49 protein-coding genes (2 of these 49 running past the window's edge) are annotated in these 57,671 nt (G+C 38.2%); 27 read left to right on the top strand and 22 right to left on the bottom strand.

Annotation, left to right across the window (positions count from 1 at the left end; translation table 11 throughout):
* From arfB to C0W29_RS07780, 3 genes are all read left to right on the top strand, one after another.
* Positions 1-255: the 3' portion of an alternative ribosome rescue aminoacyl-tRNA hydrolase ArfB gene (arfB, locus tag C0W29_RS07770; protein ID WP_045042486.1), read on the top strand. Its footprint begins 159 nt before the window's first position; only the last 255 of its 414 coding nucleotides appear in the window; its start codon lies beyond the left edge, outside the window; its stop codon occupies positions 253-255.
* Positions 256-437: 182 nt separating this feature from the next.
* Positions 438-881, top strand: coding sequence for a hypothetical protein (locus C0W29_RS07775; RefSeq protein WP_036790996.1), 444 nt, complete (start codon positions 438-440; stop codon positions 879-881).
* 94 nt (positions 882-975) lie between these two features.
* Complete coding sequence (locus tag C0W29_RS07780) at positions 976-1,863, top strand: aspartoacylase (protein ID WP_045042487.1); 888 nt, start codon at positions 976-978, stop codon at positions 1,861-1,863.
* 68 nt (positions 1,864-1,931) lie between these two features.
* Here the strand turns inward: C0W29_RS07780 and C0W29_RS07785 are convergent, their stop codons facing one another.
* From C0W29_RS07785 to C0W29_RS07795, 3 genes are read right to left on the bottom strand one after another with little or no spacing between them, the layout of a single operon-like run.
* Positions 1,932-2,705 carry an ABC transporter ATP-binding protein gene (locus C0W29_RS07785; RefSeq protein ID WP_045042488.1) on the bottom strand — a complete coding sequence of 258 codons (774 nt, stop codon included), beginning with the start codon at positions 2,703-2,705 and terminating at the stop codon, positions 1,932-1,934.
* The gene (locus C0W29_RS07790) at positions 2,705-3,751 is read right to left on the bottom strand and encodes a FecCD family ABC transporter permease (protein WP_045042489.1); all 1,047 of its coding nucleotides are present in this window, start codon (positions 3,749-3,751) and stop codon (positions 2,705-2,707) included. Before C0W29_RS07790 ends, C0W29_RS07785 begins: the two co-directional genes overlap by 1 nt.
* Positions 3,751-4,902, bottom strand: a complete 1,152-nt coding sequence (locus C0W29_RS07795; RefSeq protein WP_045042490.1) for an ABC transporter substrate-binding protein — start codon at positions 4,900-4,902, stop codon at positions 3,751-3,753. The genes C0W29_RS07790 and C0W29_RS07795 overlap by 1 nt, the downstream gene beginning before the upstream one ends.
* A gap of 298 nt (positions 4,903-5,200) precedes the next feature.
* Between C0W29_RS07795 and C0W29_RS07800 the strand changes: the two genes are divergently transcribed.
* From C0W29_RS07800 to C0W29_RS07820, 5 genes are all read left to right on the top strand, one after another.
* The gene (locus C0W29_RS07800; protein ID WP_045042491.1) at positions 5,201-5,902 is read left to right on the top strand and encodes a DNA alkylation repair protein; all 702 of its coding nucleotides are present in this window, start codon (positions 5,201-5,203) and stop codon (positions 5,900-5,902) included.
* Between the two features lie 129 nt (positions 5,903-6,031).
* The gene (locus C0W29_RS07805; RefSeq protein ID WP_045042518.1) at positions 6,032-6,691 is read left to right on the top strand and encodes a DNA-methyltransferase; all 660 of its coding nucleotides are present in this window, start codon (positions 6,032-6,034) and stop codon (positions 6,689-6,691) included.
* A gap of 38 nt (positions 6,692-6,729) precedes the next feature.
* On the top strand, positions 6,730-7,656 hold the full coding sequence (locus C0W29_RS07810; protein WP_045042492.1) for a LysR substrate-binding domain-containing protein: 927 nt from the start codon (positions 6,730-6,732) through the stop codon (positions 7,654-7,656).
* Between the two features lie 126 nt (positions 7,657-7,782).
* Positions 7,783-8,028 carry a hypothetical protein gene (locus C0W29_RS07815; RefSeq protein ID WP_045042493.1) on the top strand — a complete coding sequence of 82 codons (246 nt, stop codon included), beginning with the start codon at positions 7,783-7,785 and terminating at the stop codon, positions 8,026-8,028.
* Between the two features lie 274 nt (positions 8,029-8,302).
* A complete protein-coding gene (locus C0W29_RS07820; RefSeq protein ID WP_052671655.1) occupies positions 8,303-9,001 on the top strand; it encodes an SH3 domain-containing protein in 699 nt (232 codons plus the stop codon).
* 105 nt (positions 9,002-9,106) lie between these two features.
* On the opposite strand, the gene C0W29_RS07825 is transcribed toward C0W29_RS07820, so the two are convergent.
* Positions 9,107-10,963, bottom strand: a complete 1,857-nt coding sequence (locus C0W29_RS07825; protein ID WP_045042494.1) for an MFS transporter — start codon at positions 10,961-10,963, stop codon at positions 9,107-9,109.
* Positions 10,964-11,310: 347 nt separating this feature from the next.
* Between C0W29_RS07825 and C0W29_RS07830 the strand changes: the two genes are divergently transcribed.
* Both C0W29_RS07830 and hflX read left to right on the top strand, forming a co-directional pair.
* The gene (locus C0W29_RS07830; RefSeq protein WP_045042495.1) at positions 11,311-12,063 is read left to right on the top strand and encodes a TatD family hydrolase; all 753 of its coding nucleotides are present in this window, start codon (positions 11,311-11,313) and stop codon (positions 12,061-12,063) included.
* A 129-nt stretch (positions 12,064-12,192) separates the two neighbouring features.
* Positions 12,193-13,536, top strand: coding sequence for a GTPase HflX (hflX, locus tag C0W29_RS07835; protein WP_045045148.1), 1,344 nt, complete (start codon positions 12,193-12,195; stop codon positions 13,534-13,536).
* A gap of 126 nt (positions 13,537-13,662) precedes the next feature.
* On the opposite strand, the gene C0W29_RS07840 is transcribed toward hflX, so the two are convergent.
* From C0W29_RS07840 to C0W29_RS07860, 5 genes are all read right to left on the bottom strand, one after another.
* Positions 13,663-14,652 carry an LBF_2804 family protein gene (locus C0W29_RS07840; RefSeq protein ID WP_045067126.1) on the bottom strand — a complete coding sequence of 330 codons (990 nt, stop codon included), beginning with the start codon at positions 14,650-14,652 and terminating at the stop codon, positions 13,663-13,665.
* A 185-nt stretch (positions 14,653-14,837) separates the two neighbouring features.
* Entirely contained in the window at positions 14,838-15,290 is a 453-nt protein-coding gene (locus C0W29_RS07845; protein WP_045042497.1) for a hypothetical protein, read from the bottom strand.
* Between the two features lie 108 nt (positions 15,291-15,398).
* Positions 15,399-16,310, bottom strand: coding sequence for a DnaJ C-terminal domain-containing protein (locus C0W29_RS07850; RefSeq protein ID WP_045042498.1), 912 nt, complete (start codon positions 16,308-16,310; stop codon positions 15,399-15,401).
* A gap of 252 nt (positions 16,311-16,562) precedes the next feature.
* Positions 16,563-18,470, bottom strand: coding sequence for a molecular chaperone DnaK (gene dnaK, locus C0W29_RS07855; RefSeq protein WP_045042499.1), 1,908 nt, complete (start codon positions 18,468-18,470; stop codon positions 16,563-16,565).
* A 256-nt stretch (positions 18,471-18,726) separates the two neighbouring features.
* Positions 18,727-19,170, bottom strand: coding sequence for an Hsp20 family protein (locus C0W29_RS07860; RefSeq protein WP_036790956.1), 444 nt, complete (start codon positions 19,168-19,170; stop codon positions 18,727-18,729).
* A 641-nt stretch (positions 19,171-19,811) separates the two neighbouring features.
* On the opposite strand from C0W29_RS07860, the gene C0W29_RS07865 reads away from it, so the two are divergent.
* The 5 genes from C0W29_RS07865 to C0W29_RS07885 all read left to right on the top strand — a co-directional run bounded on the left by C0W29_RS07865 (position 19,812) and on the right by C0W29_RS07885 (position 28,687).
* Complete coding sequence (locus C0W29_RS07865) at positions 19,812-21,440, top strand: sodium/sugar symporter (protein WP_045042500.1); 1,629 nt, start codon at positions 19,812-19,814, stop codon at positions 21,438-21,440.
* A gap of 129 nt (positions 21,441-21,569) precedes the next feature.
* Positions 21,570-23,456 carry a DUF294 nucleotidyltransferase-like domain-containing protein gene (locus tag C0W29_RS07870; RefSeq protein WP_045045147.1) on the top strand — a complete coding sequence of 629 codons (1,887 nt, stop codon included), beginning with the start codon at positions 21,570-21,572 and terminating at the stop codon, positions 23,454-23,456.
* Positions 23,456-24,205, top strand: coding sequence for a 3'-5' exonuclease (locus tag C0W29_RS07875; RefSeq protein ID WP_080888868.1), 750 nt, complete (start codon positions 23,456-23,458; stop codon positions 24,203-24,205). The genes C0W29_RS07870 and C0W29_RS07875 overlap by 1 nt, the downstream gene beginning before the upstream one ends.
* A 147-nt stretch (positions 24,206-24,352) precedes the next feature.
* A complete protein-coding gene (locus C0W29_RS07880; RefSeq protein ID WP_045045146.1) occupies positions 24,353-25,561 on the top strand; it encodes an efflux RND transporter periplasmic adaptor subunit in 1,209 nt (402 codons plus the stop codon).
* A 3-nt stretch (positions 25,562-25,564) separates the two neighbouring features.
* Entirely contained in the window at positions 25,565-28,687 is a 3,123-nt protein-coding gene (locus tag C0W29_RS07885) for an efflux RND transporter permease subunit (protein ID WP_045042502.1), read from the top strand.
* A 5-nt stretch (positions 28,688-28,692) separates the two neighbouring features.
* Here C0W29_RS07885 and C0W29_RS07890 read toward each other — a convergent pair whose 3' ends face one another.
* The 4 genes from C0W29_RS07890 to C0W29_RS07905 all read right to left on the bottom strand — a co-directional run bounded on the left by C0W29_RS07890 (position 28,693) and on the right by C0W29_RS07905 (position 32,470).
* Complete coding sequence (locus C0W29_RS07890) at positions 28,693-29,754, bottom strand: YadA-like family protein (RefSeq protein ID WP_045042503.1); 1,062 nt, start codon at positions 29,752-29,754, stop codon at positions 28,693-28,695.
* A 375-nt stretch (positions 29,755-30,129) separates the two neighbouring features.
* Complete coding sequence (locus tag C0W29_RS07895) at positions 30,130-31,479, bottom strand: YadA-like family protein (RefSeq protein ID WP_045042504.1); 1,350 nt, start codon at positions 31,477-31,479, stop codon at positions 30,130-30,132.
* A gap of 254 nt (positions 31,480-31,733) precedes the next feature.
* Complete coding sequence (locus tag C0W29_RS07900) at positions 31,734-32,084, bottom strand: hypothetical protein (protein ID WP_045067129.1); 351 nt, start codon at positions 32,082-32,084, stop codon at positions 31,734-31,736.
* Positions 32,085-32,224: 140 nt separating this feature from the next.
* Positions 32,225-32,470 carry a hypothetical protein gene (locus tag C0W29_RS07905; RefSeq protein ID WP_045042505.1) on the bottom strand — a complete coding sequence of 82 codons (246 nt, stop codon included), beginning with the start codon at positions 32,468-32,470 and terminating at the stop codon, positions 32,225-32,227.
* A 313-nt stretch (positions 32,471-32,783) separates the two neighbouring features.
* Between C0W29_RS07905 and C0W29_RS07910 the strand changes: the two genes are divergently transcribed.
* The 4 genes from C0W29_RS07910 (at position 32,784) to C0W29_RS07925 (ending at position 36,078) form a co-directional block, all read left to right on the top strand.
* Complete coding sequence (locus C0W29_RS07910) at positions 32,784-33,539, top strand: ZIP family metal transporter (protein WP_036790933.1); 756 nt, start codon at positions 32,784-32,786, stop codon at positions 33,537-33,539.
* Between the two features lie 251 nt (positions 33,540-33,790).
* Complete coding sequence (pnuC, locus tag C0W29_RS07915; protein WP_036790931.1) at positions 33,791-34,519, top strand: nicotinamide riboside transporter PnuC; 729 nt, start codon at positions 33,791-33,793, stop codon at positions 34,517-34,519.
* Complete coding sequence (locus tag C0W29_RS07920) at positions 34,516-35,250, top strand: nucleoside phosphorylase (protein ID WP_045042506.1); 735 nt, start codon at positions 34,516-34,518, stop codon at positions 35,248-35,250. The genes pnuC and C0W29_RS07920 overlap by 4 nt, the downstream gene beginning before the upstream one ends.
* A 132-nt stretch (positions 35,251-35,382) precedes the next feature.
* The gene (locus tag C0W29_RS07925; protein WP_045042507.1) at positions 35,383-36,078 is read left to right on the top strand and encodes a Crp/Fnr family transcriptional regulator; all 696 of its coding nucleotides are present in this window, start codon (positions 35,383-35,385) and stop codon (positions 36,076-36,078) included.
* Positions 36,079-36,189: 111 nt separating this feature from the next.
* Here the strand turns inward: C0W29_RS07925 and C0W29_RS07930 are convergent, their stop codons facing one another.
* Entirely contained in the window at positions 36,190-36,786 is a 597-nt protein-coding gene (locus tag C0W29_RS07930; protein ID WP_146145914.1) for a hypothetical protein, read from the bottom strand.
* A gap of 670 nt (positions 36,787-37,456) precedes the next feature.
* On the opposite strand from C0W29_RS07930, the gene C0W29_RS07935 reads away from it, so the two are divergent.
* Complete coding sequence (locus C0W29_RS07935) at positions 37,457-40,543, top strand: Ig-like domain-containing protein (protein WP_107174040.1); 3,087 nt, start codon at positions 37,457-37,459, stop codon at positions 40,541-40,543.
* 138 nt (positions 40,544-40,681) lie between these two features.
* Here the strand turns inward: C0W29_RS07935 and C0W29_RS07940 are convergent, their stop codons facing one another.
* On the bottom strand, positions 40,682-42,787 hold the full coding sequence (locus tag C0W29_RS07940; protein WP_235869007.1) for a S9 family peptidase: 2,106 nt from the start codon (positions 42,785-42,787) through the stop codon (positions 40,682-40,684).
* Between the two features lie 387 nt (positions 42,788-43,174).
* On the opposite strand from C0W29_RS07940, the gene C0W29_RS07945 reads away from it, so the two are divergent.
* Both C0W29_RS07945 and C0W29_RS07950 read left to right on the top strand, forming a co-directional pair.
* The gene (locus tag C0W29_RS07945; RefSeq protein ID WP_146145253.1) at positions 43,175-43,693 is read left to right on the top strand and encodes a hypothetical protein; all 519 of its coding nucleotides are present in this window, start codon (positions 43,175-43,177) and stop codon (positions 43,691-43,693) included.
* 157 nt (positions 43,694-43,850) lie between these two features.
* The gene (locus C0W29_RS07950; RefSeq protein WP_052671666.1) at positions 43,851-45,476 is read left to right on the top strand and encodes a sulfatase; all 1,626 of its coding nucleotides are present in this window, start codon (positions 43,851-43,853) and stop codon (positions 45,474-45,476) included.
* Between the two features lie 78 nt (positions 45,477-45,554).
* Here the strand turns inward: C0W29_RS07950 and C0W29_RS07955 are convergent, their stop codons facing one another.
* Entirely contained in the window at positions 45,555-47,798 is a 2,244-nt protein-coding gene (locus C0W29_RS07955; RefSeq protein WP_036792597.1) for a peptidase U32 family protein, read from the bottom strand.
* A gap of 342 nt (positions 47,799-48,140) precedes the next feature.
* Between C0W29_RS07955 and C0W29_RS07960 the strand changes: the two genes are divergently transcribed.
* Together C0W29_RS07960 and C0W29_RS07965 are read left to right on the top strand one after the other, a co-directional pair.
* Positions 48,141-48,599, top strand: coding sequence for a YhfG family protein (locus C0W29_RS07960; protein ID WP_230850447.1), 459 nt, complete (start codon positions 48,141-48,143; stop codon positions 48,597-48,599).
* Positions 48,589-49,191: a putative adenosine monophosphate-protein transferase Fic gene (locus C0W29_RS07965; protein WP_045045228.1), complete on the top strand. Its 603-nt coding sequence runs from the start codon at positions 48,589-48,591 to the stop codon at positions 49,189-49,191. Before C0W29_RS07960 ends, C0W29_RS07965 begins: the two co-directional genes overlap by 11 nt.
* A 147-nt stretch (positions 49,192-49,338) precedes the next feature.
* Here the strand turns inward: C0W29_RS07965 and C0W29_RS07970 are convergent, their stop codons facing one another.
* From C0W29_RS07970 to yfcC, 5 genes are all read right to left on the bottom strand, one after another.
* Positions 49,339-49,956, bottom strand: a complete 618-nt coding sequence (locus C0W29_RS07970) for a TPM domain-containing protein (RefSeq protein WP_045045229.1) — start codon at positions 49,954-49,956, stop codon at positions 49,339-49,341.
* Positions 49,956-50,717 carry a TPM domain-containing protein gene (locus tag C0W29_RS07975; protein WP_045043062.1) on the bottom strand — a complete coding sequence of 254 codons (762 nt, stop codon included), beginning with the start codon at positions 50,715-50,717 and terminating at the stop codon, positions 49,956-49,958. Before C0W29_RS07975 ends, C0W29_RS07970 begins: the two co-directional genes overlap by 1 nt.
* Positions 50,718-51,317, bottom strand: coding sequence for a LemA family protein (locus tag C0W29_RS07980; RefSeq protein ID WP_036792583.1), 600 nt, complete (start codon positions 51,315-51,317; stop codon positions 50,718-50,720).
* A gap of 251 nt (positions 51,318-51,568) precedes the next feature.
* Positions 51,569-52,564 (bottom strand): succinylglutamate desuccinylase/aspartoacylase family protein, encoded by a 996-nt coding sequence (locus tag C0W29_RS07985; RefSeq protein WP_045045282.1) that lies wholly within the window; start codon positions 52,562-52,564, stop codon positions 51,569-51,571.
* Between the two features lie 16 nt (positions 52,565-52,580).
* Entirely contained in the window at positions 52,581-54,029 is a 1,449-nt protein-coding gene (yfcC, locus tag C0W29_RS07990) for a putative basic amino acid antiporter YfcC (protein ID WP_235604171.1), read from the bottom strand.
* Between the two features lie 433 nt (positions 54,030-54,462).
* On the opposite strand from yfcC, the gene C0W29_RS07995 reads away from it, so the two are divergent.
* The 3 genes from C0W29_RS07995 to pcp are packed head-to-tail and all read left to right on the top strand — an operon-like array spanning position 54,463 to position 56,720.
* A complete protein-coding gene (locus C0W29_RS07995; RefSeq protein ID WP_045045230.1) occupies positions 54,463-55,170 on the top strand; it encodes a DUF969 domain-containing protein in 708 nt (235 codons plus the stop codon).
* Positions 55,163-56,068 (top strand): DUF979 domain-containing protein, encoded by a 906-nt coding sequence (locus C0W29_RS08000; RefSeq protein WP_045043060.1) that lies wholly within the window; start codon positions 55,163-55,165, stop codon positions 56,066-56,068. The genes C0W29_RS07995 and C0W29_RS08000 overlap by 8 nt, the downstream gene beginning before the upstream one ends.
* Before the next feature lie 13 nt (positions 56,069-56,081).
* Positions 56,082-56,720 carry a pyroglutamyl-peptidase I gene (gene pcp, locus C0W29_RS08005; RefSeq protein WP_045043059.1) on the top strand — a complete coding sequence of 213 codons (639 nt, stop codon included), beginning with the start codon at positions 56,082-56,084 and terminating at the stop codon, positions 56,718-56,720.
* A gap of 26 nt (positions 56,721-56,746) precedes the next feature.
* Here the strand turns inward: pcp and C0W29_RS08010 are convergent, their stop codons facing one another.
* Positions 56,747-57,671, bottom strand: the 3' portion of a protein-coding gene (locus C0W29_RS08010; RefSeq protein ID WP_052957637.1) for an HD domain-containing phosphohydrolase. Its footprint extends 191 nt past the window's final position; the window shows 925 of its 1,116 coding nt (coding positions 192-1,116); the start codon falls outside the window, past its right edge — the gene reads right to left on this strand; its stop codon occupies positions 56,747-56,749.

Below are 57,671 nucleotides of genomic sequence, written 5' to 3' on the forward strand. Positions count from 1 at the left end.
GAACGCTTACTTAAATTATCTGATAGTCGCATAACGAAAGATGGCGTGATTGTTCTTAAAAGCCAACAGCACCGCACACAAGAAATGAACCGTGAAGAGGCTTTATCACGATTAAAACAATTGATTCAAAGCGTAATGACAACTCAAAAAGCACGTCGAGCAACTAAGCCAACGAAGGGTTCTCAGGTACGAAGAATGGATAAGAAAAATCAACGAGGTCAAACTAAACAGTTACGAGGCAAAGTACAAATGTAACGGTAAATAACGAGCAGGTTATTGCTATTTATGTTCTGACATATTTTATGTGACGTTGACTGCATAATTACGTTAGTTGTTAGTCGCCGTTGCTACTATCTATTAATATCTTACAGTATTAAACGGTTAGTAAGATAACAGCTTGCAAGCCGAAACATTAGCTAATCAGTTGGTGAACAAGGATGTTTGAAAAAAAGACGCTACAATTACTGCAATTGTTTTATCGTGAAACAGAACGTGTACGCTTATTTGATGTTAATCAATTACCACCATTAGACCTTGAGCTTCAGCAAGTTATGAATCAATGGCTTGAGACTAAACGTAATTTTCAACTTGATGAAATATGTGAGCAGTATTGGATCAAGACTTGCAGTGCAGGTTATATTACCGAGTTACGTTTACATGCTAATGGTACTTTAGATGAATATACTCTGTTTAACCGTCTTCATACACAAGGGCATTGGCAGTTAGTTGATGGGGTTATCGAGATTGAAATAATCAAAGGTGATAATCGGTATCGCTGTGCTGTATATGCTAACCGCTACGTGAGTATTCATTCCGCTATCGAATATAAAAATGATGAGCTGCATTCCTATTTGAAATTGGCACAAACGCGACCAATTTAGCCATATCTAATAGCTTTTTTGTCTGATAAATACACTTCCAATAGCGATTAAATTCAGTACACTGAAATTAATAACTGAATATTAGGACACACGGATGAGTAAAATAAAAAAAGTAGCAGTTGTGGGTGGTACACATGGTAATGAGTTTAGTGGTATTTACCTATTACGTAAATGGCAGCAATCAACAACGCTAGCCCGTGATAGTTTTAGTGTTGAGACAGTATTTGCTAACCCTAAAGCCCATGATGATAATAAACGGTATGTTGATCATGATCTTAATCGTCAATTTAGTTTGGCAGATTTAGAAAATAATGAGTTGGCGAGTTACGAACAGAGCCGAGCTAAAGCGATAAATCAACAGATTGGTCCAAAAGGTGATGCTAAGGTCGATTTTATTATCGATTTACACAACACTACCAGTAACATGGGGCCTTCATTAATTTTGTTACAATCCGATAGTTTTAATCGTCAATTAGGGGCGTATGTAAAAATGCATATGCCTGATGCGGTCATTGTTCTTGAAGATCATACTTCAGTTGAGCAACATCACTTCCTGAGTTCAATTTCAGCTCAAGGGGTTATTGTTGAAATTGGTCCTCAGCCTCAATCTGTGATCCGTCAGGACGTTCTTGAATGGATGGATGAAATGACGAGGCATATTCTTGATTTCGTGCATTTATATAACACCGATGAACTCTCACCATTAATTCCAAGCTATGAAGCATTTCGCTATCATGAAACGTTATCATTACCGTTAGATGACCAAGGACAGCGTATAGGTATGGTGCACCGCGCGGTACAAGATAATGATTTCGAGCCGCTACATGGAGGTGATCCGATCTTCACGTTATTCGATGGTAGCGAAATTTTTTGGGATGGTGATTATGAAGCTTTTCCGCATTTCATCAATGAAGCGGCTTATTACGATAATAATTTGGCGATGTCATTAGCGAAGAAAGTGCTTATCGCGACTCACGATTAAGTTGACGCATAGTTTGTATGTAATAAAAGCCTATATAAGCATGATGCTAATATAGGCTTTTTTGATGGCTAAGGTTTATTGGAATTAGCATTGCGAGCTGATTTCACAACGACAATTGGACGTTCATCGATAATCGCCACATGTGAATCAACATCAAACACAGATAAAATTAGTGGTGGGGTGATGGTAGTTATTGGGTTGCCATAAGCAAAAAGTTGACCTTGATGCAGTGCTGCAACCTTAGTGGAATATTGAATCGCTAAATTAAGATCATGGATAACCATTAATACACAAGCTTGGTTTTCTTGGGCGTATAGTCTAACAAAATCAAGTAGCTTCATCTGGTTATGCATATCAAGGGCTGATGTCGGTTCATCAAGAATGAGCACTTTCGGTTGATTAACTACGGCTTGCGCAAGTCCAACCATTTGGCTCTCCCCACCTGATAATTCAGTACACACTTTATTGGCCAAATGTAAAATCCCCATTTGCTCTAATAATTGTAAGCTTTTTTCAGCACTGTTCGCTTTAGCAAATAAAGAATGTGAGCGCATATTTAAGGTAGTGATTAATAATTCAACGACTGTAATCGTGGCCGAAATACGATGATCCTGAGGTAAATAACCAATGCTATCTAAAGTGAGCGGCTTATCATGTAGTAATATTTGTTGTGAATGTTGACGTAAGTCTTGAGTGATATGGCGCAATAAAGTTGATTTTCCTGCCCCATTTTTACCAATAATAGCGACCATTTCACCAGCATTAATAACGGGTAGTGACAATCTATCTAGAATTGTTTTGTCGCCAAATGTCACTGAAATATTATTAATTGCAAGTGCCATTAGAAACGCCCTCCTTTTTTAATGATCAAATAGATAAAGAAAGGAATGCCGATTATCGACATCACTACCGTTAGCGGTAATATAATTCCAGGCATTATGCTTTTACTAGCGATAGAGGCGAGTTCAAGTAATACTGCACCGACAAGACACGATGCTGGCAAAAAGTAACGTTGATCTTCACCTAAGACCATACGTGCAATATGTGGTGCAACTAAGCCAACAAAGCCGACTGCACCAACAAATGATACTGCGAGTGAAGTAATAACAGACACTAATAACAGAGTTTTAACGCGTAACCGTTTAACATTAACCCCCATCGCTTGCGCACGTTCATGACCAATTTTTAGTGTCGATAATTGCCAAGCATCTTTCATCATGATCAATAATACAATCGGTAATACGATCGCAAGTACAGTAATCTTTTCCCAACTACCGCGATCAAGTGATCCCATTTGCCAGAACACTAACGTTTGTAACTGCGTTTCACTGGCGACGTATTGCATCATGGTTAGCAAGCTGTCGTAAGCAAACATTACCGCAATACCGAACAGCATTACCCCTTCAATTGATATTCGCTTTACTGATGAAATAGCGGCAATTAAAAAAGTGGTTAATAAGCACATAACAAAGGCCATTAACGCTATTTGATATTGAGCAGGAATAAAAGGAATGGCGATGACATTAGTAATCACTAATGAAGCCCCAAATCCTGCAGCAGCTGAGACCCCAAAAGTATAAGGATCGGCTAAGGGGTTGTTTAATGTGGTTTGCATTTGTGCGCCAGCTAGGGCTAAGGCACCACCAATTAATGGTGCCATAAGAGCCATTGGCATACGAATATCCCAGACAATAATCTTACTCGCAATATCACTGCTTTGAGGATGAATTAGCGCGTGGATAACTTGAGAAAATGTCAGACCTTGTGAGCCAATAAAAATATCGGCAACCACACAAATAATACTGAGTACGAAAAAACAAATTAATGCTACTTTTTTGTTACGGTTACGGATTTTATGTGTTTTTAACTCAAGTAAGATTGATGTCATTATTGCATGGCCTTAAAGTTATTCTGGCCAAAATCGCCACTGACAATGCGGTGACCAAATTGCTTATTCATTTCTTCAAAGGTTTTTTCTGGGTTTAAATCTTTAAATACATTGGGATGAATCCATTTTGCAAAGTATTCCATTGCGACTAAATTATAAGGCGAATTATAAAATGGCATATAAATCGAATAGACATTTTTGGTTTGGTAGGCGCTGACAGCTTGTAACCAGTCACGATCCATTAATGCTGATGTAGCGGCTTTTATTGCAGCAGGATTAGGGTTATAACCTAATGGAATTCCGTGAGTTGGTTGTCCTTTATCATTAACCCAACCGGTTGTTTGCATAATATAAACATCAGGATGAGCAGTGATCACTGTTTCAGGCGACATTTGACCTGTTACCGCGCCATCAAGTGGCTTATCGGCAATATTAATCGCCTTTAAAAAAGGAATATAAGCGCCCATATTACCGTTAGCAAAGGTACGACAACAAGAATCACTGTAGCCGGCAGCTCGTTCTATAAAGACTTTTTTGGGCTTCAAGTTTGGGTACTGGGCGAGTTTTTTCTGAAGTTCGGCAACGTGATCAAGGTAATAATGGGCAAATGCTTGTCCTTGAGCTTCACGTCCGACAGCTTTAGCCACCGATTCAACCGAGCGAACAGTATTCTTAATTGGATTTTCACGGAAATCTACAGCAATGACTTTAATACCGGCTGCGGCTAATTTTTTTAATAAGCCGTTATCTTGTGCCAATTTAATATTGGACAGGTCGACGATGAATAAATCAGGTTTAGGTTTTAAATTGATAAATCTTTCAGCATCAAATTCCCCTGATTTAATTAGCCCAATTTTGGCAACATTTTTGAGTGATGGGTAATGCTTTATGTAATTGGCATACATGCTAGGTGCAGAAACTTGCATATCATTACGTGCTGCAACTAAATGTTTGGCGGCATCTTGTTGATAAATAATTTCAAGCAACGGAAAAATACGACTCGTTGAGAGAGCAATATTTTGTGGCGGTTGATTAAAAGTAATCGTACGTCCAGCGACATCGGTCACAGTAATAGGATAAGTAGCTGCAAAAGAGGGGAGTGACCAAAGAGTAGCTGCACAAAGTGTAAGGATTTTTAGCTTAGTTTTCACAATGATACCTACATGAGATAATTTTAGCGAATACTAATGAGAATAATTATTATTTTGAACTGCGATAAGTGGAAACTTAAAGTGCAAATATAAATAAATGTTATTATTATTTGTGTTTATAGGGATGAATTTCTCGAAACTGCAATAAATGATTTGAGATTTTGGCTGCAATATGAAAAAGTCAAGGTAGTAGTTTTTGTAAGCTAAAAAAACACAATAACGTTGATTATAATAAAGTTATTAACCATTACCTGCATTAATGCTCAGCAGTAATGAGAGCTAATAAAGAGGAAAGACTATGTCATTAGTTATACCAATGGTTATCCTTATGCAGCAGCATTTAGCAGCAGAAGGCAGCACACTTGTTGCAAAAAAAATGCAGTATGATCTTAATACTCAACAACCTTTTTATGGTGTTAGTTCAGAAAAGCGCCATAAAATATTTCAATTAGCTATTGCACATACCCATATTGATACAATTGAAAATTATCACCGATTATTGTTGTGGTTATGGTCTGGTGTTTATAGAGAAGAACGCTATTTAGCATTAGATGCTGGTGAATACTATTCTGAATACCAAACGTTGGCATCTTTTGGTATCTATCTTGAAATGTTAGAAACAGCCGATAACGTTGATACATTAGATCGTCTTGCTACAAACTTGATAGGTAAAGTTATCCTTCAAGAGAGAGACTTAGAAAGCTACCTTATTCAATGGCGCGAGTCTGACAGTGTATGGTTGAAACGAGCATCGGTTTTAGTACACTTACAGCATAAGCAACAAACGAACGAAGCGCTTTTAAGTGAAACTATTTTATACCTTGCCGCTGATAAATCGATGCTAGTACAGCAAGCTATGGGGCAAGTGTTAAATGCCTATAGCCAAATTAATTTTGCATTCGTCGATAACTTTATCAAAAACAATATGACCTTATTAACGCCGCTGTGTCGACGTGAAGCAAGAAAACTCACAATGATGGTAAATAGCACAGTTGATTAAAATTACTGATGTTTGATGGTTTGTTACTATCTATATTGTGCATTTTTTGCTACAACACTTAACGAAATTAACGCCTATTCGACCATGTGTAGGCGTTATTGCTTTTTAATGTTTAGTGTGGGTTTTTCAATGCAATTATATCAACAAGATGCCGTAGAATGGCTGTCTTCATTAACGGATAATAGTATCGATCTTTTGATTACTGATCCTCCGTATGAGTCGTTAGAAAAGCATCGAAAAATAGGCACTACAACGCGCTTAAAGAACAGTAAATCCTCAAGTAATCAATGGTTTGATATTTTTCCGAATCAACGATTTCAGACCTTATTTGAGCAAGCTTATCGTGTTTTAAAACCCAATAGTCATTTTTATTTGTTCTGTGATCAAGAAACCATGTTCTATATTAAGCCAATAGCAGAGCAGGCAGGGTTTAAGTTTTGGAAGCCGATTGTATGGGATAAAGTCGCAATTGGTATGGGGTATCATTATCGCGCTCGTTATGAATTTATTCTTTTCTTTGAAAAAGGGAAGCGTAAATTAGCTAACCTATCTATTCCCGATGTACTTGAATTTAAGCGTGTTTATCGTGGCTATCCAACAGAAAAACCCGTTCCGTTGCTTGAAACGTTAATTGAACAAAGCTCTGTTGCTGGTGATGTTGTCGCTGATCCTTTTTTTGGTTCGGGTTCAACGTTAGTTGCAGCACAACGATTACAACGTCAAGTATGGGGGAATGATATTTCAGATGCAGCTCATCAACATCTGCGTGGCAGAATAGAGTCGTTGTGATGGTAGCTGGTGGGCTTAGATATTTCGGAAAGTAGCAAATGAAAAATTTTGATATAAATTTATTACGTATATTGAATGTATTGCTAGAAGAGCAGAGTGTTACTGCTGCTGCTGCACGACTTCATCTAAGTCAATCTGCGGTGAGTAAACAGTTGGCCAAATTGCGTCAAACGTTTGCTGATCCTTTGTTTGAACGGACACCTTATGGTTTGCGACCAACGCCGAAAGCACTGTTATTATCAGATTCTGTGTATGATATTTTACAACAGGTTAATCAGTTAACACGTGCGGAAGTGTTTGATCCTGCATTGAGTCAACGTCAATTTCATATCGATCTCGTAGAAACAGCTTATTCATTAACTTATCCTCGTTTTATGCCTCAATTGCTACAACAAGCTCCCGATATTAGCTTAACCAGCAAAACGTGGAATGATGATAGTTTGCAGCGTTTATTACGTTGTGAAATTGATTTTGGAATTGGTATTTTTGAATGGGATGAACGTTCATCAAGCCATTATCGTCATGTACCATCCTCATTGAATTATATTGAGCTAGCGCGAGATTACCCAGTGTGTTTAATGCGTAAAGATCATCCAGCATTGAGTGAGCCTTGGAGTCTGGATGTGTTTTTGAAATATCGTCATTTACAAGTCAGTATTGGTGGCCTTAAACGGTGGCTGCTTGATGAAATATTAGCACTAGAGCATAAACAACTTGATAACGCCGTAAACATGACCGATTTCTACGCTGGGGTAAAGCTGTGTGAACAGAGTGATTTATTTATGTGTTATCCCTCAGTTGCAGCATTAGCAATGATTGAAGATACTGATCTTGTTAGTCGTCCTATTCCTATTGAATTAGAGCCTGGCGGATATTTCTTATTATGGAATAAACACTTTGATTTAGATCCTAGTCATCAATGGTTACGACAATTAATTACTAATGGTATGAATGTAATAAAATAAAGCGACACAAATGAAAAATTATTGCTCAAGTTCTATAACAATAAGAGACTAGTATATTAAGCATAATGGCGTATCTTCTTTAATTAGAATATTTCTATTATAATTAAATTATTAAGGCTGGTTGTTATGTCTCCTGCAGATAAAAAACTTCTTGATCAAATACTTTCTCTTGAAGGTAAGGATCTTACTCATTTAACGGCGGCTGAAAAAGCTATCTTTGATGCATTTAAAGCACGTGAGCATGAATTTGGGGTCGGTGTTGAGATAGCAACTGAAGCGCCTATTAGTGATTTAGGTCAAGGGACTTCTGAGTATGATATTAATGAAAAAGAAAAGTATTATCCTCGTGAAATTATTATTAAGCAAGATTGAAAATAATTCCTAGTATTATAAATAATGATAGAACGGTTATTTGTTTTTTATGAATAATTAACGTTTTTTATAAGAATAAATAAATTAAACATAATGCAATGAATGATTTTCAATTAGTTAAATTTCATTTTAGTCTTCTTATATATGATATAAAAAGGCTATTATTCATTTTGGATTCATTTTAATTTCTTAATATAGCTGTTAGCTAGTGATTTATTTATAGCCACAATTTTAATTTAATTTTAAGTTATTTAAATACGCATCAGAGGTCGATATGAAACGTTTAGCAATGGCAATTACAGGTATTGTCGCTGTCACTTGTCTAAGTACAGCAGCATGGGCGGATAGCAGTATTCAAACGATTAAGGTTTATGAAAACCCAAGCGTTAGTTCTCCTGTTGTGGAAACAATAAAATCGGCTGTGCCATTAATTACCATTTATCAAAATAATGGTTGGGAAAAAGTAGGTGATACTACTAATGGTAATACTGGTTGGATTCAAAGTGTTGATCGAGAAATGATAGCCAAAGCGAATACTAAGGTGTTACCAGATCAAACGACTAATACAGTAAAAACTAAAGATGGTGAGAAAAGTGTGACTAAAGGTGTTGTTCAAACACCACAAGGTCCATTTCATTATGAGATAGTACAATTCCAAGGCAACGGCCATAATCAAAAAGTAGATAAGAAATTTTTTGATGCGATGCAAAAGCAACAAATTGATATGAATCAAGCATTTGCGAACGCTTGGAATACTATGGGTAATCCAAATGATTTTAACACTATGCAATCTAACATGACGAAGCTAATGCATCAGCAACAGCAACAAATGTTAGCAATGCAGCAGCAATTTAAACAGGCTGGATTAACTTCACCTACGCAAGTTAAATTAAGTACTCATGTTGCTACACCAGCAAAAGATAGTGCATCAACAGTTGCTACGTCCACAGATGCAGCTGCTGTTACTAAATAAATCGATTGTATTATCTATTGAACATAGTGAATAACGTCATGATGTAAGCCCTCAATTACTATATCTTTTTAGTTAGAAAGAAACCGTAGATTGAGGGCTTATATTTTATCTAATAAGTTGTTGAACGATACTCTGTAATTTGGACGCGGAAACATCTTCAGGGAGAATCGGTGGTGCAGCGAGCACTTCTAATTCTGATCTAAAACGTTTTATTGCAGTAATAATACTGAATTTTCGCTGTCGACTAAATATTGATCCCCATACACCTTTTAACCCCATTGGAACAACGACAACAGGCGTACGTTTTATAATAACTTCAATGCCGCGTTTAAAGTCATTTAGCTCACCTGTACGTGTTATCTTACCTTCAGGGAAGATACAGACAATATTTCCTGCGATAAGCTCTGCTTCAACTTGATTAAATGCTGCTCTATATATTTGGGGTGATACTTTTTGTGCACATATAGGGATTGTTTTAGCCCATTTAAACAAATATTTGGCCAAGGGTAGGTTGGCTATATTTTTGTCCATAACAAATCGGACTGAACGACGACTTGCTGCACCGATTAATAATGCATCAACAAAACTCACATGATTGCAAATTAAGATTGCAGGTCCTGTTTTGGGAATATTTTCAAGCCCAGTAGATTTTATTCGGTATAGCACGCGAGTAATTAACCAAACGACAAACCTTAATACAAATTCTTGTACTTGGCTAAATACATAAATGGCAACTAATGCATTAATTATAGCGACAGTTAATAACAATTCAGAGATGGTGGCATTAAATACTGTGAGCATAATAATTGAGAATAAAGCACTCAGCACCATGAATAATGCATTGAGTATATTATTCCCAGCAATAATTTGAGCGCGGTTTTTTTGTTCACTACGCTGTTGAATAAGTGCGTTTAGCGGCACAACAAAGAGGCTTCCTGATATACTCAGTAGCATTAAATCGACCAGTATGCGTTTATTTGTCAGTATAAATTCAATAATTGTAATATGTTGATGGGTAATGATGTGTTGGCTTGCAATGTACAAATCGATACCAAAGAAACTGATGCCAAAAGCACCAATAGGGATGATCCCAAGTTCAACTTGATCACCTGAAAGCTTCTCGCACAGCCATGCACCAAGGGCAATACCAATAGAAAAAAGCGTCAATAATAAGGTTACATATTGTGGGTTATCATTGATGAGGACTTTAGCTAAGTTGGGTAATTGCGTCAGATAAGTTGCGGCAACAAACCAAAACCAACTAATAGCTAAAATTGACAAATAGACCGTACGATTTTTTTTAGTGATACGTACTGTATGTACTATTTGTGTGAATGGGTTCCAATTAATGCTTAATTTAGGGTTATTGGGTGCTGCTTTTGGAATATATAAGCTACTAATAAAACCTATAATGGCGATAAAAACCACAATAACAGCAGTAATAGTAAATCGATAGTCACTAGTAAAAATGTATCCTGCCGCTAATGTACCACCTAAAATAGCAAGAAAAGTTCCCATTTCAACCAAGGCATTACCCGCGAGTAGGGTTTTAGGGGATAAGTGTTGCGGCATCAATGCAAATTTTACTGGGCCAAAGAAAGCGGATTGCGCGCCCATTACGAATAAAATAACCATTAAAGCGGGTAGCGATTGTAGGTAAATAGCGATTGCACCAGCAGTCATAACGAGTATTTCAATAATTTTAAGACGTTGGATTAATTTTGACTTTTCATATTTGTCAGCAAGTTGACCGCCAATAGGTGATAATAGAAAAAATGGCAAAATAAATACAGCGGCTGCAATATTAACGAAAATAGCGCTTTGTGTTTGATTGTATAAGCTTGAAAATACAATCGAGAGGAGCAGAAAATTTTTGTATAAATTATCGTTAAAAGCGCCTAATGCTTGGGTAATAAAAAAAGGCAGAAAACGGTGCTGTTTTAATAAAGATAACTGAGCCATAGTTACTTTCATCTCCTTACGTTAAATTATCAAATTAATAGTTATTTGTTCAGCGTTAGAATTACAATAGCAAAGAATAAAACATTGTGCAATTGATTTTGAATGGTGTTTTATTGCAGCTGAACTATATTAGGATAGATTGCTTCAGTGAGCGTATTGCTGAAAGCGTTTTTATATATAGCTGTCGTGTACTTTTGAGAGTAGATATGATTTTGGTTTAAATAGCGGTAATGTAGTTTCGGCAACTAGAGAATGAAGCTGCTATTTTTAGCTCTAAGGACGTATAAACTAGAGTGCAGAGGTCGTCGTTTGGCTCTCTTAATATTAATAATAGGAATTTGCGAATAATGGTTACGGATATTCATTGTCATTCAGATCAGGTAAGTGCGGATAATATAGCTAAATTTATTGCTGATGGGGGTAAAATAGGGTCTGTATCGATGACCCTTAAAAGTGCAATACAAGTACTAGCACTAAAGCAACAATATCCTGATGCGATTGAATTGTTTTTAGGTATTCATCCTGAAGTCGCCGCAGATGAAGCTATGATAGAAGCAGTTATTGCGCTGATCCATCAACATCATCGTTTGCTGAGTGGTATTGGTGAAATCGGTATTCCTTTCTTTTATCTTGATGACAAAACGGCTTTACAGAAACAGTTGTTAAAACAGCAAGGCGCACAGTTAATGGCACGTTTTGTCGCAATTGCTGCGGATTATAATTTACCTGTCAATTTACATGTTGTGGAGGATGATATTGAGTTAGCACTACCAATATTAAACCAATATGGTGTTGGAGGGGCGTTATTTCATTGGTATGAAGGATCATTATCTCATCTAACGCAACTGCATCAACAAGGTCATTTTATCTCAGTTAGCCCGTGGATTTTCGTCGATGATCATTATTGGCAATTTGTGCAAGCCATACCATTCTCGATGATGTTGGTTGAATCTGATGCGCCATGTAAATATAACGGCAAGATAGGTGATCCAAGTATGATTGTTGATATTATCGCCGCAGTAGCTAACTACCATCAAATATCAGTTGAGCAGTTAACCTTGATATTAGCTGATAATACTCGCCGTTATTTGAGAAAGTAGAATTTAAAGACTAATACGTTTAAGCGATAATCTAAACGAAGGGCTATTTTTATATAAAGCTGATTGATAACAGCGTAGGATGGAGGAAATATAAAAAATAGGGTGCGCGTATGTGCACAATAGAAAAATATGCAATTAACAGCAAAAGCCTCGCGTAATCGCGCTTTACTGATTTCAATCCAAACGCCGCAGTTTAAAGGTGATGAAGCCAAAGCATCATTAGCTGAATTGGCACGTCTAGTTACCACTCTTGGTTTTAAAGTTGTCGGTACTCAATCACAAAAGCTAAGTTCAACTCAACGCATGAATGTGCTCGGTTCAGGTAAAATGGCTGAAATAGCGCACTTGACGGGTAATCAAGGCATTGTGGATGATTTCGACGATGACGATGATATTGTTGATGAGATGCTTTTTAGTGAACTACCGAGTGAAGACTTACCGTTTGGTAGCGCTGATGTAGTGGTCTTTGATTGCGATTTAAGTCCATCACAATTACGTAATGTGGAAAATCAATTAGGTGTTGAGGTCTTTGATCGCACCGGTATTATTATTGAAATATTTAGCCGTCATGCTCGTACTCGAACAGCACGATTACAGGTTGAAATTGCGCGCCTTAATTATTTAGCACCACGCTTGCGTGAGTCAACCAGTGGCAATAAAGAACGTCAAATGGGTAAAGGTGCAGGTGAAACGACCCTTGAGTTAGATCGTCGTAAAATACGTGATCAATTAGCTGAGTTACGACGCGAACTCGTTAGTGTACAAGATGAGCTTAAAGGTCGTCGTGCCCAACGATCTGAATTGTTTTGTGTAGCATTAGTGGGCTATACCAATGCGGGTAAGTCATCGATGATGCGTGCATTGACAGGTAGTGAAGTGCTCGTGGAGAACAAACTATTTGCCACCCTTGATACTACAGTGCGTGCCTTACAGCCAATTACTCAGCCTCGTATTTTAGTTTCAGATACGGTTGGTTTTATTAAAAAGCTTCCCCACGACTTAGTGGCCTCATTCTACTCGACACTAGCAGAAGCACATGATGCCTCTTTATTGTTATATGTGGTTGATGCATCGGATTCTTCTTTCCGTTCGCAGCTTGATGTTGTACATGAAGTACTGCATGAAGTGGGCGTGGATGACATCCCTAAGCAATTAGTGTTAAATAAATCTGATCAATTGAGCGTTGAGCAGCAGCAATCATTGATGGCTGAATTTCCTGATGCGATCATGACATCGACCCGTAATCCGGCTGATATTACTAAATTACATCAATATATCGTGAGTGTGGCGCAGGGCGAGATGATTGAAGATCAAATCGTCGTGCCGTATACAGCTAATGGTATTATTGGTGAAATTCGTTCAAGCATGAGTGTGACCAAGGAAGAATATGAATATGAACATATTACTTTCACTGTGCGCTCTAACCCAATTAATTTAGCCCGCCTTAAAAAGCAAATGCAGAATAAAGATTAATGGATCAACGTTGCCATTATTATAGATAAATGATTCTTTAGTTATGGTGGCGAGTGATCAATTATAAATAGAATATGGGTTATTTACTCTTACTGATTAAAAGTAAATAACCCGTGCTCTAGATGTTTAGGCTAATAACGGATTGATTTTCTGCTGCTGAATAATACCGCATTGAGCCAAGAGTTTTTTTTCATTTGCTGTTAAGCGTTGGCGGAAAAAGAGCAAAGTTGTGAGTATATTGATTACATCGTTATATTCTGTAGAGTTTAATAGGCTTAAACTTTGTAATAGCAATGTTGGTGATTCTATATCTGTTAGCATTACTGGGGCTTGCTTATAAATCTCGTCATAGAATAATTCTAAATTAACATCACATTCTTGTTTATAACTTTGGCGCACAGCAATACAACGTAATAGGGCGGTGCGATAAGTCATTGATACTGGTTTCTGCTGGTGGATAGTGACTTGATTCAGTACATAAATACGCGCTGAAATTCGTAATCTCACTTCACGTAATGCCTTTTGTTGGACCCATGCATCCCAAAATCCTGTAATTAAGGTTGAGATTAACGGTATATAAACTCGTACGCTACTGCGTGAAATTGATTTTTGTAATACCGCTTTGATTAGAAAGTTACTCAGAATATCTTTACCTGAATAAAGGGCAACTTTGATATAGCGAAACTTACTCAGTGCTTTATATGGTTTGATGCCGTGGATATTATCAATAGGCTCTGAGAGTTCCATTACAGCTCGGACTAATGATGCTTTCATTTTGTCACAGAAGTGATTCTCTGCACTGGCTCGGTTGATCAGTAGTGCGGTGGTTATAAAACCGATTTCAAATAATAGTAATAATTCTAAGCCAATAAAAACAATATTGATCGTTAGTAGTTTGGCCAAATTGTCCCAGGCTAACCAATTCTCACCTAATAGCTCAAGATAAATTTCAAACGCGACGATAACGAACGTTGTCATAAAACCAATCAAGAATGATAAGCCAACACAAAGCTGACATAATCTTTTATCTGAAATTCGCGTAAATAAGGGCTGATTACGGCTAAGGTGTTTTTCAACGCGGCGAATGCCCCATTGTTCAATTTTATGTTCAATCATAACGGATAAAGATCAGACTCATAAATTTAGTATAGAAATAACGCAGCATAGTGATTGCTGCGTATTCTAGATCGGCTTTAGCCAAAGGCGTAGTTAATTTTACTGAATTATTTACAGATCATGACAAAGTGATTTTATTGTAGATGATTACGTTATTAAGCCATTTAAGATGAGCGATTATTAACTCATTTTTCTTCTTTATGGCTACCTTTAAACCCTAAAAATGACAGCTGTTTTTTGGCCGCCGCTGGTGGTGTATAGCTACTATCGTCGTCATTTTCTTCAGCGATAGGGTGAGTGGAAACGGGCAGTAATCGAAATATAGCAAAGCCATCTTCTTTATGTACAAAAGCGATTTGACGATGGAGTAGGTTATCATCCTCTTTGGTCGCAGCTAAGGTTTTATCTTTAATTAATGCGAGTGGAGCGATCATTGCTTGGCAGTGATAGATCTTGTAATTGTAGTTAGCAAATATACGGCAAGGCTCATCGAGAGTGAAGGTTTCTCCTTCAAGCAAATGACGACTATTTTCTACAGCCCGGTTGATATCCATGACGTTTGCAGCAAATGCACAAGAGGCAGTGAAGCTGATGCCAGTAATCACTAACAAACTAGTGGTAATGATTTTTTTCAGCATAGTTGTTCCTACTTTTAATCTAAGTTGAATGCAAAAAAGCCAATATCTTGGAATGATAACATTCGTTGATATTGGCTTCATTATCGAATAGGTCTATTTTAGCGCTGGTTAAGCTGCTGCAAACTCATTCAGCAATTCTTTTTGGCGTTCGCTAAGGTTCTGTGGTGTTTCAATGACAAGCTGGACAATTAAATCACCGGTGTTGCCTTTGCGATCTGTAACCCCTTTACCTTTAAGACGGAATTTACGGCCTGATTGAGTACCTTCTGGTATTTTCAAACTGATTGCGCCGCCTAAGGTATTTACTTCCACCTTGCCGCCTAATGCTGCGGTTACAAAATCAGTGGTCGCTTTACAAAGAAGGTTATTACCTTCACGAGTATAACGTGGATGAGGGCGAATATTCATTTGAATATAAACATCACCCTGAGCACCACCATTAACACCTGGATGACCTTTACCCGTTAAGCGGATACGACCACCATCTTCGATACCAGCAGGGATCTTGATGTTAAGTTTTTTATTGGTTTGCGTATTACCTTCAAACACAGGTAAATCGATAACACGTGATGCGCCGTTAATCGCATCCTCTAGATCAATTTCCATGGTGTATTGAAGATCTTCACCTTTTTGAGGGCGAGTTGAGTGACGACCACCGAAACCACCTCGACCACCGCGTGCATTAGAGAACATGTCGCCAAAAGCACCACCAAACATGTCTTCAAAATCGCTGTAACCACCTTGCTGACCAAAGCCTTGATGACCTCCGCCATGACCCCCACCCATACCTGGATTTTCAAACGCATTATGACCAAACTGATCGTAAGCAGTGCGTTTTTCTTTATCCATTAAGATTTCATAGGCAGCTTTTACTTCTTTGAATTTATCTGCTGCAGTTGGATCATCTGGGTTTTTATCAGGGTGAAATTTCATTGCTAGCTTTTTGTAAGCTTTCTTAATTTCTTTCTCAGATGCAGTTTTGGCGACACCAAGAACTTCATAAAAATCGCGTTTTGACATTGGTAACACCTCTTATCCCTATCGGGACAACTATCTGGAACATTCTAAATCGTACGTCTAAGCATATAATAACCAAAAATAGCATTACGCTTAAGTGGTTAATGATTTAAAAGGGCACAGATAGTTAGCCTAATGGGATTCTCTCTCTATTGTGATCGTCGAAAAGGGCGAGAGATTAAAATCCCTACGCCCATTGTTATTGTGAAGTTTATGTTATGTGCTGCCTATTATCGAGGCAGCAACAGTAACGTTTTACTTCATTTCTTCAAACTCAGCATCTACAACATCATCATCTTTCGCGGTTTGTTGTTGGTTCGCGTCAGATTGTCCTTGAGTATTTGCTTGGGTTTGAGCCTGAGCATGTTCCATTATTTTTTGTGCCGCTGTCATCAGTGCTTGAGTTTGAGTATCTATTGCGGCTTTATCATCGCTAGATTTAACCGCTTCAAGTGCTGTGATAGCAGCTTCAATGTTTGTTTTCTCTGCTTCAGGGAAACTATCACCTGCTTCAGTCATTTGCTTACGGGTGCTATGAATCAATTGGTCTGCTTGGTTACGCGCAATGACTAACTCTTCAAACTGTTTGTCTGCGTCTTTGTTAGCTTCCGCTTCTTGAACCATCTTCTCAATTTCAGCGTCCGTTAAACCGCCTGATGCTTGAATAGTGATCTTTTGTGCTTTACCTGTCGCTTTGTCTGTGGCGGATACATTTAAAATACCATCCGCATCTAAATCAAATGTGACATCAATTTGTGGCATACCACGTGGTGCAGCTTGAATGCCTTCAAGGTTAAACTGACCTAATGATTTATTATGTACTGCTTGTTTACGCTCACCTTGAAGAACATGGATCGTTACTGCATTTTGATTATCTTCAGCAGTAGAGAACACTTGATTAGCTTTTGTTGGAATCGTCGTGTTCTTATCAATCAAGGTTGTCATCACACCACCCATGGTTTCAATACCAAATGATAGTGGTGTTACATCAAGTAATAGCACATCTTTAACATCACCGGCTAAAACACCAGCTTGGATTGCAGCACCCATAGCAACCGCTTCATCAGGGTTGACATCTTTACGTGGCTCTTTGCCAAAGAAGTCTGTTACTACTTTTTGTACCATAGGCATCCGTGTTTGACCACCGACTAAGATAACATCAGTAATATCACTCACATTCAAGTTAGCGTCTTTTAATGCTAATTTTACAGGCTCTAGTGTACCTTGTACTAGGTCTTCAACCAGTGATTCCAATTTTGCACGTGTGATCTTAACATTCAAGTGTTTAGGACCTGTTGCATCCGCTGTAACGTAAGGTAAATTAACATCAGTCTGTTGTGCTGATGACAATTCGATCTTCGCTTTTTCAGCGGCTTCTTTTACACGTTGCATCGCTAACGGATCATTTTTAAGGTCGATACCTTGATCTTTCTTAAATTCGCTCACAAGGTAGTTAATTAAGCGAGTATCAAAGTCTTCACCACCAAGGTGAGTATCACCATTTGTAGCTAGTACTTCAAATGTTTGTTCACCATCGACATTATCAATTTCGATGATAGAAATATCGAATGTACCACCACCTAAGTCGTAAACTGCGATCACACTGTCGCCAGTTTTTTTATCTAGACCATAAGCTAATGCTGCAGCTGTTGGTTCATTGATAATACGCTTAACATCTAGACCTGCAATACGACCAGCATCTTTTGTTGCTTGACGTTGAGCATCATTAAAGTAAGCCGGAACGGTAATAACCGCGCCTGTTACTTTCTCACCTAAGTATTCTTCTGCTGTTTTTTTCATTTTCTTCAATATTTCAGCAGAAACTTGTGGTGCTGCCATTTTTTGGCCTTTCGCTTCAACCCATGCGTCGCCGTTATCTGCTTTTACAATTTTGTAAGGCATGATATCAAGATCGCGTTGAACTTCGTCATCGTCAAAACGACGACCAATTAAACGCTTAATCGCAAACAAAGTATTCTCAGGGTTAGTGACTGCCTGACGTTTTGCTGGTTGACCGACTAAGGTTTCACCATCAGTGTAAGCAATAATTGATGCAGTGGTACGTTCACCTTCCGCATTTTCAATAACACGTGGTGTATCACCGTCTAAAACAGCAACACAAGAGTTAGTTGTACCTAAGTCAATACCGATAATCTTACTCATATTTTAATATCCTTTGTGCGCTGAGTTGATTAGTTTTTCTTATTCGAATCACGGCTTAATAGGTGTGCCGTTAAGGTCCATGAAAATCGTTCATGTGAGCCTTTGGAATAACAATAATCAATCCAACTAAATTTTTGAATAACCCATAATAGGGTTGAATAGTGACGGAGCTATTAGTCATAGCCTAAATACAGGCGTTATTGGTGATGCTAATAGCTCAACGTTATTACTAGAGGAGCACTTACAACGGCGAGTTTTACTCGGCAGTTGGTGCTACTGATGCTGATTGTCCAATTGCAATTTTACGTGGTTGCATTGCTTCTGGTACTTCACGGAAAAGGTCAATATGGAGTAGACCATTTTCTAGATTCGCACCAACAACACTTACGTAATCAGCAAGTTGGAATTTACGTTCAAAGTTACGTTCAGCAATACCCTGGTAAATAAAGTTCTTGTCTTCTTCTGGTGCACGAGTACCAGTAACAACAAGCATATTCTCGTTTTGAGTAAGATCTAAACGCTCTTCAGAGAAACCAGCAACTGCCATAGTGATACGGTAGTTGTTCTCATCCGTTTGTTCGATATTGTACGGAGGGTATCCCGCCGCTTGGGTTTTAGTACTGCTTGCTTCAACAAGGTTAAATAAGCGGTCAAAACCAATAGCGTGACGGTATAGGGGAGTAAAATCTACATTACGCATAAAACTATCCTCAATAATAAGCAATAGCCTTAGTTGTTTGTTAAGTGTGTCGTTATCGACTAGGCGACTTAACAGCGAACTAAGTGAATCAATCCGTTAGGACATTGATTCGGTATAATAAGTGCTAATAAGGCATTCCCTAATAAGGCGAATCTTAATAGCGGTTTGAACTCCATCTGGCAGTTCGTGTAATTAATATATGCTTCCGGTAAGTTTTCGTCAATAGTTTTTGATTAGTTTTTCTAATGTTTTTTAACGATCACCATTAACATATTGATTTTTAAAAACTATATCTACATAAAAAATGTACTGTGTTTTATTGTAAAGAGACCCTATTGATAATTCATCGACATTTAACCGTATCTTTACAGCCTCTTTATATATAAATAAGGGCAAAAAAAGCATTTTCAATCCTTATATAGATCTATTAATGACCTAAACGAAATCAACGTTTTTTTCTGTTGCCGTTATCACATGCTAGCTATGACAATGGGTAATATATTCGTTTTTAACCATGATTGAGATCTACTACACAGTATCCGTGATCAGTAAATACCAGTAACACAGAGTGTGAGGTTTCGCATTATTTACCTCGTGATAACGTTTACAATTGGTTACAGTATTTATCATGGAGTTACATCATGTCGTCTTACTTAGGGTTGTCGAGTATAGATATTGCAGTCTTTGTTATCTATGTATTAATTATTATTGGGGTAGGGTTATTTGTTTCTCGCAATAAAAAAGGACATACCAAAACCACAGAGGATTATTTCCTCGCGGGTAAATCTTTACCTTGGTGGGCGGTTGGTTCATCACTTATTGCGGCGAATATTTCAGCAGAACAGTTTATTGGTATGTCAGGCTCAGGCTATTCGATTGGCCTTGCAATTGCATCTTACGAATGGATGTCGGCATTAACCTTGATAATTGTTGGTAAATATTTTCTACCGATATTTATTAGTAAAGGTATTTACACTATTCCTGAATTTGTTGAGCAACGTTTTAATAAAAATTTGAAGACTATTTTAGCGGTGTTCTGGATTGCACTGTATGTGTTTGTAAACTTAACGTCTGTATTGTATTTAGGTGGCTTAGCACTACAAACTATTCTTGGTATCCCTCTGGTTTATTCTATTTTAGGACTTGCCCTTTTTGCATTGGTTTACTCAATTTATGGTGGTTTATCTGCGGTAGTATGGACTGATGTTATTCAAGTCTTCTTCCTTATTGTTGGCGGTTTAATTACGACAGTGATCGCTGTACTTTATATTGGTGGTACGGATGGACTTTTGGGCGGTTTATCGCGTATGGCTGCCGCTGCACCTGAACATTTTACAATGATCCTTGATCAAGATAATCCGCAGTATATGAATCTACCTGGTATTGCTGTTTTAATTGGTGGCTTATGGGTTGCTAACCTTTATTACTGGGGATTTAATCAATATATTATTCAACGTACATTAGCTGCAAAATCAATTGGTGAAGCTCAGAAAGGTATTGTTTTTGCAGCGTTTTTAAAATTAATCGTGCCTTTCCTTGTTGTTATTCCTGGTATTGCTGCCTATGTTATTACTAACGATAGTGGTTTACTTGCTGGTTTAGGCGATATAGGCCAAACCAATATTCCTACCTTTGCCCATGCAGATAAAGCTTATCCATGGCTAACCCAATTTTTACCTATTGGTCTTAAAGGTATGGTGTTTGCAGCTCTTGCTGCTGCGATAGTTTCGTCGCTAGCCTCGATGTTGAATTCAACCGCAACTATTTTTACCATGGATATTTATAAAGAATATATTTCACCTGATTCGAGTGATAGCAGATTGGTGAATGTCGGCCGTGCAAGTGCGATTATTGCATTGATTATTGCGTGTATTGTTGCGCCAATGTTGGGTGGTATTGGTCAAGCGTTCCAATATATTCAGGAATATACTGGTTTAGTTAGTCCTGGTATTTTAGCTGTATTCTTATTGGGTTTATTCTGGCATAAAACGAACAGTAAAGGGGCAATTGTCGGGGTGTTATTATCAATCCCATTTGCACTGTTCCTTAAGTTTATGCCATTAAATATGCCGTTTTTGGATCAGATGATGTATACCTTATTATTTACAATGGCAGTGATCGTGCTAGTGAGTTTAGGTAGCTCAACGTCAGCGGTAGATAAGAAAGCGATTGATTTAGATCCTGAGATGTTTAAAACCGATAAGATGTTTAATCTTGGGGCTTATGCGATCTTAATTATTCTTGCTGTACTCTATTCGGTATTTTGGTAATAGTACTGTTATGAGATGAAATAATGAAAGCAGATCATAAGATTTGCTCTCATTTTATTGTGATTTATCCAACAATCATGATGGTAACGATTACAAAATAATGGTTAAGTGATACGAGCGATTAATGATATGTCTGAAACCTTGATTCCTAATATTATTGAATTTATGGCCGCGGTTGATCCGTTCGATAAATTAACCCCAAAAACGTTACGCGATGTTGCTGGAATGATCACTATTCGCTATTTTGGCAAAGGTGAAGTGATTGATTTACAAGAAAGTGATCAGTTGTATTTATTACGAACTGGGGCGGTTGAGCAACGGAACCTTGATGGTACTTTAAGGGCTAGATTAGCCGCAGAAGACTTTTTTGGTTTTTCTCGATTAACACAAGCTGAAACGAATACAGCCAGTGATCCTTATACTATTACGGTGATTGAAGATGCGTTGATTTATTGTTTATCGATTAATGCGCTATTACTAAAGTTAAAAGATCAACCGGATGCTTTAGCCCATTTTGGATCGCATGCGCAAAGTAGGCTTCAAAGTGGATTAAATGTTGTGTGGTCACAGCATGAGAAAGGGTTATTTTTTAAGCCGATTATCGATGTGCTTAATTCACAAATAGTATTAGTTGAAAGTACCCAAACTATTCAGGCTGTTGCGAAAGCGATGCGAGTTAATGCCAACTCATCCTGCGCGTTTATTATGCAAAATAATCAATTTGTTGGGCTGATCACCGATAAAGATATGACTAAGCGAGTGGTTGCTGAAGGTATTCCGACCACAGAGATGATCACTGCAGTCATGACGGAAAATCCTTATAGTGTTAAACGTGGGGATTTAGTGATCACGGCGGCAGCGTTAATGATGCAACACGGAATAAAAAATATTCCAGTGGTTGATAACGGGATACCAATAGGGTTAATTACGCCATCGGATTTAGTGCAAAATCATCGTATCCAAGCAATTTTTTTAATTGATAAAATTAATAAGATCGAACGCTTAGAACAGCTCGCTAAACTGACTATTGAACGACAAGCTATTTTTGAAGCGTTAGTTGAAGCTAAAGTGGCCATTGGTGTGATTGGACAAGTAATGGCTATGATTATGGATGCCTACAATCGGCGTTTAGTCGTGATGGCTGAAGTGTATTTAGGTGCCGCTCCGTGTGAGTATTGCTGGATAGTTGCAGGTTCACATGCTCGCAATGAAGTTCACATGCTTTCTGATCAAGATCACGGTTTGATTTTAGCTGATAATGCGACTGAGGCTGATAAAGTGTACTTTCACCATTTAGCCATGTATGTCAGTAAAGGGATGGCACTATGTGGCTATGAGTTATGTAGTGGGCGTTTTATGGCGGTGACTCATAAATGGTGCCAGCCATTAGCAGTGTGGAAAACTTACTATCAAAAGTGGGCGATTAATCCTGAATATGATTTGTTACTTGAGATGAGTGTTTTTCTTGATAGTCGTTATATTACGGGAAACCCACAGTTAGTGAATGATTTACAAGCATGTATGTGCCAACAACTGGTTCATAATGCGCGCGTGATATCAGCATTAGCGCGTAATGCCTTACTACAAAAACCACCGCTGAGTATTTTTAGAAATTGGGTCTTGGTTAAAGAAGGTGAAAACGCGAATACTCTCGATATTAAAAGCGCGGCATTGAGTATTATTGTAAACCTAGTACGCGTGCAATATTTACAACTCATAGCACAATTATTTACCACGGATGGTGCTGTGGTCTATAAAGCTAATACTGAAGAAAGATTACAGTTATTGTTAGAGCACAAAGTTATTAATGAAGCGACATTTAAGGACTTATTAGGGGCGTTTCAATTTATTTCTCAAATCCGTTATAGCCATCAACTTCAAGCATTACAGCAAGGTAAAATACCTAATAATCATATCAACCCTAATGCGTTTAATAGTTTTGAGCGCACCCATTTACGCGAAACGTTTAAGTTAGTTACTAGCTATCAAGAAATAATGAAAATGAAGTTTTGCTAATGGCTACCAATAATAAAGTCCTTTTTACGTTCCAGCGGCATCAATGGTGGCAACGCTTATTTGGTAATCATCTGCGTGATTTATATCAACGGCGGATTACCTTATTGCAGCAACACCCAGATTTACCTCCGCCAATTAAAGCGTTATTTAGTGCGCCGCTACCACAACCTTTAACGTTGATTAGCCAATGGCCATTATTAGCGATTGATTTTGAAACCACAGGGTTTGATGCGCAGCAAGATCAGATTTTATCGGTAGGGTATGTCTCTATGATGGTTAATGCTGTAGATCTCAGTACGAGTGTTAATGAATTGGTGAACTCTACAGCAATTATCAAACCAGATAGCGCGGTGATTAATCATATTGATCATGCAATGTTATTACAGGGACAGGCACTCGATGAGGTGATGATGCGGTTGCTGGTGGCATTAACGGGAAAAGTCGGTATTGCCCATGGCAGCTTTATGGAACAAGGGTTTATTAGTACTTATTTACAGCATAAATATCAACTTCATGACTGTCCATTATTGTGGCTAGATACGTTACCACTGTATCAATCTTTATATAACACCCAAATATTACATCATGATGCCCGTTTAGGCAGTGCGCGTTGTAGTGTAGGTTTACCCGAATATCAGGCACATAATTCACTATTTGATGCGATAGCTTGTGGTGAGCTATTAATGGTATTAATACATAAAATCTATGGTAATAAGGCGCCTAATTTTGGCCAACTTCTTAAGCGGTAACAGTATCATTATGAACTATCGATGTGGTTATGATTTGACGGTTATTATGGCTTAATTACGTTTATAAACATCACACCATGTACTCATGCTCTACACTGAAATTAAAGCGATATTTCGTTTTGGTTTGCTAGTAAGGGATTCAATAGCATGAGTATTTTTATCCGGCGTTATTTACCGGTAGTGATTTTATTGTTGTTTGTGGGCTTATCCGCAGCGCTATTATTAAATCGGCCACAGACTCAACAAAAAATCGTCGAAACCATAGTGCCTGTGCTTGAAGTGATGGCGGTGAAAAAGCAACAATTAGCATTTAATGTTAGCTCCTATGGTATGGTTAAGCCAAAGCATCAAGCAGAATTAGTCGCGCAAGTGAGTGGCGTTGTTAACCGTTTGTCGCCTGCTTTTGCGGTAGGGCAGTTTGTCCGCAAAGGTGAGGTATTAGCCCATTTAGATGACGCTGATTATCATGCTGATCTCGCTCAAGCCGAGGCAACATTCGCTCAAGCAAAGGCACTCTTGGCGCAAGAAATTGCTCGTGGTATCGTGGCAAAAAAAACCTTAAGTCATATCTCTACAACTAAGCAATCAGCGTTAGGGTTGCGTATTCCTCAACGAAAACAACAACAAGCTAATGTTAAATTTGCTCAAGCAGCATTAGCTCGGGCGCAACGGAATGTTGCTCGCACTATTATTACTGCCCCATTTGATGGTTTAATTACTGAAAAACATATCAATGTTGGCAGCCATGTCAATATTGGTGAGCAATTAGGGATTATATACGGTACTGATGTTGCTCGTATTCGTCTTCCTGTTACCCCTCAAGCTTTTTCATTTATTGATCCAAATTCGCCTAATACAACAGTCATTCTAACCAATGAGCACCATGGCCAAGATTTTCAGCATTGGACAGCACGTTTTATCGGTACAGAGGGCGTGATTGATCCTCAAAGTCGAATGGTTTATCTCATTGTTGATGTTATTGATCCTTATCAACGGCGCTTATCTATTCAACAACGAACCGGTGTATTAAATTTTGGGGCTTTTGTGACGGCTAAAATTGCAGCGAAGCCGATTGCTAATGCGGTTAAATTACATCGGCATGTGATTCGAAATGATCAGGTGGTATTAGTCAATAGTAATGGTTTAACTCAAATGCGGAAAGTGGTGGTTGCGCGTACGGATCTTAAATATGCCTATATCAGTGCGGGATTAGAAGATGGTGAATTAGTGTCGCTAACTTGGCCTGATAATTATTTAGAAGGGACAGCAGTAACAACCGTTTTAAATCCACCTCAATTCATTGAGCAACCTCCACTGACGGTTATTCATTCTAAGGACGTAGATAACGGAGAGTAGTGAATGGAATCATCGGGAATCATTGCTTGGTTTACGCGTAATCATGTCGCTGCTAATTTATTGATGTTGCTAGTGATGATTGGTGGCTTATTTTCAGTCAATCTTATTAATAAAGAAATATTCCCAGCTTTTGGTACCAATAAAATAACCATTACCAGTCAATATACCGGTGCAGCAGCAGCGGATATTGAGCAAGGGATTATTGTTAAAATTGAACAAGCAGTGGATGATATTGCTGATATTAAACGTGTTACCGCTGTTGCTAATCAAGGGGGAGGCGTTGTTACCTTAGAACTCGATAATGATGCTGATTTTGATAAGATTTTAGATCAAGTAAAACAACGTGTTGATGCTATAACTACCTTTCCAGCTCAAATGGAACCACCGTTGATCCAACGGGCAGAGTTTATGAGTAATGTGATGTTTTTATCACTATATGGTGAATTGAGCGATCGCCAACTTAAACGCTATGCCCAAGTGGTTAAAGATGAAATTATTCAGCAAACCAGTGCAACCGCAGTTACTGTTACTGGGGTTAAAAACGATGAAATTTCGATTGAAATATCATCTCAGCAACTGCGTAATTATAATTTAACTATTGAGCAAGTCGCACAAGCCTTACAGCAACGTTCATTGGATTTACCCGCAGGTGCAATAAAAGCGCAAGATGGTGATGTGTTAGTGCGTACCACGGCACAACTTTATCAAGGCGATCAATTTGCGGCTGTTGTGTTACGTACTAATCCCGATGGAAGTCAACTCCAGTTATCCGATATCGCCACAGTAACAGATGGTTTTGTTGAGCAATCAGTGCTTAATCGATTTAATCAACAACGCGCCGCAGTCATACAAATCCGTAATCTTCCCAACCAAGATGCGACTCAAATATCGCAGCAAATTAGTGAGTATATAACGAATAAAAAAGCCCAATTACCGCAGGGGGTACATATTGATAAATGGGCAGATATGTCGCATTACCTAGAAGGTCGACTTAACATGATGCTATCTAATATGGCATATGGTGGATTATTAGTATTTATTATTCTGGCGTTATTTCTAGAAGTTAGGTTAGCGTTTTGGGTGCTACTTGGATTGCCATTTTGTTTTTTAGGCACATTGTTATTCATGCCGCTAGAAAGTATCAATATTTCGATTAACTTATTGTCGCTATTCGGTTTTATTTTAGTGCTAGGGATTGTGGTTGATGATGCGATTGTTGTTGGTGAAAGTGTCTATTCTGAAGTAGAGCAACAAGGACAAACGATTGAGCATGTTATTCAAGGCGCTAAGCGGGTTGCGGTTCCTGCAACTTTTGGGGTGTTAACTACCATGGCAGCTTTTGTTCCAATGCTATTGTCTGATAATCCTCGTACCGAATTTTTCAAAGCTATTGGGTGGGTGGTTATCTTATGTTTAACCTTTTCATTGATTGAATCTAAACTGATTTTACCGGCGCATTTAGCACGATCCCGATTAGTACAGCAGCGGCAATGGAACAATCCACTAGTACGAGTTAAACGGCATTTTAATCAGGCTGTAAATAGATTTATTAATGTCCATTATCGACGCTTTATTATGGCTGCTATTATGCACCGATATAACGTATTAGCGACTTTCGTTGGCGTATTATGTTTAGCATTGGCTTTGGTGTTTAGTGGGCAATTACGGTGGGTATTCTTTCCTAAACTACCCTCTGATTATATTCAAGTGCTGGTGGAAATGAATGACTCTAATTCAGCGGCAAATAATATTAAGGTTGTGAATCAATTAGAACAGGCTCTTTATAAAACTGATGAGGAAATATATCAGCAGCAAGGCGTTCATGTAGTAAAACATAGTTTTGTTAATATGCGAGATAGTAACGATATGTTTGTGCTGGTTGAATTAGAGAAAAGTGAGAGTTTGCCAATAACGAGCTTTGATATCTTAGCTAACTGGAAAAGTAATATACCACCATTGGTTGGGGTTAAATCTATTGCTTATGAGGCATCTATTGATCGTCAAAAAAGTGATATTCAATATAGTTTACAAGGCGATAATAGTGCGCAATTAGTGCAAGCAGCAACCCAACTAAAGCAACAGTTAGGGCGTTATTTAGGGGTGTTTAATATTGAAGATGATTTATCTGCACCTACTCAAGAGATCAATATCAAGTTAACTCCAATTGGTAAACTATTGGGTCTATCAGTGGCTAACCTTACTCATCAAGTTCGACATGCTTTTCAAGGTATTGAAGTCCAACGTCTGTTACGTAATAACGAAGAAGTTAAAGTAATGGTACGCTATCCCGCACACGAACGACGTAGTGTTGGCGACTTACAAAATATGAAGGTGGTATTATCAGATGACAGTCTGGTACCATTTTCACAAGTGGCAACAATTAATTTTATTCCAGCGTTGAATAGTATTCATCGGGTCGATAAACACCGCACGCTGGTGGTAAGCGCTAATGTGCAGAAAGATAAAGCTTCTCCCTCTGAAATCTATAGCATTATCAATAATCGCTATTTACCTTTATTGCGCCATCAATATCCAACGGTAAAAATTCAATTAGATGGTCAAGCTAAAGAAGAGAGTGAAACAAAAGGTAGTCTAGTTCGAGATGCAGTATTGGCACTATTTGCTATTTTTGCATTAATGGCGATTCCTTTACGTTCATACACTCAACCGTTGATTATCATGTCGGTGATCCCATTTGGTATTATCGGTGCTATTGCAGGGCATTATTTTGCTGATATCTCACTTAATTTATTGAGTGTGTTTGGTATTTTGGCATTGTCTGGTGTGGTAGTGAATGACTCTTTAGTACTCGTTGTATTTATTAATCGTGCCTTGGCACAAGGAGTACCACTTTATCATGCAGTAACAGAGGCCGGATGTAGTCGTTTTCGTGCCATTGTATTAACGTCACTTACCACTTTCTTTGGGTTAGCTCCGATCTTATTAGAAACGAGTTTGCAGGCACAGATTGTGATTCCTATGGCAACATCACTTGCGTTTGGTATTTTATTCGCAACCGTTGTCACTTTAGTATTAGTGCCTGCTCTATATCTAATTTTGTATGATATTAAACGAGGATATCGTCGCTTATTACATTACTGGTGGCGACCACAGTTGGATGAATAAAGCCTTTAGAAACCAAAGCCAAAACCAGCGGCGATGCCTGCATCGTGTTGGCTGTCATCAGAAGCCGCTAAAGTAATAACGCCATGCTGGCCAACATCAAATTTACCACCAATCGCCATCGCTGATTGGTTACCATAATTAGCAGCACCCATACCAATAGTGTAGTGGTAACCTTGTCGCATTGGAATTGAAGTCATTGCCATCGCACTTGCAATACCAGCATTGGCTTGGTTATGAACTTTCTCAATGTTATGAGTAAGTAGATTCACTTTTTGGTCTGTGTACTGATTTGCAGCTGATAGCGTCGTTGCTGATTGATGATCAGTATACATTTTGGCTTTGTTTAGGGTGGCAGTGCTTTGTTGTGTTACGTAGGTTTTTGCTTGGGTTATTGCGGTTTGTTTTTGTTGTTGGGTGTAAGTACGGGTTTGCGCCATTTGCTGATTTAGTTGACTCATATTTACGGCATCAGTATTTGCTCGACCGTTGGCTACATATTCTAAACGGCGTTGAGTTTTAGCATTACCAAAAGAGACTTGACCGTCGTTTGAGTGTGAACTGTTCCCAATAGCGATTGAATTGTGACCCGTTGCTATTGCATGATCGCCTAAAGATATCGTGGTTTTATCAGCTGAGGCATAGTTGCCAATTGCCATAGCATGATCACCTGTTGTTTTGGATTCTGAACCGATAGCAATAGAACGACGACCCGTAGCGGTGGCGCCAGAACCTAATGCAGAAGCAGCATCACCATTGGCAATAGCGCGAGATCCTGTTGCCGTACTTTGAATACCCGTTGCAGATGAACCAGCACCAAAAGAAACAGCACTGTTATCGTGAGCGTAAGCATTAGTGCCGAGCGCTATCGATTGGTTACCGATACTTGATGCAGCAACGCCAATAGCGATAGCAGAGTCTTTTTCAATTTTGGTTTTTGCTTGGTAGCCGTGAGTAATATTGTTAGACAAATTGTTTGATAGGCTATGAGTGTTGATTGGTGATGCATATGTCATTGTTGATGTGGATAATATTGCAATTACAGCACACGTTTTTTTATAGCTATTCATGATTACGTCCATATGAGTTGTGTGGCAATACTATTCATTGCATATGGAAAAGTTAAATCTATAAATAGAATTATATTTACCATTTTTTGGGTAATTATAATTATTATCAATAAGGTATTTAATAATATAGAGAATAAGTACAGAAATATATTTTTTTAGGTGTGTGGAAGCAAAAAATGGTTACATTTTAATCGTGATATAAATTTTTTGTTGATACGATAAAAAATATGAGTTTGTCATTTGAATTAATATGCATTAGAGCTAAAGCTCTAACTTTGATGTTTGTAATTATTACAATGGGTTGGAGGTTTTTAGTGCGTTGAGCAGTAGATAAAATTGATATAATTATTATCTACTGCTTTTATGTTTAAATAATTAAAACCCAAATCCAACGCCAGCAGAAACACCGGCATCATGAAGACTATTATCAGATGCAGCAAGAGTAACTATGCTATGTTGACTCACGTCGAATTTGCCACCTAACGCTATAGCGGATTGATTATCATAATTAGCCGCACCTAGACCAATTGTATAATGATAGCCTTGTTTCATTGGAATTGATGACATTGCCATTGCGCTTGCTATACCCGCATTAGCCTGATTGTGAACCTTTTCAATATCCTGAGTAAGGAAGTTCACCTTCTGATCAGTGTATTGATCTGCAGCTGATAATGTCGCCGCCGATTTATTATCAGTATAATTATTTGCTTGTTGTACTGCTGCAGCACTTTGCTGATTACTATAACTATTTGCTGTTGCTAAAACTTCGGTTGATTTATTATTCGTGTAACTATTTGCATTATGTAAAGTGACTGTATTTTGTTGATCTGTATATGTTTTAGCGTTATTTAATGTTGTGGCTGATTTATTATTAGTATAAGTATTCGCTTGTTGTATAGCAGTAGCCGTTTGTTGATTCGTATATGTCTTAGCGTCTGTTAACGTCGCAGCCGTTTGTTGATTCGTGTATGTCTTAGCGTCTGTTAACGTCGAAGCCGTTTGTTGATTCGTGTATGTTTTAGCATCAGCTAATGTTGCTGCTGTTTTTTGGTCAGTATAGCTGTCTGCTTTTTGTATACCTTGATTTAATTGGCTCACATTGACAGCATCTGTTGCTGCAATACCCGCATGCACATTTTCTAATCGGCGTTGAACATGGGCATTACCAAATGATACTTGACCATCAGTTGATTGTGATCCATTACCGATAGCAATTGAGCCTCTTGTTCCTGTTGCTTTAGCATAATTACCAATTGCTATATCTGCTGTTTGTGATTGAGCACTAGTACCTAAAGCCAATGCATAACGGCCATTGGCATTAGCACCAGAACCAAAAGCAACAGCATTATCACCTAGCGCATGTGATGTTGCACCAAACGCTTCTGCTTGAACGCCTTTAACGACAGATCCTGAACCAAAAGATGATGAACTATTACCATCAGTGCTGGCGTTAGATCCAAAAGATGCAGATTGATCGCCATTTGCTTTGGATGCCACTCCTATGGCAACCGCCGCGTTACCATCGGCAGTTGCTTGATACCCTTCCGCAATACTTGAGCCGCCTTGGGCGTGGGCACTGTATCCTATAGATATTGATGTATTACTATTTTTTACATCCGCATTATTGCCAAGAATTACATTATTTGATGGATTCGTTAAAGTATCAGCCATAGTTGGTGCTGATATTGCTATAAGTAGAAGATAGCTAAGATGAGTTTTTTTCATAATAAGACCTCTTATATTTTGAGTGAATAGTAGTCTAAGAGGAATAATAAAAGTTAGTAGCAGAAGTAAAATTACAGAAGTCAAAATTGATTAAAAAACGATCATTGAGGGGAGGGTGATATTTTATGCAATTCAACGCCGTTTTATTAGCAATTAAATGAATATTTAATCATATTGTTTTTCGATGAATATTTTTTATGGTGTCGATAAATATAAAGCGTTGTTATTTTTCGAGTATTAAGCATTTATTATCGTTATCTGCTCATACCGTTGTCGGATTGTGCGTTTGTATCGCTATTTTTAGTGTTGTTTTTGTTTGATAGACACAAGCTATAATCATCAAAGCCTTTTCGTTGGCAATCAATGACATTTTTTTTCATTTTTTCAAGTTGTTGTCGATTACGTACTGAATAGACGTTTCCATTGGTGCAACTTATTGAAATAACGCCATTAGGTTCAAATTTATAGCCTTCAACTTCGCTGCCACATGGATTGAAATCAATACCTGCTTTTACGCTTACTTTGGTTGGAATGACTCGTACACTTTCAGTTACGCACCCAACCAATAATAAACAAAATAGGCATGTAATAAGAAATTGTTTCATAAGGGAAAGTGTATTTTTATATTGGAGGTAAGACTATAGTGATTATAAATGAAAACGCAATAAAGATTTTGCTATGGGGCAGTAATAAGTAAAACATGCAGATATATTTATCAGCATGTTTTAGTCATTTTAAAAGATGATTATTCTTCATTACCATTGATAATAGTGACATGGCCATAGTAGTGATGGTGGTGGTGATGAGTTGTATGATGATGATGGTGGGTTTCTTTATGCGCAGCGCCAACGCCGCCGTGAATATGATGTCCATGTGATGGTTCATGTTCACGATATTCTTGGTGATCTTTATCATGTTTGTGTTTTGCATCATCAGAGTAATGGCGTTCCATTGTCTCGTGTGTCGATTCTTTTGTTTTCTGAGTGGCCATATAATACCTCTATTTTATGATGTATTGGGACTCACTAAGCGTAGTTCATTTTTATAAATAAATGAGATTATAGTGCCGTTTTTTATTAATAATTTAAACAATAGATGCGTGATTTTATTTAATTAATTGACTTATATAGATTTATTTTCGTTTTATGACTGTTTCAATATTGCGGCGATTATTATTAAGATTTCCAAATATTATAAGTAATTAATATTATTGCTATATGGAATTAATGTTTTACATTCAAATCGTTCGCAGAGTAACCCCGTAAGTGCTATAAAGTCGGTTGTTTAACGATGCGGAATACAACATGAATCTCGATGAATTTAAAATATTATCAGTAGTGCTTATTTTTGTTACTACTGTGCTTGCTGGGTTGTATCCGTTTATTCGTAAATTTAAAACGACCCGACCTTTAGAATCACCTGCAGCAGAAGCATTAGCATCCGGCGTTTTTCTTGGCGCAGGTTTAATTCATATGTTAGGTGACGCCTCAAAATCATTTTTAGATCATGGTATTGATTACCCGATAGCATTCGTATTGGCAGGCTGTGTGTTTTTATTACTATTATGGTTTGAACACTTAGGCCGCCGCTTAGATGAACACGGTGATAGTAATAGCCCTGCGTTTGCTATTTTAGCAATGGTCATTTTATCTATTCACTCATTACTTGCGGGTACGGTGCTAGGATTGAGTGGTTCTATCACGATGATGGTGATGATCCTTATTGCTATTTTAGCGCATAAATGGGCCGCGAGTTTTTCACTGGCAGTTCAATTAAGTAAAAGTCGTCTATCGTTACGCCAAGCTTTATTAATGTTTGGGTTATTTACGTTGATGTTGCCATTAGGGGTTGCATTAGGTTCAGGCGTTTTAGAATACACTAGTAGCTATCCATTATTAGAGCCGATCTTTTATTCATTAGCGGCAGGTACATTTTTGTATCTCGGCACATTACATGGCTTAAAACAATCGACCATGGTTGATAAATGCTGTGATTTAAAGAATTTTACTTTTGTCGTGATCGGTTTTGCGTTAATGGCTGTGGTCGCTATTTGGTCTTAAATCGCGAATATAAATATAGTCAAAATATCCCGTATTATTATCTGCGTTAGCTTACTGAGCTAGCGTAGAACGGCTTTTCTTTGTCACAGTTTATTTACTGTTAAATGATTATGTCGTTGAATGAGAAAGTGACGAACTAATTTTTAAAAAGTTGATCATCCTCACTTGTGATGGGACAAATGTCCTCACTATAGATAAGTATGCCTTTTACAATTGATTCAAATTATTAATGAGAATAAAAGGAATAACCGATGGACTTTCTTTCTTGGTTCGATATCAATAACACTCTTGTTAACTTTTCAATTGGTGGTGGCTATGCCATGTCATGGATTGAAGCTATTGGTACTATTTTTGGTTTACTGTGTATTTGGTTTGCCAGTAAAGAAAAAACCATAAACTTCTTTTTTGGCCTTATTAATGTCACGTTATTCTGTATTATTTTCTTTCAAATTCAACTGTACGGATTATTGCTACTTCAAGTGTTTTTCTTTTGTGCCAATATTTATGGTTGGTTTGCATGGACGAAATCAAACACTAATGGTGACAGCTTAGAGATCCGTTGGTTAAGTAAACCAAAGTTAGCCATGACTGTTGCGCTAAGTGCAATTGCAATTAGTTTATTAACGCTTTATATCAACCCAGTATTTTTTGCGTTAGCTAATTTTGCTGTCGATGTATTGAATATTTTTGGTGCTAATTTAGCTGATCCTACATTACAGCCAGGCGCTTTCCCGTTTTGGGATGCAACTATGACGGTACTTTCTATTGTTGCTCAAATTCTAATGACACGTAAGTATGTAGAAAACTGGATTCTATGGGTTGTTATTAACATCATTAGTGTTGGTTTATATGCAGCCCAAGGTGTTTATGCTCTTTCTATTCAGTATGCGATTCTTCTCTTTGTTGCCGCGAATGGTGCGCGTTGCTGGATCGCAATTGCTAATAGAAATAAGCCACAAGTTAGGAAAGCTATCGCATGAATAAGCAACCTCACTTATTAATTAGTTACGGTCAAATTGCCACAGGTGTTTTAGTTTGTGGTGAGCCAGATAGAGTTAATCGAATAGCAGCACGTTTTTTAACTAATAGTGTATTAATTGCTGAAAATCGTGAATACCGCATCATTAATGGCGACTATCAAGGAAAACCAGTCACATTGTGCAGTACAGGGATGGGCGCTCCATCGATGATTATTGCTTTGGAGGAACTCAAACGATGTGGTGCTGAATATATTATTCGTGTTGGCTCAGCAGGAGCGCTGCAATCGAATATTGGCTTGGGTGAATTAATTGTTGCTGAAGGTGCGGTTCGCGATGAAGGAGGATCTAAAGCTTATCTTCCAAGTGAATTTCCTGCTATTGCTGATCACCAATTGGTTCATTTGATAAAAACGGACTTATCTCAACAGAACATTAATTACTATTGCGGTATTGTTCGCTCTCACGATAGTTTTTATACCGATGATGAAGATAGTATTTGTGAATATTGGCATAAAAAAGGGGTATTAGGTGCTGATATGGAGACTTCTGCTTTATTAACTGTTGGTCGTCTTCGTCAGTTAAGAACCGCAGCAATACTTAATAATGTTGTTCTTTATCAACAGAATGTGACCGAAGGAATCAGCGCCTATGTTAATGAAGCTGAAGATCTTATTCAAGGTGAACAGTTAGCGGCAAATGTTGCGCTGAATGCACTGACTCAAGTTATTTAATAGTGTGTAACATCGACTAAATAGCCCAATTGCTACTGATTGGGCTATTTTAATGCGTAATATAGATTTTTCTATTCAGTATAATGAAAACCCGTTATCTTACTATGAAATGAAATAACAGTGATATGAGTGATGCAATTAACACCATCTCCATCAACAAGGTTTAGCGATTATCTGACTCAACATTATCTTAGTTTTCGTCAAGCTCTTTACCGTTGTCAAATTGGTAGTAAACGCTACCAAATCGGCGATCCTATATTGCAACAAGGCCAAGCGATTACTCAGCTTGTTATTGTTCCTGTTGGTCGCGTATCAATGCATATTTGTGCAGTTAATGGTCGTCGTTTTCAGTTAGGGGAGATGGATTGTAATTATAATGTATTTGGTGAAATGGAATTCTTTACTAAGACGCAATGTCAGTGGTCAGTGGTTGTTGAAGAAGCGATAGAGATCGATATTCTTGATATAAAAAAAGTAGAAAAATTACTGTTAGAACACCCTGAATTTAGTCTGTTTTTTGCTTCTGCTTTGGCACTTGATTACCAAGACTCCCTTGATATATATACTTACCGTTTGCTGCATCCAATTACTTATAATATTGCCTTTGATTTACTCCAGCATGCTCGTAGCTCTCTGACTCTCGGAAGATTTAATAAAGTCGATAAAGAAGCTGAGCGTTTTGGTACATCCAGTCGAGTTTATCGTCGCGCCTTAAAAACATTGATTCAACAAGGGTTAGTTGAAAAAAAGGGCACGGAGCTTATTATTCTAGATCTTATTGGTTTACAAAAGTTTGTTGATCATTTTGAGGATTACGAGCTGTCATAACGGGTTTATTGGATTCATGGTCATTAATAAACAACATAATAGAAAATATTAATTACTTCTTTAATGTGTAAAAATGCCCCGTTAAATGGGGCGCATACTAATAAACAACGATTAATCCAATGTCATTATTTCAATTAATCCTGTTTTGCCAACACCTTCATGTCCGATAGTATACATAAGCACATCGGCACCTAGATGACCATTAGGATTATAAGTGAATGTTAATGGGCTAATTTGTTCAAAAAAACTAAGATTATTTCCAGAAGAGGTAATGTTAACTATCTCAAGTATTGATAACTTATGATCTAATGAGTCAGTTACAATACCTTCTAGATTTATTGTTATTGCTTGGTTTGATGTTGTTGATAAATAAGTTGTATCAGGTGTTTCAAGCGTACAATAGTCATGTTCAAGACTTGTTATCTCAACAAGTCCTGTTTTTCCAATGCCTTTATGCCCAACGGTATACATAAATACATCAACCCCGAGGAAGTTATTAGGGCGATAGGTAAACTCTAGCGGTTTACTTTGCTCAACGTAGCTAGAATTACTTTCAGTAGAACTTACTTTTACAACTTCAAGGATTGAAAGTTCATGGTTAAGTGAATCAGATACAATATCGGCTAAATTAATAGTGATAGAACGGTTAAATGAAGTTGTAGAATAAATGATATCAGGAGTATTAAGCATACAATAATTACTATGCATCTCTGAATCTATATTTTTTGCTATTGATGGACTGCTAATTAATAACAATAGCAAAAGAGAAATGTGTTTAAATCCTTTATAAAACATTATTAAATTCCCTATTTTAAATGATATGAAAGCAAAAAAATCCGTGAATTCTTTATTATCACTATTTGAAAAAAAATCGTATGCAATAGATTTTATTGTGTGGGGGAGATCATATATCGCCGTAATTCTTGTTGGGTTAGTTGTCGTGATTTAGCTAATTTGATCACCTTGATATATTGCTTTAATCAAATTCTCAATTGTCTCAAAATGTTCTTGCGACTAGGGCTTCCTGTTTTAGCGCGTTTTTTATTTGGCTCTGCGTTTCTATAAATCTTGTTAGAGTAATCTCACATTTATAAGTTATTTATCCTTTTTATATCTACTTTTTCTTTGAGCTGGCAATCATATTATCACTTTGATAACCAATGGAATGTTGTGACACTTAATTTGTTGTGTTAAATATGTTAAATCTGTTAATCATATTTAACTTGTTGAATATATTGGTAAGTAGAGACAGGTTGAACGGAATGCAACAACCAATAGCTAATGATGGCCAGATATTTGGTTTTTTTAAGCGCTTAAGCATGGAAGGAATTAGATCTTGAGAAGAATAAATAAAGTTACAGTAGCTATACTCAGCGTTATGTTGAGTAGCTCTCTATATGCCTCTGGCACTAGTCAGGTAGTTAATGTTATTCCTTTTGTTCCTGGAGAAACAGAAGTTCAGAATGGAGACATTGTTTCTTATAATAATGAATGCTTTATTGCGAAGAATAAACCGGGTATTTGGGAAACGCCAACGACTAATTCATGGTTTTGGGATGTAACTGAATGTCCTGGGGAGCCTGGACCTGAAGTTACCGAATTATCAATTCTTGCACCAACGGCTGGTCAGTTGCTAACAGTGAATCAAGCCGTTGTAATCGAAGCGCGTATTGATGGTAAATTGGCATCAAAAGTTGAGTTTTGGGTGAATAACACTAAACTTGCTCAAAAAGCCATTGACCAGAACACTACGCTTTACTCGCAAACATGGACACCTAGCGATGCAGGCAATGCCGCGATTAATGTGTTTGTGTTTGATAGCAATGATCAAAAAATTGAGCAGCAGTCAGTTTCTGTGACGGTAGAAGCAGAAGGGAATACGGATTTTACCGCGCCAGTAGTTAACTTTATAGCCCCTGTTAATGGTGCTACTGTTAATGAAACCGAGACAGTCTCTATTTCTGTTAATGCTTCTGATGTCGATAATGATTTAACCTCGGTAATTATTAAAGCCAATAATCAGCAAATTTGTACATTTGATGCGATAACCGGAGATGCATTTACGTGTGACTGGCAGCCAGCTCAAGCAGGTAGCGTAACATTGAATGCCATCGCCACCGATGCGCAAGCGCTTTCATCTACGACTCGTTTAAATATTACGGTTACAGCACAAACGGTTGAGCCACCACCAGTTACACCACCGGGTGGATTATGTGCTGACTTTAATATTTATCCAGACTGGACACGTGATGGTCATGCTGGTGGGGGTGACATTATGGTGCATAAAAACATTGCTTACTCTGCTGTTTACTGGACACAAAGTGTGCCTGGTAGTGACGCTTCATGGTCGCTTCATTTAAATTGTGACGGCACAGATCCTGGTACCGCGCCATTACTTTCGTTACCTAACCCAATGGATCCGGTTCGTTTAGAAGTGGCTGGCTGGCCAAATACGTTTGTAGTAGCAAGTCCATCAACAACAACACCTGAAACAGTCACTATTGCTACAAGCAACAGTGCTGACTTAGCAGATATTGATAAGTTAACGATAGCATTTGTTTCGGTTATTGAGCAGGCAAACCAAGCGGGTACGTCATCCATTATCATCAGTAGTGATGTACTTGATCAAGCGACGCGTGATAAAGGTCTAGCGTTAGGCGCAATTGAGGTGAAACAAGCATTAACCAATGCTGTTGATATCACCGGTAGTCAGATTGATATTACGGCTATTAATGCGCTCAGCAATGATGTCAAAGGATGGACGCAAGCACACAACTTGATCGTATCAACCGTTGCACCACAAGTAACCTTTGGTTGGACGTTAAGCATTGGTGAATTTGCATTTGATACCCATTCAGGCCGCCAATCGGTGTGGAACGCAGCCTCGAATTATACTGCAGGCTTCCTTGATACATTAGAACTTTATAAAGCAGGTTCTGCAACTAAAGCTGACTTTATTGCCTTTACAAAATCGAGTGCTACTGCGGCATTATCTGCTGATCAATGGCACAACGCGCTAGAGTATGTAAAACAAGTTACAGATTACGTGAAGACTCCTGCGATGTTGGCAAATATTCCAACAGCACAAGCGGCAAATTACTTTATGGGTAATACCACTCGTGAGCAACAAATTCGTAAAGCAGCGTACAGTAACGTATTTGCGATTTTGTTTGATGAGAATAATACGGATTTAACTGGTAAAATTGAAGCTTACCAAGGTGCGAAAGTGCCACTGTATTATGTCGGTACCGAGTTAGAAAAAGGCTCGTTAACACGCATTGATGCATTGAATCGTGAGTTAGCAAATGCTGCAACCGTGATGGATAATGAAGCTTTCCTTTACGAAACACCGCAATCACAGTGGGTTCCATCTACAGTGTATAAGTGGAATGACTTCCTTGATGGCCTTAATGCGATGCACAACATTGGTGTTGCTGGTAATAAGTTCTGGTTATTGAATGATGACGTGGATGATGCCACTAACATCATGTATGCCAAAGTCGCGATTGCTGCTTTCTTAGCGCAAAGTATGCAAGAGACTATTCGTTACAATGCGTGTGATGAGAACAATTGGTCGGAAGTGAAATACGGTGCGCCAACTGATTATCCAATGTCAGCGAGTTGTGGTCAGCTAGGTCAGAAATATGCAGATTACGGCTTTAACCCTGCTTCAGGCTTAGATTATGCTTACTCTTGTCCTCGTGATAACAAAATGGAAGTCAGTGCCCTAACACATGCGTCATGGTACGGTGCACCAGCACCAGTATTTGCAGCACCTGATGCCGTGTTAGAAGAGCGCGGTTTACTTGTTAACGGCAGCGTAGGTCGTTGGACGAATAGTGGCCATTGTAACGTTGTACCCGATAAAGTCGATACCTCTAAGCAAGTGTGGGAGCGTGACGAATGTAAAACGTATGTTGGTCAGAAAGCCGGTACGTTCCTTTGGGATGGTAGCAGCCAAGAAAGTGTTGAAGGTTGTGGTTGGTGGGGCCGTGGTGTTATTCAAACCACAGGCCGTCAAAACTTCGGTACCCTTAATCACTACTTAGGCCGTTCACATGTTGATCCTGCGACCATTGGTCAAACCATTGATGGCGTCACTGTTGAAGCACCACCGACGAATCCGTTATATGCTGATCTTGATTTCTGTTCAAACCCAGGTTTGATTTGTAGCTCTGAAGAGAACAAAGAAATTAAGTGGATAGCGGGCTTGTTCTACTGGGTAACATCAGTACAAGCTTATTCAAATGATGGTGGTCCATACGAAGGTTGGAACTACTATAACGAACTGAAAAGATATGTTGATAGTGGCCTGAAAGGCACTGAATTTATTGATGATGTTTCTGGTATTGTAAACCGTGGTTGTCCTGATTCAAGCTGTTCAACAGGCGCTGTTCATAACGTTAAAGAGCGTCAAGATAACTTTAAGTTAGTGTTAGAGAAACTTGGTCTTAATCCACAATAATGGGTAAAGAATAACGTTTATTTTACTAACATCAGCCATTGAAAATTGGCGCTAAATAACAAAGCCCCCTACTTTTTGAGGTAGGGGGCTTTTTTTGTAAGGCTTAAATATTATGACGCTAATTTACGTTGTAATAACTTATTTCTTTTCAGCTAATAGGTCGATAAAGAATGCATATTCCAATGCATCCTCATGTAAAGCTTTAAAGCGGCCTGATGCACCACCATGACCAGCTTCCATATCAACTTTAAACAATAAACGGTTATTATTGGTTTTAAATTCTCGTAGTTTAGCAACCCATTTCATTGGCTCGAAATATTGTACTTGTGAGTCATGTAAACCCGTTGTCACCAAGAGGTGAGGGTAATCATGTGCAGTAATATTATCGTACGGTGAATAACTTAACATATAGTCGTAGTATTCTTTGTGGTTTGGATTACCCCACTCATCATACTCATTGGTTGTCAGTGGAATCGATTCATCCAGCATGGTGGTAACAATATCCACAAATGGTACATGAGCCGCGACACCGCAGTAAAGCTCAGGAGCTTGGTTGATAATTGCTCCCATTAATAAACCGCCAGCAGATCCACCAACCGCAAAAATCTTATCTTTTGCGCCATAGCCTTGTTCGATTAGTGATTGCGTTACATCAATAAAATCATTAAAGGTGTTTTGCTTGGTGAGCTTTTTACCATCGTCATACCATGGGCGACCAAGCATTTCAGATCCACGAATATGTGCAATGGCATACACAAATCCACGATCTAACAAGCTTAAACGAGTTGATGAAAAGCTAGGATCAATGATTGCGCCGTATGAGCCATAACCATATTGATACAGTGGATTAGTGCCATCTTTTTTGAAGCAATCTTTGCGGTAAACAAGTGATACAGGTACTGATTTACCATCACGAGCTGGCACCATTATGCGCTCAGAACGGTAATTACTGGCATCAAAATCACCCAGAATTTGTGCTTGTTTTAATACGACATTACTGCCATCGCTAAGATTAAAATCATAGTGAGTGCCTGGCGTGGTCATGCTTGAGTAATACAAACGTAATTTGTCAGTATCAATCTCTTTATTACCATAGAGGTAAAGGGTGAACGCATCATCGTTGAAGTGTAATTGTTGCTGCTGTTGAGTATGCAGATCACGCACAGTAACGCGAGTTAAACCATTTTCACGCTGTTGATATACAAGATAATCATTAAAGATTTCATAATCTTCTAGCATTGCCCCTTCTTGTGCGGGGATAACATCTTGCCAGTGATCTTTATTGCCAATATCGGTGATGGCTACTTTCATTAAACGGAAGTTGACCGCTTTATAGTTGGTTAGAATATAGAACCAGTTATCAAGTTTTGAAATGCTGTATTCCAAACCAACTTCACGATCTAAAAACGAGATAGCTTGCGCATTAGCATCGTTAGCATCAATGAAAGAGACGGCACTAGTTTCGGTGCTTGAATGCCAGATATAGATGAGTGAGTTGTCTTTGCTTTTACCGATTGAAGTGTAAAAAGTTTGATCGGTTTCTTCAAATATTAACTGATCGTCAGCTTGTGGAGTCCCTAAGCGGTGACGATACACTTGGTAGCCAAGTAAGGTCTGAGGATCTTTGTGAATATAGTAAAACGCTTGGTTATCATTTTGCCATGCTACAGAACCACTAGTACCTGTTATTTCATCTGCAAGGTATTGACCTGTCGTAATATTCTTAATTTTAATCGTGTAGATACGACGGCTTACAGTGTCTTCACCATAGGCCAATAAATTTTCATCAACACTAATGCTTAGACTTGATACATCATAATAATCATGTTTGGCTGCGAGTTGATTTAGATCGAGTAATACCTGCTTATCTGTACCTGCAAAATCAGTAGCACGCACAGAAATAGGGTACTCATTATCACCAGATACTTCGCTAGAATAGTAGTAACTGCCTTGCTTTACCGGAACAGTATTATCATCTTTAACAATACGTCCTTTTAGTTCATCAAATAATGTTTGCTGTAGTGCGTTAGTGTGCGCCATCACTGCATCGGTGTAGCTATTTTCAGCATTAAGATGTGCAATGATCTCAGGATCCGTGCGGTTGTCATCTCTCATCCAATAGTAGTCATCAATACGCGTATCGTTATGGATGCTCATCTCATGGGGTACTTTTTTAGCAATAGGCGCAATAGCGACTTGATTGATAGTGTCATCATGAGGTGTAGCTGATGTTGTGTTGTTCACAGTGTTGTCCTTGTGTGGCTACTTGGCGAGATAAAACCGCTTAGTAAGACCATATAGATACAGCAATATTATTTGCTTTGTTTTGAGTAATCTTGGGGCTGATAACGTTTTTTTCAATCCTTTGTTTTACAAAACCGAATGGTTAACGGTAATGCGCGCGTGTATTGATAATTAACAGTAGAGATTAGAATTGTAATTGATGTTTTCATTATTAGTTTATCTATCTGAAGTGATTGGTTTTTATGTGTTTTATAAAATATATTGGTGTAATTATTCTTAGATGATAAGAATGAATAAAAACGGATAACTAAGTGTGATCTTCGTCGCAAAATTTCTGGGTTAATTATTTATGATTAAATGAATAGTAACTTAGCTGATTGTAATGAAATGAAAAAAAGAACGATTATTGCGATAAGCGTAGTTATTTTAGCTGGGCTGATTGGTGCTTGGAGTTTGTACCGAGTGATATACCCACACCATGTCATTAATGTTGATGGTAAGACATTGAATTTAGGGCAAGTATATTCTCAGCATTTATTGACTACTGTTGTTATAACGGCTGATGGTGAAACAATACTAACGGTTACGGCACCAATAAATACGGTGGTTAAGCAATTAACAACTAAGCTTAAAAGTGAAGTCGATGAGGTAAATCATAGCCTTCCTGTTGGTGCTAAAATGCGGTTAGCAACTGCTTATTTCAACGCTGATATTACTCTTCATTTTTCAACGATAGCGACTTATAGCGGCCAGCATTATGCTGCAATCTCAATGCCATTAGAGGCTGTAACAGTAACATATACTGCTAATGATCAACTTCAGTTTGATGACATTATTGAGTTAGCACAACGCTATCAGAATAAGACGCAACAGACATTTAATGATCATTACAATTTTATAAAGTAATAGAATGAAAGCAGGAATAACGGCCAGTAAACGCTATTACTTGAAATGATTACAATGAAATTTGTGATGGTAAGTTGATTCTAGAATTTTGTGATTGTTTGTTTTTCTAGCGTGTAGATACTTTCATTTACTTTTGATTTTAATTTAAAGAAATAACATGAAAGTAAGTAGACGTTCATTTATCCATTATGCAGCATCAATGTCAGTATCGGCTGCTGCATTCACTAGCACTGGGGTTATTGGTCAACCGATACCTTCGAAAAAAGATAATGTGCTGTTTATTGCCATTGATGATCTTAATGATTGGATTGGTGCTTTAGGCGCGCATCCGCAGGCAAAAACCCCTAATATTGATCGTTTGTTTCACCGGTCAACAGCGTTTACGAACGCCCATTGTCAAGTTCCCGTGTGCGGGCCTTCTCGTACTGCTTTATTGACAGGGATGAGCCCGACCACAACTGGGCTATATACTAATAAAGAGTTAGGTATCAAACCGTTTTCTCCTGTTGCTGAATCAGTTCTAGGCAGCTCTCCAGTCTTACCTCAACATTTTAAAAGTAATGGTTATTACACCATGGCATCAGGGAAAATTTCTCATCATGGTACCGCAGATTTTCGTCATGCTGAGCAGTGGCATGAGGAAGTGCCATTGTATGTTATTGGTTCTCGTGACGCGCATTTGTTTGCCAACGGTTATGGTTATGGTTCATATGGCAAAGATGATCATAAATATTATCCATTCCCCGTTGGTGGCGGACAAATTATTCAATCAGAACATTATGGTCCAGGCACACCAGGAATGTCTTTATGTAGCGGGGCATTAGAGCGACGTGATATTCCTAATGGTGGCGTAATGCCCGATGAATATTTTGCGGATTGGACTGTTGAGCGGTTAAAGAAAACTTACGATAAGCCGTTTTTTATGGCATGTGGTTTCATTCGACCGCATGTACCTTACACCGCTCCAAAAGAGTATTTTGATTTATTCCCACTTGATGAAGTGATATTGCCAGAGACGATAAGTAAAGAAATGGCAGATATCCCTTTATATGGTAAAGCGTTAGCATTGGGGATTATTCCTAATGGTGATGCGGCTGCGGTTGAAAAAACCAATATTCGTAAAGAGTTAGTTCAGGGATATTTAGCCTGTATTGCATTTGTTGATGCGCAAGTAGGTAAATTGCTCGATACTTTAGAAGCCAGTCCACATGCTAATAATACCACGGTTATCTTTTGGGGAGATCACGGCCAAAATTTTGGTGAGCATATGAATTACCGTAAGCAAACCTTGTGGGGTGAATCAACGCGAGTACCGTTATTAATCAGCGTAGCAGGACAGCGTCAAGGTCAAATTTGCCGTCAAGCGGTGAGTTTACTTGATGTCTATCCAACGTTAGTTGATATGTGTGGCTTACCAAAAGTAGCAACCAATGAGGGGATTTCATTAGTACCACTGCTTCGAAATCCAAATTTTGAACGTAAAATTCCAGTAGTCACTACTTATGGTTATCAATGCCATGCGATTCGTGATCAGCGTTACACCTATATTCGTTACCGTGATGGTGGTGAGGAGCTTTATGATCGCAGTGTTGATGCTGATGAACACCATAATTTAGCTGCTGATAACCAGTATCAGGCGATTAAAAATAAACTGGCGCAGTGGTTGCCAAAAAATGAAGTATTACCGTTTGGTATGAAAGACTTTGATAACGAGGGCGGTGATTTTATTACCAAGATCCTCGCCAAGTTTGAAAATAATGGTATTCCTGTGTACTTGCAATAATTCCAACGATTAAAAGGCAGCCAAATTAAATATCTGGCTGCCTAATATTATTCTGTATTTAAAGGATATCGCTAACGTTTATAAACCTTGAATATATTGGGCATTAGTTGAGATAGGCACTAAGTTATTCAGTGCAGCTTTCGCATCATCATTACCCGCAAGCAGTGCTTCAAAGTGTTTAATTAACACTACTTTGTCTTGTTCTTGTTTAGAACCTGCACCAATGTTGGTTAGATCAATAAAGAATTCGTCAAACAAATGAGTGAAATCATTTACCGCATCAAAGTTTAAGAACTGTTCGTGGTTGTAAATACTTGGGTAGCCGCCTTTTTGCTTATCAACGGCAAACGAAATCCCCTTTATATTGGTAATCGTTGTTGCTTTTTCACATTTCAACATACAGCCAGCTTCAATCGCAGGTTTCTTACAGCCAACCGTTTGTTGGAAGAAACATTGACGGCTGGTCATCATTAGAATGGGATGATAAATGCTGTAACAAAGCTTAAAGTTTTCTGGACGGGTAATATTTCTGATTTGACCACGATTGATCTCGTTAGAAATAAACGCACCTGCACAGTTTAACTCTTCTTGTAACGTCAGTAGGGCATGTGAGTTTGTCGTGTTTAAGAACGGCCCTGCGACCCACTCAATGCCCATTTCGTAAGCTTTATAGGCAATACCGGTATTGTTAGTCACAATCCGTTTAGGTTTAACTTGCTCAAGAATTTTGACTGATTCTAAATAATCTTTACCAATCAATACTGCTGGGAACCAAGGAATTAAGCGTGGGTTATCTTGAAATAACGTAATATGCTTAAGACAGTTCTTTTTCAAGCTTTCAGGAAGTTTGAAATAGATATCAGCATCGGTTACATCAGCAAGGTGCAAATCTTTTTCATTTGCAATCATCAACGATAGTTTAGGTGTTTGTTCTACTTTATCGTGCTTAGGTAACGCAGGTAAATCCACATGCTTAATCACTTCACGTGAACCGTTTAATAAGAACTCTGCTTGGTTTTTTAACTCCGTGAGTTCTTTAAACGGTACCGTTAAGTTGGCGTCAAAGTTGTCGAAGTTCATTGGTGCAAGATCAAACGTTGCATTATTGAAGCTACGGAAACGCTTTTCAATAGTCTCTGGTGTCATGGCTATTTCATCTGCAACACGCAATAGTGAATCACTTTTCACTTCAAGTGATACATTTCCGGCAGTAATGTTAAGCGTTAGTGGAGTATTTTCTTTGGCAGAAAAAGTTAACGTTAAAGCAATTTTATCAATGCTTAAGTCTTTAATCTTGTCTGCTAGTTCTGCACCGAGGGCATTTTTATCATTATAAAGGTCTTGCTTTACATCTTGAATCTGGACGACAGAGATCGCATTACTTTTTTCAACAGCATAATTCATACTGTTATCACGTGGGTTATCTGTAAACATCTTCTTGTTCAGATTACCCTGCAAAAATGAGTTAGTGAAGCTACGGTTAAATACTTTATGTAAATTACTATCGTCAGCTAATAACTGACCAGACTCTATAAAACTATTGATCTGTTTACGCCATGTATCCACTACCGTGTAAACATAGTGAGCGCCTTTAATACGGCCTTCTACTTTTAATGAATCTACCCCAGCGTCTACCAGTTCCGGTAAATCAAAATAAGCTGAGTTATCTTTTAAGTTAAGTGGAAAGCGATGGCCTTCAGCTGTCACTTCGTACTCGTCACGGCATGCCTGGCTACAGCGGCCACGGTTACCTGAGTTACCAACACTTACAGAGCTTGAGTAACACTGGCCAGAGAAGGCAATACATAGTGCGCCATGGACAAAGACTTCGGTTAATACATCATGGTCATGGGCGACGGTCGTTAATGCTTTAATCTCACCTAAGTTTAGCTCTCGAGATAAGTTAACTCGTGTTGCCCCGATTTTTTGTAAGAATAAAATCTGGCCTTCGTTGTGGGTTGTTAACTGAGTAGAAGCATGGATATGTAATGACGGGAAATACTTTTTAACAATATTGAAAATACCCAAGTCTTGTACGATGATGCCATCAATACCACTGTTAACCAGTTTATTAAGCAAGCGCACTAAGCTAACAATCTCGTGCTCTAATATCACGACATTAAGGGTTAAAAAGACTTCACAGTTGTGCTGGTGTGCAAGTCGTAATACGCCATTTAGCTCATCAAATGAAAGATTGGACGCACGGTTACGGGCATTGAACATATCTAAACCACAATAGACAGCATTTGCACCGGCAACAATTGCCGCTTTAATTGCTTCTACGTCACCACCCGGTGCCAATAATTCTATTTTTCTACTCATGCGAAATAACTCACTTAATGCTTTTTTTGTGATTTTTTGAGGGGGCATTCTACCTGTATATGCTAGTCAATACTACGAATTAGGGTTTAATTGATCTAGGTCAGTGAAAAAATATGGCATTGGTATTTCAAAATAAATGGCCGCTATAATATTGTACATAGCTAATTACAGTATCTTGGGTTGTCGATATTTTCTAATATTCAAACTTTCCATATCGACGGCAATTAGATTTTGGATACTGGTTTTCTCATTTCTGCAATGACGATTCAGCTTTCAATAATGGTAATTGCTAACATTGAATAGTAAGCTAATATTATTTCCGCATAAATGTGCGAGGTAAGAGTGAAGTACGAACTATTAGTTTTAGCTGCAATGACACGATTAGAGTCTCCAAATACTCAAGACATTGTTGCTGCAACAGGGATTTCTGAGAGAAAAGTACAATCAGTTGTTCACTCTTTGGTTGAAAACTTAGGGTTAAATATTCAAAGAGAGCGTCAAGGTCGAACTTTTCGTTTTACAATTAATGGATGGGGTGTTTTTGAATCGGGACAGATGATTCAATCTCAACTTAATAACATTGAACTGGTTATACCAAGTAGCACCAAGCTGGTTTCTTTCGAAGAAAAACATGCATATTTTGAACAAGTTAAGATGGATAACTTTAAAGAAAGTATGCGTTTAGAAGGGCATGATATAGCGAGTGATTTTGATTTATCACTTGATAGAGAGCAGCAACGTCAAATCTTGTTGAATAAATACTTAAATGTAAATTCCTTAGAGGCGGTCAATGGCGGATAAATACGGCACAACACAAGATCCTTATACTTATCCCAATAGTACGGTTCTTGTTAATAAGCTCAATATCACCAATGAAGATGTATTAGAAGCTGCTGAGCGTGATTTAACGACGTTAGCAGCAATGTATATCGAATTTCAATTGCCACCTTATGATTTTAAATACTTCTGCTTAATACACCATATTTTGTTTTCTGATTTATTTGACTGGGCAGGGGAGCTTAGAACAGTCGATATCTCAAAAGGAAATACCCGTTTTTGTAATGCCATTAGAATAGAAAAAGAAGCTAATAATTTGTTCTCGATGTTAGAGCAAGATAATTATTTAGTTGGTCTTGCATACGATGATTTTGTTACTAAATTAGCTGAGTATTATTGTGATATTAATGTTCTGCATCCATTTCGAGAGGGTAATGGTCGAGTTCAGCGTTTATTCTTTGAACATATTGCAATTAATTGTGGTTATAACATTAATTTTTCGGGGATCACGGCACAGCAATGGATAGATGCGAATATTCATGGTTATCATTGTAATTATGAACCAATGAAGGCTCTGTTTACTATTTGTGTAACGAAAGCTAAAAAGCCAATATGAGTCATAAACTAACGCATTAATGATATTTTGGTATGAGGTGCTAAAAGGACAGCAACAAGCAATGTTAGGTTGTGGGTTGAATAAATTGTTGAAACAACCCTCGGGGCTATTTCAACAATAATATTAACAACTAATTATTTTTATACGTTAATCGATGACGACTAAACAATTAGGTAATTCATTTTTATCTTCAGTATAAGGCAGAGCGTTAGTCAGTAATTTTCCAGACTGCTCTAGACACTGAATAAAGCCTTCAAATGTTCTTCCTGCTTTAACATCTTTGGTAAAGTCACGTACTAAGCTTTGCCATGCTTCATCGCTGATACAATCACTAATGCCGTAATCTGTTAGAATTTCAACATAATGTTCAGCTTCACAAACAAAGATCATCACGCCTAAATGTTGTTTCGTGCGATGAATACCATTGGCCAAAAATTGCTCGCGGGCAACAAGGCTTGCACGACGATATTTAACGGCTTTAGGTAATAAACGGTACTTAATTGCTGGAATACGGAATATTAACGTCAGAATAATAAAGGTCGATAGCTGCATCCATAAAATATCTGTTAGTTCAAGCCACAATGGGGTAATGGTTAATATAGCAGGAACAAAAAGTGCAATAATTGCCGCCCACAATGTCGGAACAAAGTAATAGTCATCAGCTTTGGTTGCTACAACGGTCATTAATTCAGCGTCAGTGGTTTTTTCCATATCACTGATGGTTTGGCTAATCGTTTGTAACTGTTCATTTGTAAATAATTTCATTACCATCCTCCTGATGCACCGCCGCCGCCAAAACCACCGCCGCCGCCACTAAAACCACCACCACTGTTACCACCGCTATTTCCTCCAAAACCGCCGCCAAAGCCACCAGAACTGCTGCGGTTTGAACCAAAGTCACCGCTAGTAAATACATCACCATCACGACCATAATAGGTTGAACGATTACGACGACGACGGCTAAAGGCGACGATTTGAATGATGACAACAAATAGAATAAACAAATATAAATCGTAAGGTGGTTTATCCTCGGTGACCACAGGTTTATATTCGCCATGGATCGCGGCAATAATCGCGGTTACACCATTATCAATGCCAGTAGAAAATTTACCGGCTTTGAACGCGGGTTTAATTTGATGGTTAATAATATTAATTGCAATTGCATCAGGTAACGCACCTTCTAAGCCATAACCGACTTCGATACGCATTTTTTTGTCATTTTTAGCAATAATTAACAGCACGCCATTGTCATGTTGTTTCTGACCAATCCCCCAAGCACGGCCTAATTGGTAGCCGTAATCGGCAATAGGAATACCATTGGTTGAGGGGATCGTCACCACCACGACTTGATTTGATGATGCTTTTTCTTCTGTGGTAAGGGTCTGTTCGAGTTGTTGTATTTGAGCTTGGTTGAGCATGTGGGCGTCGTCGACCACTCTCCCTGTCAATACAGGGAAAGTGATTGCAGCCAATGCATTTTGGCTGATTAGCAACAAAAGTCCACATACCAAAAGGACTTTTTTCATTTAGAACTCAACCTTAGGCGCGACATCAGCATTAGGCGTGGTTGCTGTGAAGTTCGGTTTGATTTTTAAATCGCTATACATTGCCCAATGCCATAAACGACCAGGGAAAGTACGAATTTCAGTATTAAAAGCTTTTACTGAATTAATGTAATCGCGACGAGCAACAGCAATGCGGTTTTCTGTACCTTCTAACTGGGCTTGGAGTGCAATAAATTGTTGATTAGCTTTCAGCTCTGGGTAGCGCTCAGACACAACCATTAATCGAGATAAAGCGCTGCTTAATTGACCTTGAGCTGCTTCAAATTTCTTAAAAGCTTCTGGATTATTCAATGTTTCTGGAGTGACTTGCATTGAAGATACTTTTGATCGTGCTTCTGTCACTGCGGTTAAGGTATCTTTTTCGTGAGCGGCATAGCCTTTAACTGTGGCAACTAAATTCGGAATTAAATCTGCACGGCGTTGATAGTTGTTCTGTACTTGTGCCCAATCGGCGTTAACTTGTTCATCAAGAGTGGGAATCGTATTAATGCCACAGCCAGTTAGTTGAGTTAGCAATAATGCTACAAACAAATATTTGATTGATTTTAGATACTTCACCATAAAATTCCTTTGTTATGCTTTTAAGTGATTATTATTAATCAAGTAAAGCATAAATTTCAGCATAGTTGCTAAATGATTATCTACAATGATGACTATTTTATGTAAAAGAGTGATTTTTTGAACGATATTTAAAATTGCAGAGGTGGGATGAATGGATTTAAATGCTTTAAGGGAATGATGGTTCTATAAAGAATAACCCATGCTAATGATTAACTTAGCATGGGTATTATAATGTTGTTAATTGTTAAATATTAATTATGAATGAGACGTACAACTAATGCGCCGGCTTCACGTAATGCATCGGTGTTGTGACTTAATACGATACCGGCTGAAGGGGCGGTATAGCATTTTATTTCGTTGCCAAATAGGTCATATTGAGTTGCGATAACATCACCTTCGTTAACGGAAGCTAGCATCTCAACATGGGCTAACGTTAATCCGCCAATATCAGCACGAATAGAAGTGACAGTGTTAGCTTCTATGGCACAAGCTTCAATGGTCATGGTTGCTAATTGCTGTTGATTAGTAATAATTTTCATTACTCCAGTGACAGCACGATCAATTAACTCTGGCTGAGTAATTTTACCGCTTCCAACTTCAACCGTAATGGCACTAACGCCATGAGCATTCCAAACGGTTTCTAATACGCCAAGATCGCCGGGATCATTTAAGATCGCATCTGGAGTCATTAACCTTGCCATTGCCAGTGCTGACTCTACTCGAAAATCAGCAAAAACATAAAGTGGATAACAAGTGCCAGTGGTTTGTGTATGTAGATCTACTGCGATATCTGCATTAGGTAATAATAGCTGCTGCCATAACTGCGCCAGATAGCGTTCAGCTGCATTACCTGTACTGTTACCGGGAAAATAGCGATTAAGATTAATGCTAGATAGATCTTGATCGGCACTGTGATAATCACGATGGTGATGGATGATTCCTGATAAATTAATCGCAGGGATAATCGTAATGCAGCCACAGACTTCAGTGTCTTTTAACTGACGTGCCAGTTGCTGCGCGGTTAAAATACCATTGAGCTCATCACCATGGATCCCTGCGGTGATCATTACTTTTTTGCCTGCTCGCTGACCTTTAAATACCCATACTGGTAAAAGTTGGTCTTGATTGAGTGCGTTAGTCGCAACCTTAAACCAAAATTGGTGTTGACCAATAGCAAGATCATCAACGTTCAATGCTGAAATAACCGCAATATTATTAACAATATCACCCGTAATTTGGGTCGTAATAGTGGTTGTCATATGATTAATTAAATCCTGCTAGGTGAGCACAAATAACAATCACGCTAGATGTTACAAACAATAGCAGCATAAAGCGCCAGCTAAAGCGGATCCAATCACCCCAATCAATACGGCAAACTCCTAAAGTACCCATTAATGATGCAGATGTTGGAACAACGATATTGGTAAAACCATCGCCTAATTGGAACGCAAGCACGGTGACTTGACGAGAAATACCGGCAATATCACCTAAAGGTGCCAGTAATGGCATCGTCAGTGCTGCTTGGCCTGAGCCTGAAGTGACAAAGAAATTAAAGATAGATTGGAATAGATACATGATCCATACCGCAGCAACATCTGGAATACCACTAATGGCACCGCCAGCACTGTTTAATATACTATTTAATACACTTGGCTCATCAGCAGAGCCATCACCCAGAATTAATAATACGCCTTTCGCACAACCAACAAGTAAGGCTGGGGCTAACATTACTCCAGCACCTTCTTTAAATGAGGTTGCTATATCATTCAAGGTCATATTGTTGAGCTTGAAAATAACACCAATAATACCGGCAACAAAACCCATCGTAAAAAATTGTGATGCTATTTCAGGAATATACCATGCGTGTACGACAACTCCCCAAACAACCCAACCTGTTGTGATAGCAACGGTTGCGATGACTAATGTATAGCCAAAATGCCATTCTGATTGCTGAATATCAGCTGTTTTTTCGCGTAAGAATTGATCAGTTTTAAAGCTATAAGACAGTTCAGGATTGCGTTTGATTTTTGCGGCATAACGCATGGTGAAAATAACACCCATTAAGGTGAAACCAACCCACATTGGTAGACGCAGTTCCATACCAGAAAGTACAGGAATACCGGCAATGCCTTGAGCGATAGCAACTGAAAAAGGGTTCATCCATGATGATGCAAAACCGACTTGGGTTGCGACATAAGTAACCATTACTGTGGTAATGCCGTCATAACCTAGACGGAGCATAAGGGGGGCAATGATGATCGCAAAAGCAATCGCTTCTTCACCCATACCAAAGACAGCACCACCCAATGAAAATAAGACAAATAAAGCTGGAATGAATAAAAAGTCATTGCCTTTTGTTTTATGGATTAGCGCTAAGATACCGGCATCAATGGCACCTGTACGCATGACGACACCAAATGCACCGCCGATAACGAGCATAAACATAATTACGCCGACAGCTGATCCCCATTTACTACCAGAAACCAGACCTTCGAACATAAAGTTCATTAAGCCAATGCCACCCCCAGCACTAAATAAACCGACAGTGTTGTAGATTTTGTCGCCATTAGTATCAATAGCATATTTAAAAGAGGCAGGGTCAATAACGGTACGTGTTTTTTCAACGCCATCAGCGATAAAGCTCACTGTTTGCTGAGAAAAACTGCCAGCAGGAATGAGATAGGTGAGTATGGTTGCTAATATACCCACCATGAAAATGATGATTAACGTGTCAGGTACTTGCCATGACTTTTTGGTATCCGCTGTTGCGGGATGGTCAATTGAATTGTGCAAAATATAATCCACTACTAAATGATATTGTATGCACAAAATATCAATTATTATGCGTTGATTATCAATTTGATCTTCTTGTTGTGACCATGAATAGCATTATATTCCATATAGGTTATACGAATATTTATCGGCAGTTGGAATAATACAGGGTTTTAATTGCATCTTTTTTATAAATATATGTTTATTAGTTTGTTTTTTATTTTTTCATGTTACTTTTCCTCGCAAAATTTAACTGGCAACGATAAATTTAATTTCGTAATCTCCGCTAAATATTATGACTATTAATAAAAACAACAGCACGCTAAGTGCGTATCTTTTGATTGCATACAACATAAATAAAAGGAAGTAGAAAATGGTGGATTTATGGCCATTAATTGGTGTGGTGATTATCACCGCGGGATTAGCATTTAAATTAAATACCTTGTTAGTGATTCTAACAGCAGGTGTTGTTACTGGCTTAGTTGCTCACATTCCATTGTTTGAAATTTTATCTATTTTAGGTGAGTCATTTACAAAAAACCGTTATATGTCTTTGTTTATCCTTATATTACCTATGATTGGTATTTTAGAACGTTATGGCTTACGTCAGCGTGCTGAAACGTTAATCGGCAGTATGAAAAGTGCTTCAGTAAGCCGCGTGTTATTGACCTATCTTGCACTACGTAAATTGACCAATGGTATGGGATTACATTTGGGTGGACATCCCTCAATGATCCGTCCGTTAATTGCGCCGATGGCAGAAGCTGCGGCAGAAAAACAAGTCGGTGAGTTAACCGATAAGCAAAGTCAACGAATCCGTTGTTTATCTGCCGTGAGTGAAAACTTTGGTAATTTCTTTAGTCAGCTATTGTTCATTGGTGCTGGTGGGTTGTTATTGATCAAAGGTGTTATGGAAGACAACGGTATTCAGGTTGAACTTGAGCAAATGTATTTGTGGGCATTACCGACAGCAATTGCATCTTTTGCTGTATTTGCTGTGTGTTGCAAATTGGAAGATATGCGATTAGCGCGTCATTCGGTAACACAATCAGTGGCATTAAAGGAGCAGGATAATGCTTGAGTATGTTTATCAAACTACCGGTTTATTGTTGATTGCTTTTGCTGTGCAAAGCTTCGCCGATAAAAATAGTGCTAAACGTTGGGGTACAGGAGCATTTTGGCTTATTTATGGTATCACTTTTATGTGTGGTCCATTGATGCCTCATTGGGTAACAGGCTTATTAGTACTGGCGTTAACCTTGCTAGCAACTGGCGGCTTTATGGGGATAGGTACTTATAACAGTACAGATGATAGCACTAAAGCTAAGAGCGCAATTACCCTTAAAAATAAACTGTTTGTTCCTGCTGTATTGATTCCTATTGGTACGATTGTGATTAGCCAATGTACTGATTTAGGTGCGTTAACTGGGCTGGGTATTAGTTCGGTGTTGGCAATTGGTTTAGCTTTAGTGATCACCAAAGGAACTGCTGCACAAAGTATCAATGAAGGTCGTCGCTTAATTGATGGTATTGGTTGGGCGGCAATATTGTCACAATTTTTAGCCGCTTTAGGCTATTTATTTAGCCAAGCTGGTGTTGGTGATACCGTTTCACAATTGGTTAAAATGATAGTGCCAGATAATAACTTGCAAGCATATGTTGTGGCTTATTGTGTTGGTATGATGTTGTTTACAGTAGTGATGGGGAATGGTTTTGCCGCTTTTGCAGTGATCACGACCGGTATTGGTATTCCGTTATTGATTATTGAGCAAGGCGGTAACCCTGCCATTGTTGGTGTATTGGGAATGCTATCAGGTTATTGCGGTACATTAATGACACCAATGGCTGCTAATTTTAATGTTGTACCTGCGGCATTATTGGAATTAAAGAATAAAAATCAAATAATTATCACACAATGCCTACCTGGTTTTGTGATGTTAGCCTTCAATATTGTATTAATGTACACATTGGCTTTTTAAGGTACGAATAATAATGAAAAAGATATTAATAACCGGATTTGAACCTTTTGGTGGTGCAGCAATTAATCCTGCATTAGAAGCTGCTAAACTATTAGATGGTGTCGCACTTAACAATGGTGAAATTGTTATTTGCCAAGTGCCAGTAACACGTTTTAAAGCGATAGACGCTGTTATTACTGCAATTGAGCACCATAAGCCTGATTTTGTTATTACAGTAGGTCAGGCTGGTGGGCGTGCTGGTATTACACCAGAACGTATAGCAATTAATATTGATGACTTCCGTATTGCCGATAACGAGGGTAATCAACCGATTGATCAACCTATTGTTGTTGATGGCCCTGATGGGTACTTCTCAACGTTGCCAATTAAGGCGATGACGCAAGCATTACAACAAGCAGGTATTCCGTGTCAGGTATCAAACACTGCGGGTACCTTTGTCTGCAATCACTTATTTTATGGTGTACAGCATTACTTACGTGATACTGCTATTGGACATGGGTTTATTCATATCCCACTATTACCTGAGCAAGCAGCTCTAACGGATCAGCCAAGTATGTCATTAGAGATGATTGCTGAAGGTTTGAAAGTAGCCGCTCAAGCTGTGATTGATAATGAACAAGATATTCAATTAATTGGCGGCACTATTTGCTAGATATACCAGATGTATTGATTTAAGAGCTACGCTTGTAGCTCTTCTTCAATAACATCAGGATAACGGCTTTGAATCAGGGTGACTTTATCGAGCGAGTGTAAAATCGCATCAATACACAGAGGATCGAATAGCGTTCCGGAGCCATTAATTAAATACAGCTCTACATCTTCTATTGACCAAGGTTTTTTATAAGGTCGATTACTTAATAGTGCGTCAATAACATCTGCGACTGTAACAATCCGTGCTTCTAATGGAATATCGGTTCCTTTTAATTTAGCGGGGTAACCCTTACCATCATACCGTTCATGATGATGACGAATGATGTTAAGAATGATATTAAGTTCCTGATGATTATCATATTTAAATGTGGTTAATATATTAGATAATAATTGACAACCTAATTCAGGATGTTGATTCATTATATCTCTTTCGTGATCGGTATATATTTCAGTCGAATATAAAATATCTTCTGGAATTAAAGACTTTCCAATATCATGCATATCGGAAAAATGATAAACCGAATCAACAAAATTACCGTCACATTTTCTTTTTTTTGCTAAATAGAGTCCAATTAAACGACTATATTCAGCGACTCTTTTTAGATGATTTTGAGTCTCAGGATCTTTATGGTGACTTAATAATAAGACGGTTTTAACAATAGAATGAAATGCCCTTTTATTATTAAAATCATCAGTAATAAGTAAGGTAATAAGAATAGAGAAAGTGGTGAAATAATCAATTTTATCGCTGAAGAAATCTTTTACTTTAGCATTGATAAATAATACCCCGATAAAGGTACCATTAGTATAAATTGGACATGCCATGCTTGAAATACAATTGCTTTGTAATAATCGCAAATGAATGCGTTTTACTGACGATTGATGAGAAAGCATATTATCAATAATGCTTGGCTCTAATGATGTTCTCATTTTACTAAGGCGGGGTGATTGG

This window comes from Photobacterium kishitanii, from assembly GCF_003026355.1.
Lineage (GTDB): Bacteria > Pseudomonadota > Gammaproteobacteria > Enterobacterales > Vibrionaceae > Photobacterium > Photobacterium kishitanii.

What these genes read in the sequence shown, in the direction of transcription:
- C0W29_RS07775 (WP_036790996.1), top strand. Translation starts at nt 438, where the DNA reads ATGTTTGAAAAAAAGACGCTACAATTACTGCAATTGTTTTATCGTGAA.
- C0W29_RS07780 (WP_045042487.1), top strand. Translation starts at nt 976, where the DNA reads ATGAGTAAAATAAAAAAAGTAGCAGTTGTGGGTGGTACACATGGTAAT.
- C0W29_RS07785 (WP_045042488.1), bottom strand. Translation starts at nt 2,705, where the DNA reads ATGGCACTTGCAATTAATAATATTTCAGTGACATTTGGCGACAAAACA.
- C0W29_RS07790 (WP_045042489.1), bottom strand. Translation starts at nt 3,751, where the DNA reads ATGACATCAATCTTACTTGAGTTAAAAACACATAAAATCCGTAACCGT.
- C0W29_RS07800 (WP_045042491.1), top strand. Translation starts at nt 5,201, where the DNA reads ATGTCATTAGTTATACCAATGGTTATCCTTATGCAGCAGCATTTAGCA.
- C0W29_RS07805 (WP_045042518.1), top strand. Translation starts at nt 6,032, where the DNA reads ATGCAATTATATCAACAAGATGCCGTAGAATGGCTGTCTTCATTAACG.
- C0W29_RS07810 (WP_045042492.1), top strand. Translation starts at nt 6,730, where the DNA reads ATGAAAAATTTTGATATAAATTTATTACGTATATTGAATGTATTGCTA.
- C0W29_RS07815 (WP_045042493.1), top strand. Translation starts at nt 7,783, where the DNA reads ATGTCTCCTGCAGATAAAAAACTTCTTGATCAAATACTTTCTCTTGAA.
- C0W29_RS07820 (WP_052671655.1), top strand. Translation starts at nt 8,303, where the DNA reads ATGAAACGTTTAGCAATGGCAATTACAGGTATTGTCGCTGTCACTTGT.
- C0W29_RS07825 (WP_045042494.1), bottom strand. Translation starts at nt 10,963, where the DNA reads ATGGCTCAGTTATCTTTATTAAAACAGCACCGTTTTCTGCCTTTTTTT.
- C0W29_RS07830 (WP_045042495.1), top strand. Translation starts at nt 11,311, where the DNA reads ATGGTTACGGATATTCATTGTCATTCAGATCAGGTAAGTGCGGATAAT.
- hflX (WP_045045148.1), top strand. Translation starts at nt 12,193, where the DNA reads ATGCAATTAACAGCAAAAGCCTCGCGTAATCGCGCTTTACTGATTTCA.
- C0W29_RS07840 (WP_045067126.1), bottom strand. Translation starts at nt 14,652, where the DNA reads ATGATTGAACATAAAATTGAACAATGGGGCATTCGCCGCGTTGAAAAA.
- C0W29_RS07845 (WP_045042497.1), bottom strand. Translation starts at nt 15,290, where the DNA reads ATGCTGAAAAAAATCATTACCACTAGTTTGTTAGTGATTACTGGCATC.
- C0W29_RS07850 (WP_045042498.1), bottom strand. Translation starts at nt 16,310, where the DNA reads ATGTCAAAACGCGATTTTTATGAAGTTCTTGGTGTCGCCAAAACTGCA.
- dnaK (WP_045042499.1), bottom strand. Translation starts at nt 18,470, where the DNA reads ATGAGTAAGATTATCGGTATTGACTTAGGTACAACTAACTCTTGTGTT.
- C0W29_RS07860 (WP_036790956.1), bottom strand. Translation starts at nt 19,170, where the DNA reads ATGCGTAATGTAGATTTTACTCCCCTATACCGTCACGCTATTGGTTTT.
- C0W29_RS07865 (WP_045042500.1), top strand. Translation starts at nt 19,812, where the DNA reads ATGTCGTCTTACTTAGGGTTGTCGAGTATAGATATTGCAGTCTTTGTT.
- C0W29_RS07870 (WP_045045147.1), top strand. Translation starts at nt 21,570, where the DNA reads ATGTCTGAAACCTTGATTCCTAATATTATTGAATTTATGGCCGCGGTT.
- C0W29_RS07875 (WP_080888868.1), top strand. Translation starts at nt 23,456, where the DNA reads ATGGCTACCAATAATAAAGTCCTTTTTACGTTCCAGCGGCATCAATGG.
- C0W29_RS07880 (WP_045045146.1), top strand. Translation starts at nt 24,353, where the DNA reads ATGAGTATTTTTATCCGGCGTTATTTACCGGTAGTGATTTTATTGTTG.
- C0W29_RS07885 (WP_045042502.1), top strand. Translation starts at nt 25,565, where the DNA reads ATGGAATCATCGGGAATCATTGCTTGGTTTACGCGTAATCATGTCGCT.
- C0W29_RS07890 (WP_045042503.1), bottom strand. Translation starts at nt 29,754, where the DNA reads ATGAATAGCTATAAAAAAACGTGTGCTGTAATTGCAATATTATCCACA.
- C0W29_RS07895 (WP_045042504.1), bottom strand. Translation starts at nt 31,479, where the DNA reads ATGAAAAAAACTCATCTTAGCTATCTTCTACTTATAGCAATATCAGCA.
- C0W29_RS07900 (WP_045067129.1), bottom strand. Translation starts at nt 32,084, where the DNA reads ATGAAACAATTTCTTATTACATGCCTATTTTGTTTATTATTGGTTGGG.
- C0W29_RS07905 (WP_045042505.1), bottom strand. Translation starts at nt 32,470, where the DNA reads ATGGCCACTCAGAAAACAAAAGAATCGACACACGAGACAATGGAACGC.
- C0W29_RS07910 (WP_036790933.1), top strand. Translation starts at nt 32,784, where the DNA reads ATGAATCTCGATGAATTTAAAATATTATCAGTAGTGCTTATTTTTGTT.
- pnuC (WP_036790931.1), top strand. Translation starts at nt 33,791, where the DNA reads ATGGACTTTCTTTCTTGGTTCGATATCAATAACACTCTTGTTAACTTT.
- C0W29_RS07920 (WP_045042506.1), top strand. Translation starts at nt 34,516, where the DNA reads ATGAATAAGCAACCTCACTTATTAATTAGTTACGGTCAAATTGCCACA.
- C0W29_RS07925 (WP_045042507.1), top strand. Translation starts at nt 35,383, where the DNA reads ATGCAATTAACACCATCTCCATCAACAAGGTTTAGCGATTATCTGACT.
- C0W29_RS07930 (WP_146145914.1), bottom strand. Translation starts at nt 36,786, where the DNA reads ATGCATAGTAATTATTGTATGCTTAATACTCCTGATATCATTTATTCT.
- C0W29_RS07935 (WP_107174040.1), top strand. Translation starts at nt 37,457, where the DNA reads ATGTTGAGTAGCTCTCTATATGCCTCTGGCACTAGTCAGGTAGTTAAT.
- C0W29_RS07945 (WP_146145253.1), top strand. Translation starts at nt 43,175, where the DNA reads ATGAAAAAAAGAACGATTATTGCGATAAGCGTAGTTATTTTAGCTGGG.
- C0W29_RS07950 (WP_052671666.1), top strand. Translation starts at nt 43,851, where the DNA reads ATGAAAGTAAGTAGACGTTCATTTATCCATTATGCAGCATCAATGTCA.
- C0W29_RS07955 (WP_036792597.1), bottom strand. Translation starts at nt 47,798, where the DNA reads ATGAGTAGAAAAATAGAATTATTGGCACCGGGTGGTGACGTAGAAGCA.
- C0W29_RS07965 (WP_045045228.1), top strand. Translation starts at nt 48,589, where the DNA reads ATGGCGGATAAATACGGCACAACACAAGATCCTTATACTTATCCCAAT.
- C0W29_RS07970 (WP_045045229.1), bottom strand. Translation starts at nt 49,956, where the DNA reads ATGAAATTATTTACAAATGAACAGTTACAAACGATTAGCCAAACCATC.
- C0W29_RS07975 (WP_045043062.1), bottom strand. Translation starts at nt 50,717, where the DNA reads ATGAAAAAAGTCCTTTTGGTATGTGGACTTTTGTTGCTAATCAGCCAA.
- C0W29_RS07980 (WP_036792583.1), bottom strand. Translation starts at nt 51,317, where the DNA reads ATGGTGAAGTATCTAAAATCAATCAAATATTTGTTTGTAGCATTATTG.
- yfcC (WP_235604171.1), bottom strand. Translation starts at nt 54,029, where the DNA reads ATGGTGGGTATATTAGCAACCATACTCACCTATCTCATTCCTGCTGGC.
- C0W29_RS07995 (WP_045045230.1), top strand. Translation starts at nt 54,463, where the DNA reads ATGGTGGATTTATGGCCATTAATTGGTGTGGTGATTATCACCGCGGGA.
- C0W29_RS08000 (WP_045043060.1), top strand. Translation starts at nt 55,163, where the DNA reads ATGCTTGAGTATGTTTATCAAACTACCGGTTTATTGTTGATTGCTTTT.
- pcp (WP_045043059.1), top strand. Translation starts at nt 56,082, where the DNA reads ATGAAAAAGATATTAATAACCGGATTTGAACCTTTTGGTGGTGCAGCA.